A 56,854-nucleotide genomic window follows, 5' to 3' on the forward strand; every position below is an offset into this window, starting at 1 on the left:
AATGGGCGCCGGCCGCGGCAACCGCCACTTCTTCTGCGGTGTGAGCGAGAATACGACCTATCAGTGGCTCTCCGACCCCTGGCACCAGCGTTATCGGAGCACCCTCGTAGAAGTCAGGCTGGCTATGGCCAGGGGCGGGGGAGAATGTAACGATGCTCCCTACCGCAAGAGGCTCGGGAATGTCGGAAACCATGGGTGCTGTTCCTTCAGGTGCCGCGAAAGTCTTCAAGCGATACCGCTGCGGGTAGTATGGTTCCTGCTGCATTGCACTCAGGCCGAGTCCTCAAACTCGGGCCGCGTCATCAACGCGTCGAAGTGTTCGACGTCGAAGACCTGAGGTGTCTTGCCGGGATCCCGAACAGCCGAAAAGTCCGTGAACTGGTCCGGGTGGGCCCTGGCCTGCCGATACCGCATCACGGCTTCCTTCAAGCTGATGTCATGGCCTTCGAAACTGACGATTTCTTCAGGATCGTAATCAAACATCGAGGTCATCGTGCTGCCCTCCCGAGCAATCGAACCCGCGAACGGCACGAAAGATCCAGTCGCGACATTCATCTGCAGCCATGCCACGCGAAACTTTCAGCGTCGCCGCTGGTTCCAGGAAACGACGCGATCGGGAATGCTCCATGTCAAAGGCCGATTGCCCGCCGCCGCGGGCGACCTATCGTTTGCAACTGAACGCCCGCTTCAATTTTGCTGCGGTCGAAGCCATAGCCGCCTATCTCGCCCAATTGGGCGTGAGCCACGTCTATGCCTCCCCGTTCCTGAAAGCGAGGCCGGGGAGCAGCCATGGCTACGATATCGTCGATCACTCGGCCCTCAATCCTGACCTCGGGACGAAGGAAGATTTCGATCTGATGACCAGGGCCCTACGTGCCAACGGCCTGGGCCTGATCCTCGATTTCGTTCCCAACCATATGGGCGTGAACGGTGCCGACAATCCCTATTGGCTCGACGTGCTCGAATGGGGCCAGGAGTCGGCCTATGCCGGCTGGTTCGACATCGACTGGCAGCCCGAACCTTCGCATCTCAGGGGCAAGGTCCTGGTCCCCGTTCTCGGCGACCAGTACGGCGCAGTGCTTGCCGGCGGCGGTCTCGAGCTATGCTTCGATGCCGTGGCCGGGGAGATCGCCATCTGGGCTCACGGCGCCCACAAGCTTCCCATCCATCCCGGACATTATGGCCGCGTCCTTGGTAGCGACCACGCCGATCTCGAAAAACTGAGCGATGCCTTCTCCCATCTCGAAGGGTTCCACCCGCATGAACAGCGCAGGGCCGGACAACTCAAGGCCGATCTTGCCGCTTTGGTCGCAGCAGAGCCGAAGGTGGCAGAGGCCGTCGCGGAGCGTCTGGGGCATTTCGCCGGCATGGCCGGAGAGCTGGAAAGCTGGAAACGGCTCGACCGGCTGATCGCCGACCAACATTGGCGCGTAGCCCATTTCCGTGTGGCCGCCGACGATATCAACTACCGCCGCTTCTTCAATATCAGCGATCTTGCCGGCTTGCGCATCGAACATGAGGAGTTGTTCGACCACGCCCATCGCCTTGTCTTCGAGTTGATCGCCGAGGGCGTGCTGGACGGATTGCGCATCGACCATATCGATGGCCTGCTGGATCCCAAGACATATTGTCGGCGCTTGCGCGAAAAAGCGCCGCGGCCGATCTACCTGGTCGTCGAGAAGATCCTCGCAGAAGGCGAGGAACTACGCGAGGATTGGCACGCCGACGGTACGACCGGCTACGAATTCGCCAACCTCCTCACCAATCTGCTGGTCGACCCGAACGGCCAGGCACAGCTCGATGAACTCTATCGCCGCTTTTCCGGTGAGCGGCGCAGCTTCAAGGCCATCAGCCGCGAGTGCAAGCTGGCCATCATGGAAGACGAAATGGCCGGCGAGCTCGGCGGGCTGGCTCGCGAGGCAGCCCGCATAGCGCGCTCCAATGCGCGCACCGCCGATTTTACCCGCAATGTCCTGCAGCGTGCACTCCGGGAAATCGTCGCCGGGTTTCGGGTCTATCGGACCTATGTCGATACGGAGGGTGCCAGCCCTGCCGACATCCAGGAGCTCGAAACGGCCTTCAGCCAGGCACGGCGCTCAGGGCGTGGGATAGACCATTCGGTGTTCGACTTCCTGTTCTCGCTGCTCAGCGGCAAAGCCGTCGCACGGCCCGGCAGCGGCTTCAGCCGGCAGGACGTCCTGCGTTTTGCCATGCGGTTCCAGCAATATACCGGGCCGATCATGGCCAAGGGGGTCGAGGACACCGCCTTCTATCGCTACAACCGCTTCATTGCCGCCAACGAGGTCGGCGGCCATCCAGGCCATCTCGGCGCCGGCGTCGAGGCTTTCCATGCCGCCAATCTCGCCCGCCATGCGGGCGCCCTGCTCGCAACGTCGACGCATGACACCAAACGCGGCGAAGATTGCCGCGCGCGCCTTGCCGTTCTCAGCGAGATCCCCACGGACTTCGCCGAGGCCACCGCCCGCTGGCGTGCCATGCTGGGGGGAAGTGAGGCCGCGCCTGATGGCAACGACCTCTTCCTGTTCTTCCAGTTGCTCGTCGGCGCCTGGCCCACGGACCTCGTACCTGCCGACCTCGAGCCGTTGGAGCGGTTCCGGGAACGCATCCAGCTGGCCATGCTCAAATCGGCACGCGAGGCCAAGGTTCACACCAATTGGGCCGCCCCCGACGAGAGCTATGAAAAATCCCTGCACGACTCGATTGCGGCCGCTTTCGCAAATCGGGAATTCCTTGCCGATTTCATCGGTTTCGAAAAGCGTATCGTCGAACTCGGTGCGGCCAACAGCCTTACGCAAACCGTGCTGAAATTCACCGTTCCCGGCGTGCCCGATATCTACCAGGGCGCCGAGGCCTACGATTTCAGCCTGGTCGATCCGGACAACCGCCGCCCGGTCGACTGGGCCTGGCGCAAAGAGAGCCTGGACAAGTCTCGACCAATCGCGCGAGACACCCTTCTCGACGGGAGCGCCAAATTGGCCGCCATCGCCAAGCTGCTCGAGTTGCGCCGCCGGCACGAAGCCTTGTTTGCCGCAGGAGACTATCGGCCGATCGAGATGGCAAGCGATCGCTTCATCGCCTTCGCGCGGCAGCATGGCGACTGCACCCTGGTCGTCGTGGCCGCCCGGTTTCCCGGCCGCGGTCCCATCGATGGCTTTCTACCCCTCGCCCATCATTGCCCCGTCTATGCCGATATCCTGTCCGGACGCCAGATCACCCCCGGCAAGGAAGGCATCGATCTTGCGATATTGCTGGCAGAGCTGCCCGCCGCCGTCCTGGTGCCGCAGACACCGCCCGCAATCCGGCACTCGCAGCCATGATCATGCCGCCAGCCCGCTACGAACCACGCTTCGGCCCCGTCCTGCGCGACGGCAAGGTGTTGTTTCGCCTTTGGGCGCCCAGGCAGCGCCGGGTCGGCCTGCAGTTGGGACAGAAAACCTATTCGATGCAGGGCCACGGCGGCTGGCATTGCCTGGCCGTGCCCGCCGACTTTGGAGCCCGATATCGCTTCGTGTTGGAAGACGGCATGACGGTGCCGGATCCGGCCAGCCGCTTCCAGCCCGAGGACGTCCATGGTCCGAGTGAGCTGGTCGACCCGACCGCCTATCGCTGGCGCAACACGGACTGGCAGGGACGCGCCTGGCACGAAACGGTGCTTTACGAGCTTCATATCGGGACCTTCACGCCGGAAGGAACCTTCGCCGGCGCGGCACGGCGGCTCGGCTATCTCAAGGAGCTGGGAGTGACCGCCATCCAGCTCATGCCGGTGGCCGATTTTCCAGGCAAACGCAACTGGGGCTATGACGGCGTCCTTCCCTTCGCGCCGGACGCAGCCTATGGCCGGCCGGAGCAACTGAAGGCCTTCATCGACGAAGCGCATGGCCTCGGCCTCTCGGTGCTGCTCGATGTCGTCTATAATCACTATGGCGCCGAGGGTAACTATCTGCCGCTCTATGCTCCCGTCTTTACCGAACGCCACCGGACGCCGTGGGGTCCCGCCGTCAACTATGATGACGAGGGATCGGCGGAAATCCGGGCCTTCACCACCGAAAACGTGCTCTATTGGCTGAAGGAGTTCCGCCTTGACGGGTTGCGTTTCGATGCCGTGCACGAGATACGCGACGCTGGGGAACGCCATCTCCTTGCCGAGATCCGCGCCGCGGTCGGCGCCGTTATCGACGATCGTCCTGTCCATCTGGTGCTGGAGAACGAGGAAAACAGCGCCGAATGGCTCGCCCGGCAAGCGGATGGAACACCGGCTTTCACCGCGCAATGGAATGACGATGTCCATCACGCCCTGCATGTGGCCGTAACCGGCGAGGATGCCGGCTATTATGGGGATTATGCCCACCGGCCTGAATTGCTCGGCCGCGCCTTGGCTCAGGGCTTTGCCTTCCAGGGCGAGACGATGGCCTATCGCGGCAGTAGCCGCGGGCAACCCTCGGCTCATTTGCCGCCGGATGCCTTCGTCGCCTTCCTGCAGAACCATGACCAGATCGGCAATCGCGCTTTGGGAGACCGTATCCATCACCATCATCCGCTCCAGGCCGTCCGGGCCGCTGCGGCGGCCTATCTCCTGGCCCCGCAAATTCCCATGCTGTTCCAGGGCGAGGAGTGGGCCGCCTCTACGCCTTTCACGTTCTTCTGCGACGTGGAGGGCGAGCTGGCCGATGCCGTGCGCAAGGGACGGCGCGAGGAATTTTCGCGCTTTCCCGACTATGCCGATCCGCAGGCGCGCGAAGCCATCCCCGATCCCGTCAGTGAACAGACCTTCCGCTCGGCCAAATTGCTGTGGCTGGAGCGGGAGAGGTCTCTGCATGCAGAAATGCTGGACTGGTACCGGCGGATCCTATCGGTTCGAGCCATGAAGATCGTGCCGCTCATGCCGACCTTCCTGCAGGCCGGTCGATACAAGGTCGGCGAGAATGGGATCGTCTGCGTCGATTGGCGCAGCACGAGCAAAGCGGTACTCCGCCTCGCTCTCAACCTCAGCGACACGCCAAAACCGGTGGAGACCGCCATAGAGGGCCAGCCGGTCTGGACGGAAGGTCAATGGGAGGGCACAACGCTCGGCGCCTGGACTACGATTTGGACGCTTGAAACGCCGAAGGGGCCGTCGGCGTAGTGTATCTCGACGGAGCCAGCAGCCCCCCAACGCAGCCGGGAGGCAATTCCTCCCACATCGCCCCGATCTCATGTAGGATGAGCGTCTCAGGCCTATCGAGGCTGCATCCCGAGGGCTTGGATCGGCGCTCATGTGCCAGCACGGCGATGCTCAGATGGCGAAGCTATCCCCTGCCCAGATCCGTGCACTGGCCGCGCTCGAGGCGGGTGTCGAAGTCAGGATGACGCCTGGGGGCGTGCCGATCGGACAAATGCCCGAAGGCGTTCGGTCGCAGCGGACCCTTTGGCGCCTTCGCATCCTGGGCTTCGTAGCCATCAAACCCCGGCCATCGGCCAATTACTGGGAGATCACCGAGGCCGGCAGAACGGCGCTGCAGGCGGAGAGGTAGCACAACGGGCAGGCCCTATCGACCCCAGATCACTTCGACCGTCGCCGCCTGCCATTTTCGGGCATGACCAAACAGGCCCAGAAATCTGCTCCAGACGGTGGCGGGGCTTTTGGGGATGAAGAAGGCATCTCCGAGCAAGGGTTACAATGAGTGAGACGAACGTCAGGAACTATCCCTGCGCTCATCGGTTGACTCATTGTCGACTTTAGACAGCCCAACTCGCCCGCTGCCTGATAGGCAAGCGGGCTATTCTTTTCCAAGAGGAGAAGGCGTAGAGGGCGCTCGCGAACGCGAGAAGCGACATGCAGTGGGCATCGGGCCCACGGTCCTAGTACAGGGCCTGCTAACCCAAAAGGAGCAGGACCGGTGAAACCGATTTTCTGCATTTTCGAACGCAGCTTCGATCGCCACCAGATTGAGGTGAACGTGAATCTCATCCTGTATCTGGAAGGCAATGACGACGGCACGACCACCATGTATTTCAGGAGAGACGAATTCGTGGTCGTCAGGGGTACCCTCACGGAGACCCGCAGGCACATCGAAACATGCGCGTCGAGAACTCCGCCCGCGGATGTCGCGGCCTGAAAACAAGGAACGATACCGCCGGCAAGAAGTCCGCATGAGTCCCCCGCTCCCATTTGCCCGCTCGCTGCCCTGTGCACAGCGGGCAATTTTTTAACCATGGAGTTTCAGGCGATCTTGATCCCGAAAACACCATTGCTAAATTTCCGCACTGGAAGAGCCATCGTTGCGCTCGCTTTTGTGTGGGATGGTAGGAATGGACGCAGTGCAGGAGACGACTGGCCCTGAAGGGGCGGAGGCCTCAATCCCGATATTCTGCACATTCGAACGAAGTTTCGATCGACACCCGATCGAAGTGAATGTGACCCGCATCTGCTATATCGAAGGCAATGAGTGCGACATTTCGACTCTGTACTTCGACAGGGAGCACTTCGTGGTCGTGCACGGTAAAGCCGAGCAAATCCGGGCTCGGATCGAAACCCAGGTCTCGCAGTCTCAGATCCAGCTCCGATAGGTGGAAGCGACCACCCTGTTCCTACCGGAAACCGGCGCTGGGATATTGGAGCCGTCATCAGCATCGAGGGCGATGCTCAACTCAGCAGGGAGGCCCCGGCCTGATGCCGGCGCCAATGATGCTGCATCGTGCAAGCGCAACCGGTTTGCCGATCAGGCGGCCTTCTTGTTGACGCTTGCCAGCGAGAGCTTGGTGAGAAGCTGATCGGTCCTGATCTCTTCCTGGAGCGTCTGATCGAGGAGTTTTGCAATATCCTGCATGCCCAACTGCTGGGCCCAGGTCTTCAACGTGCCATAGCGCGAGATCTCATAATGTTCGACCGCTTGCGCGGCTGCGGTGAGACCGGCGTCCAGCGCCGGAGCGCCTTTGAACTCCTCCATAACCTCCTTGCCTTCGTCGATAATGCCGAGGATCGCATCACAGGTTTTTCCCCGTGCAGGCTTTCCGAGTTGCTCGAAAATATCCTGCAGACGATCGACATGTCCCTCGGTTTCCTCCCGATGGGTCTCGAAGGCCTTCTTCAGCTCCGGCGTCTGGGCCTCCCGCGCCATCTTGGGCAAAGCGCGCAAGATCTGCTTTTCAGCATAATAGATGTCCTTCAGCGTCTCGACGAACAGGTCCTGCAATTCCTTTGCCATTGGTTCCTCCTGAGGCAATCCGAGCCGACCGCGCGGCACCGACCAGAACTGCGATGCCTGCAATGCGTTCCACGCAAAAATACGGCCGCTAGCCTCCCCATCGGCGGGCCATTGCAGGAACGGACGGGGCCGCTGGCGGAACCGAAGGCCTCGGAGCGAGTTCATAGGCTGGCATAGCGATGGGATCGCGCCATATCGATCCGGCGCCGGGTTGACGTGCAGCCTTCCATATCGGCGCCCGACACTGCCAGAGCAACAACAAGAACATCCTGCAGCAAGGCGGAACAATGAGCGGGACAGAGGGGGACCTCGATCCAAGAGCTGAACGCAGCCCGGCTGTCGAGCCAAGCAAGCCTCGCATACTCAAAGTTCTCGGCCCGGGTCTAATCACCGGCGCGTCCGACGACGATCCCAGTGGAATTGCGACTTATTCGCAGGTGGGTGCGCAATTCGCGTATGGCGTGAGCTGGACCTTGCTGTTTTCCTATCCCCTCATGAGTGCCATCCAGATGATCAGCGCCCGTCTCGGCAGGACCACGGGACGAGGCATAGCCGGTAATCTGCGCAAATATTATCCCAATTGGCTGGTCTATACGGGCGTTTGCCTGCTGGTGACCGCCAACGTCATCAATATCGGGGCCGATATCGGCGCGATGGGTGACGCCGTCAAACTGATCATCGGGGGCCCGGCCCTCATCTATGTCGTGCTCTTCGGAGCCGGATGCGCAATCGCGCAAGTGTTCCTGCAATACAAGAAATATGTCCGTATTCTCAAATGGCTCAGCCTGGCCCTGCTAAGCTATGTCGCCACACTTTTCATCGTCAAGGTCGACTGGACGGCTCTGGCCAAGGGGTTTTTTATACCGCATATCGAGTTTTCCTCCGACTATCTCATGGCGATTGTCGCGATCTTCGGCACCACCATCAGCCCGTATCTCTTCTTCTGGCAGGCCTCGCAGGAAGTGGAAGACCTGAAGGAAAAGCCCAAGCGCGAGCCTTTGAAGGATAATCCGGAACAAGCCAAGGACGCCGATGAACGGATTGAATGGGATACGCTGGTGGGCATGGGCGTTTCCAACGTCATCGCGCTGTCGATCATGGTGACGGCAGCCGCCACGCTCAATGTGCATCACGTCACCGACATTGGAAGTTCAGCACAGGCGGCCGAGGCACTGGAGCCCGTGGCAGGCAAATTTGCGGAACTCTTGTTCGTGATCGGCATCGTGGGGACGGGGCTGCTGGCCGTCCCGGTACTCGCCGGGTCGGCCGCCTACGGGCTCGGCGAAGCGCTACGCTGGCCCACCGGCCTGGCCCGCAAGCCCAAGGACGCCAAGGCCTTCTATGCCACGATAGCGATCGCGACCATGCTTGGCGTGGCCTTGAATTTCGCCCCGATCAACCCGATCCAAGCCCTTTTTTGGAGCGCGGTGGTGAACGGCGTCGTCGCTGTTCCGATCATGGCCGTCATGATGCTGATGTCGACGGACGAGAAAATCATGGGCAGCCAGGTGATTGGCGGCTGGCTACGGAGCCTCGGCTGGCTCTCCACGGGTGTCATGGCGCTATGCGCCGCGGGAATGGGCGCGTCCGCCTTCTTGAACTAGCCGTATCGTCGAAAAGCCGTTGCCTCAGCCAGGGGCCCGCAGCTGCGATATCGGCCGGGCGCTTGGGCAGGAGGGGGATACGCGGGCGCCAAGCCCTATCCTACTTCGCCTCGATCGCCGAGTTGACGAAACAACATTTAACAAGATCAAGCTTCATTCCGCGACCCGGCCGGCCTACCGTCTTCCTTGTTTCCGTCGCGCCCGGCGGAAGCAATCGCCAGCGGTATTCACAGTCTGCTGGCGAAGCCCGGCCGCCTCTCCATTCGATCGAGCGGCCGGGCTCCTTCAGGCCGTTTGGTTGCCGTGGAATGTCGAGATGATCTGCGGCAGATGGTCGGCAAGGAACTGGCTCGCCTGGGCCGGATCAACACCGAACTTCTCCGCCAACGACGCGACCATGGGCGAACCCAGGGCCTGGGAAATCTGGTCGGCCGTGACCGCCTGATTTTCTCCGTTGCCGATCCACGACGAAACTGCTTCGCCCAGCCCGCCTTGCGACAACTGAGTAGTCAGTCCCTGCAGGCCATCAATACCGTGTTGCCCGAGGAGATCGGGCAAGTGCTGTGACACCAAATCGGAAATCGAACTTCCAGCCTGCCCTTGCAATGCACCAAGAATGTTGTCGAGCAATCCCATGACATCCTCCAGAAATGATAGCCAGTCTGCCTGCAAAGGGCAGCACAGCTCGTAAACAGCCCCCGCGTTACAGGGTAACGCTAGGTAACATTATGATGCAAGCCTCACCGCATGCCGCCAACTGATCGTCGCGGCTGGGCCGCTCCAAACCGGACAGAGGCCCTTCGCATGCCGCAATTCTCCGCCCCAGCACGCCTCCCGGAGCGTTGATTTCTTCGGTGACCAGGAGCGTCACATTTGCTTCGGCTATTTCCGCGGCAGCTGTTACGCCGCTCTTGGATAATAGAACGCCGATTTTCCAATCGTCATTGGTCACAACCATCGCCGGAGAACGGAGCACGCACGGGAATACGCCTGTCGGGCCGGTCGACAAAGGCGAGAGCAGGAAACGCCACGGTTTCTCCGGCTACTAGGAGGAGCATGTTCATGTTTTCAGGCAACGCCTTTGTGAGCGTCGGCGATCTTTTCCGCCATCATGATCGTCGGGAGGTTCGTGTTCGCACAGGGAATCGTGGGCATCAGCGACGCATCGCAGACGAACAGTCCTTCCAACCCATGAACCTGTCCCATGGCATCCGTCACCGCCATCCTGTCCCCATCGGGACCCATGCGGCAGGTGCCGGACGGATGCCAGACGCCGCCGACGGTTTCGGCGATATAGGCCTCGAGCTCGCCGCGGTTACCGACCAGCCTGAGGGGATCGTCGAAGTTCGAGAGCATGTGGGGAAACACCTTGTCTCGCAGCCGGCCGATCAGATCGAGGCCCACCGCTCCGATCCCGGTGATGACGGCACCGGGCGAGCTCGGCTTGGAAAAACGCTTGCCGATCTCCGACATGCCGCCGGCATAAACGCCGGAAACCACCGAATCTACCGTTGGGTCGAGCGCCAGGCTCACGGCACGCTCGAAGGCATCGGCCAGACGCACGAGGTCGCGCCTGTCGGAGAGCATGCGGAAATCGATGCGCGGCGGGCCGTCCGGGGATGCGGGATCGAGCAGGAGCTGGCCACGCGAATAGGACTTGTTCACCCAAAAGAAGACCGAGCCGAGTTGGCGGCCTACGGCATGCCAGGCTGCGCGGGTGACGAAGTTCATATGCATGTCCCCCGGCGGACATCCTTCCAGGCCGGAGGAGAAGCGATAGCCGATGGGAATGTGGTAGTCGGGCACGCCGCGCTGGCGAGCGGCCGGCCTCAGGAAGGGCACGATGCCGGCCGAGGGATGCTCCATCAGGTTCTGCCCGACGCCGGGCAGGTGATGCAGGGCCTCGATGCCGCAATCGCCCAGATGAGGGGCCGGGCCGATGCCCGAGCGCATGAGGATGGCAGGCGAGGACAGGGCGCCGGCGCACAGCACAATCCGGTTCGCACGCAGGATCTGGCTGGCGTCTCCTCGCATGGCGATCACACCATCGGCCTTGCCATGGGCCAGGACGATGCGAGAGACGGTGGTGTGAGTACGAATTTCCAGGTTGGGCCGCGCCCTGACCTGCGGCGTCAGATAGGCCCAGGCCGTGCTGACGCGGCGGCGCCGTTCGTCCATGTTGACGGCCATTTCGAAGGTGCCCTCTTCCCACACGCCGTTCTGGTCCGGCAGGAAGGCAATGCCGCGCGCCTTGCAGACCGCCAGCATGGCACGGGTGAAGGGAGTCCAGATCTCCTCGCCGCGCCGGCGGATCGGAAACGGGCCGCTCCTGCCATGGAAATGATTGTCAAAATCGAGGTCGCGCTCGAGCTTCTTGAAATAGGGAAAGCAGGCCTCCCACGACCAGCCTTCCAGGCCCATGTCGCGCCATTCGTCATAATCGAACGGGGCACCGCGATTGGCACCGATTCCGTTGATGGCGGACCCGCCCCCCAGGACCCGGGCCTGTTCATAGCGGGTGCTCTTGCTTTCCGGCCGGTTGGAACCGCCATAGGGCAAGGAGGCCTTGAGGCCGTCCCAGGTGTAGCGCGGGTTGGAGTATGCAATGCCGGGATAGGGCGAGGCGAGATCGGGAAAATCCTCCGGGCGCGCCGCATCCATGCCCGCCTCCAGAAGGATCACGCGAACGGCCGGGTCCTCGGTCAGCCTGGCGGCGAGCACGCAGCCCGCCGACCCGCCGCCGACAATGACATAGTCCACCCTGTCCGGCTCGGCGGTGGTCATGGCACGATGCTCCTGTTGCAATCCTGGCTGGCGGCCTATCGGGCGAGGTCGATCGTCATCGTCTTGAGGTCGCACATCTCCATGAGCGTGTGCCGCCCGCCGGTCCGGCCCAGGCCGCTTTGCGTGCCCGCCGCCCCGCCCGCCGGGATGTGGGGTTCCCAGTAGCAGCTCTTCTCGTTGACGTTGACGATGCCGACCCTGAGGCCCTCGGTATAGAAGAAGGCCTTGGCGATGGTGCTGGTGAAGACGGCAGCCGAGAGCCCGAACGGACTGGAGGCGGCAAGCTCCAACGCCTCCTCGTCGGTCTCGAAGCTCAGCACCGGCGCCACGGGACCGAAGGATTCCTCGACATTAAGCAGGCTTTCGCGGCCCAGCCCGGTCACCACCGTGGGTTCGAAATAGAGATTTGTCGGCATGCCGGCGGCGATCCTGCCGCCGGTCACCACCTGGGCCTTGCGCGCCAGGGCGTCGTCCATGTGGCTCAGCATCTTGTCGAGGCCCGCGGCATTGTTCAGCGGACCCATGGTGGTCGCCGGATCGAAGGGATCGCCCATGCGTACGGCACCGGCCGCCTTGACGAGGCCGTCGATGAAGCGGTCATGCACGGATTTGTGCACGAGAATCCGTTCGGTCGCGGTGCAGATCTGGCCGGCATTGGCAAAACAGCCGGCGCCGACCTTGGCTGCGGCCCTGTCGATATCGGCATCGGGCAGGACGATGGTGGGGCCGTTGCCGCCCATTTCCAGCAGCAGCGGCTTGCCCGCCCCGCGGCTGGCGATCCGCGCTCCCGTGGCCGAACTGCCGGTAAAGCCGACGGCATGGGTGCCGGGATGGATCACGGCCTCGTCGCCGACTTCGGCGCCGTCACCCAGCACCAGATTGACCACGCCATCCGGCAGGCCGGCCTCGATCAGGCATTCCATCAAGGCCACCGCGATCAACGAGGTGGTAGGAGCAGGCACCCAGACCACCGTGTTGCCGGTGGCTATGGCGGGGCCGAGATAGTAGAGGCAGGGCAGCGCGAGCGGGAAGTTCCAGGGCGTTATGATGGCGAAGACGCCCTTGGGCTGCAGGAAGCTGAAGGCACGCTTGTTGGGATCGGCGACGGCAAAGGCCGAGGTCTCCAGCCATTTCATCTGCTCGGCGGCGTTGCGAAAACCGAGCGCCGCGCCCGCAACCTCGGCCTTGGCCTCGGCGTGGAACGGCTTGCCCTGCTCGAGACAGAGCAGGCGCGCCAGCTCATCGCCCCGCCGCTCGATTTCCTCGGCAATCTTCAGGCAAAGAGCCGCCCGGGCGAAGACGCCCATCCGGCGCAGGGTTTCGCGCGCGCCCTCCGCCGCCTGCACGGCCCGGGAGACATCCCCGCGCGTGGAGAGCGCCAGATAGCCCAGCGCTTCACCGGTTGCCGGGCTGTCGACCTTCAGGAACCGGCCCGAACTGCCGGCTGCCCAGGTCGAACCGATACGGTTTGTACCCAGCCGCAGACTTGTGTCGGGCTCGTTCACGATGGCCATGCCGCGCAGATGAGGCCCTTCGAGGGAAGATCTGAACTGAACGGTCATCGTGAACTCCTTTGACCATAATTGGATTGGATGGCGAGGACGGCCTCGCGGCTGCGGCTGACGGCTGCCTCGAACAGAAGCGCACCGGCAGCAGGCGAAGCCTGTGACGGGGTGCCGATGACGCCATTGTCCCGTATCGCCTCGAAGGGCCGCCACACGGTGACAGCAGATCCCGCAAACAGATGGGGGTCGGGCCAGCTCGGCGGTGTCGTCCCGGCGGGGATACGGTCCTCGTGCACGGTTTGGGGCAGCACGTGCATCATCAGCGAGGTTTCAAGCGCACAGGCATGGCCGGTTCCGCCGGCGGCATCCGGCAATGTTTCGGCGGCGATGTCGGCGATCAGATCGAAATAGGAAAAGCCAGCGGCGACCACGCCGCGCTGGCCCAGCGTGGTCACTGCGACCTGGATGGCGGCCCGGTTCCCGCCATGCCCGTTGAGGATGACGGGCAGGAAACCGTCGCTCCACAGGCATTCGCCGAGATCGGCCAGGACCGCGATGAAGGTCTGCGGGCTGAGGCTCATCGTGCCGGCAAAGGCGCGGTGGTGCTGGGACGACCCGTAGGCGAAGGGCTCGCAAACCCGCATGCCCGCTTGCCCTTCGGCGACAGCCCGCGCCACCGCGCTCGCCAGCCAGATGTCGACGCCGAGCGGCAGATGCGGGCCATGCTGCTCGACGGCGCCCGTCGGCAGCAGCGCGACGGGGCGCAGGGGCTGCGAGGCTACCAGCGCCCGCGCATCGGGGCTGGTCATGGCGGCAAACGCGGTTGCTCCCGGATCGTCCCGACCGGGAAGAGGCGTCGTCATCGGGCAATCTCCATGAGGCGGGTTTTGGCATGGGTCATGGCGGCGTCGGCCAGCAGGGCCAGCATGATGATCGCGCCCTTGTAGAGCTCCAGGCTGGACGGGTCGGTCCCGAAAATGCGCAAGGCGGTGGTGAGAAGACTGACGATCAGCGCCCCGACGACTGCGCCCCAGACCGTGCCGCGGCCGCCGAATATGCTCGTCCCGCCAAGGACGGCAGCGGCGATGGCATCCAGCAGCAGCGAGGTGCCGCCGATATTGGGCGTGACCACCGGCACGCGGCTGATCATGATGACTGCCGTGAGGAACGCGAACAGGCCGGAGGCGGCATAGACCAGGACAGTGTGCCTGACGACCGGGATGCCGGCGAGTTCCGCCGCGGCCGGATCGGAGCCGAGCGCATAAGTGCGCAGGCCGAAGCGGCTGCGGCGCATCAGCACCATGGCCAGAAGCACGATGATCACCGTGGCGAAGATGACGTGGGGCAGGCCGAAGGAACGTTCGACGCCGACGAATTTGAGCACGGGCTCGCGAACCACCAGCACGCCCTTGGAGGCGACGGCCAGCGTGGCGCCCTGCAGGGCCACCATGGAGGCCAGCGTCGTCACGAAGGGCGGTATGCGCAGGAGCGCGACCACCAGGCCGTTCGCCAGACCGACGAGGAGCATGGCGCACAGCCCGATCGCCAGCGCACCGGCAAGCCCCGTGCCCGCATCGATCAGGCTCGCGACCAGCACAGCGCAAAAGGCGACGCCGATGCCGGCCGACAGATCGATGCCGCCCGTCAGCAGCACGATCATCGCGCCGAGTGCCAGCACGGCCACGGGTGTGGCTTGCGATACGATGTTGATCAGGCTCTGGCCGGACACCACCCTGGGATCCAGCAAGCCGAAGACGATGGCCAATCCCGCCAGCAGGATCAGCGGGGAGAGATCGAGAATGCGCGGCAGCACGCCTTTCCTCATCGCGATCGTCATGTGCCGCTCCTATCGCTGTTGGGCGCTTGCAAGGAGATCGGCCGGCTTGGCCGTCGCCCGATCGCCGAATGCCAGTGCCATGACCTGCTCTTCCGTCGCCCCGCGTGCGAGCTCCCCGACCGAATGGCCTTGGCGCATGACCACGATGCGATCGGCGACGCCGAGCACCTCCGGCAGTTCGCTCGACACCATCAAGATGGCGGCGCCCTCCTGCTTGAGCCCGGCGATGAGGCGGTGCAGCTCGGATTTTGCGCCGACGTCGACGCCGCGCGTCGGCTCGTCGAGCAGGATGATCCTGGGTTTGGTCGCCAGCCATTTGCCGATCACGACTTTCTGCTGGTTGCCGCCGGAAAGCTCGATCGTCGCCTTCCCGGGCTGTGCCGGGCGTACGCCGAGCGAGCCGATCAGCTCGCGCGCCAGCGCGGCGATCCGGGCCGGGGAAAGAATGCCGAGGCGGCTATGGCCCCGGATCCATGCCAGCGAAAGGTTGTCGCTGACCGACATGGTGCCGACGAACCCTTCCAGATGGCGGTCCTCGGGAATATAGACGATGCCCGCGCGATTGGCGGCCTTCAGGTCCGCTCCCCGCTGGGGCCTGCCGAAGATGGTGATCGCCCCGCTCTGCGGCGCAGCCATGCCGGCGATGAGGCGCAGCACTTCCGAACGTCCGCTGCCCATCAGGCCGGCCAGTGCGACGATCTCGCCGCGATGCACGTTGAGCGAAGCGGATTTGAGCAGCTTGCCGTCGGACAGCGCCTCGACCTCGATGGCCCTTTCGCCGATATCGGCCTGGTGGTGGGGGAAGACATCACCGACATCGCGCCCCACCATCATCGAGACGATCTCGGCCTCGTTCGTCTCGGCCGTGCGGCGCTCGCCGATGAATTTGCCGTCGCGCAGGACGACGACGCGGCCACACAGATTGAAGATCTCCTCCATCTTGTGGGAGATGTAGAGGATGCCGGCTCCGCGGGCCTTGAGCCTGTCGATCAGCCCATAGAGCTGGTCGCGCTCGCGGTTGGAGAGCGCGCTGGTCGGCTCGTCCATCACCATGAACCAGGCATCGGACAGAACCGCGCGCGCGATCTCCACCATTTGCTGCCGGCCCACGGATAGCGAGCGCAGTTCGGCGTCGACCGGAATGTCGAGCGAAAACTCGTCCATGACGGCCTGGGCTTCGCGGCGCATCCGGGCCCGGTCGAGCAGGCCCAGGCGCGTGCGCGGCTCGCGGCCGACGAACAGGTTCTCCTCAACCGTCAGGTCGGGCGACAGGCTGAAATGCTGATGGATGACACTGATGTCGCGCGCCTCGTTGGAGGAATGAAAGTCGACGGTCTTGCCATCGATGACGATCTCGCCCTCGTCGGGGCGATAGATTCCGGAGATGCATCTCACCAGGGTCGACTTGCCGGCCCCGTTCTCGCCGGCGAGCGCGACCACCTCGCCGGACGAGACAGTAAAAGACACGCCGTCGAGCGCCTTGACGCCCGGAAACACCTTGCCGATTCCGCGCAGGGCAATGCTGTGGGCACCGCCCGCGCCGGTGGGCGACACAGCAAGTGCTCCATCGGTTCTTTTCGGTGTCGTGCGCCGCAAGCTGGAAAACAGCGAGGTCACGCTCTCGGGCTGGCTGGCCAGCACGGCCGCCAGGATCAGCGCCGCGGTGATGTAGTAGATGACGATCTGCGGCACCTGCAGGAAGGACAGGCCGGTATTGATCACCCCGAGCAGCATGGCGCCGAGCGCCGTTCCCCAGATCGAGCCCCGGCCGCCCGACAGTTTCGTGCCGCCGACGATGGCAGCGGTGATCGCGGTGAATTCAAGGCCGGTGCCCGCTAAAGGCTGGGCGGAACCGAGGCGGCCAATGGTCAGGATGGCGCCGAGTCCCGCCGTGGCGCCGGCGATGAGATAGACGGAGATGCGGACCGGGCCGACCGGCACCATCGAGGCGCGGGCGGCCTCGGCATTGCCGCCGACCGCATAGATCCAGCGCCCATAGACGGTGCGCTTGAGCACGAACCACCAGGCCAGCAGAACGGCCAGGGCAATGACGACGGACACCGGCAACAACCCGAACGTCTCCCGTCCGGCATAGAGCACGACCGGATCGGCGATGGTGATGCTCGACGCCCTGGACAGGCTGAGCGAAAGGCCGCGGGCGAAAGCCATGGTGGCGAGCGTGGCCATGAACGGCGAAATGCCGGCAGACCCGATCAGGATGCCGTTGAGGAGCCCGACAAGTGCACCGCTTCCGATCGCCGCCGCCAGCGTGAGCACGGCCGATCCCGACGCGGCATGGACGAGGCCGGCGGCCACGCCGGCAAAAGCCAGCGTGCTGCCCACCGAAATATCGATGCCCCGTGCGATGATGACGGCGGTCATCGCGAAGGCGATCAGGGCGATCACCGAACTCTGCTGGGCGATGCTGACGAAATTGCCGGCCGTCAGGAAGCGCGGATCGATCCAGCCGAACACCACGACCGCCAGCACGAAGACGAGGATCAATACCGGCTCGTTCCGCCTGAAAAGGCTCGATAATCTCAGCTGGGACATGATTTCCCCCAAATAGCGATCGGGCCGGTCATCACTTGCGGCGCGGCGAGGCGCGCTGCGGCATACAGGCAAGCGACTGCCGGCACGGATCGGCCGCGCCGGCAGAAGACGTCCGGTTTATTTTCCGACCGTCATGGCCGAGGCCGGCACCTTGGGGCCGAGCTGCTCGGTGTAGTTCTTGGCCTCGATGGCCTGCTTGTCGGTGTTGATATGCTCGAAGTTCAGCCCGGCCGCCTTCAGCTTCTTCGCCGTTTCGTCGGAGGTGACGAAATAGGTCGGCATGTAGAGATCCTTCGGCAGCTTCTCGCCATTGGCCAGACGGGTCGCGACCGCGATGTTCCAATAGCCGACGCGATTGGCGCCGGTGAGGACATCGAGCACCATCTTGCCGCTGTCGATCAGTTCCTTCATCTCGGCATCGCCGTCATAGCCGCCATAGATCAGGTTCGAACCCATGGAACTGGCGACCGAATCCGCCGCCAGGCACAGGCTGTCGGAGATGCAGGCGATCGCCTTGAGGTCGGGATAGGTCGTCAGCCAGGTCTGTGCGGCATTCGTCGCCTTGGCGGCATCCCAATTGGTCGGCTCCACACCGACGATCTTGATCTTGGGATATTCCTTGGCCAGGGTCTCGACGAAGCCCTTTTCGCGGGTGTCGGACACGAAATTGCCGCGAGAGCCGACGAGCAGGGCGATCTCACCCTCCCCGCCGAGCGAGGCACCGATGGCACGGGCCACCATCGCCATGTTGTCATAGTCGGGATAGAGGGTGGAATAATTGCCGTCCGCCTCCACCTTGTTGCCCATGGTGACAACGGGAATGCCGGCCGCGAGCGCCTTCTTGATCACCGGCACCAGGGCATTCTTGTCGAGCGGATCGACCAGAATGGCGCTGACGCCCTGGTTGATGAAGTTCTCGATGATGGCCACTTCCTTCTCGAGACTTCCCTCCGCGCTCTGCCAGGTGGAGCGCACGCCATAATCCCTGGCAGCGACGTCACCCGCTTCCTTCATGCGCACATAGAAGGAGTTTTGCAGGTCGATGGCGGCGACGCCGAGGACCTTGTCCTTGGCCTGCGCCAAAGACGGCATGGCAAGCGCCAACGCGAACAACGCCACCGATGTCTTGAAGATGCTACGCATATGAACTCCTCCTTTGCCTGGATGGCTTTTGGTTTGGACGTTTACGTGCTTCTTGTTTGTACGTACTTCTTGCTTTTCTTGGCCGTGCGCCGCCTTCTTGCGAGGCGCTCCTGACGGCTGAGATGCGGCGCACCGCTGCGCCGGCAAAAATCCTCCTCAGGCGGAAAGCCCATCCACCCCGGCACCGCAGACCAATCCGGCAACGCGCTCACCGGGCTTTGGCCTGACCGCACCCGCCATCAGCGCCGCCAGCGAGGCCGCGCCGCTCAGATCCGCGGCAATGCCGAACTCGAACCAGAGAAGCTCGGCGGCGCACTGCATCGCTTCGTCGCTGACCAGCACGATGTCATCGACATGGCGCCGCGCGATCTCGTAGATGCTCTCGTCCGTGCGGCCGCAGGCCATGGTGGCGACCCGCGTGGTCACCTGCGGCAGACGCACGACCCGGCCCGCTGCGAAACAGGCATGGAGGGTCGGCGAACCCACCGGTTCCACGCCGATGATGCGGGCCTTCGGCTTCATCGCCTTGACGACCTGCGACACTCCGGCGATGAGGCCGCCGCCGCCGATGGCGATGATGTAGAGATCGGCATCCGGAATCTGCTCCAGCATTTCAACGCCGATGGTGCCCTGCCCCGCAACGATGGCCTCATCGGCGAAGGGGTGCATGTAAAAGGCACCACTCTCCCGGGCATGGGCCGCCGCGGCCTGGTGGGCCTCGTCCCATACGGCGCCGGCGTAGCGCACCTCGGCACCCAGCTTGAGAAGCTTCTGTTCCTTGAGCGGGCTGGCATTGGTCGGCAGGAAGATGGTGGCCGGCACGCCGCTCTGACGGGCCATATAGGCGGTGGCCAGGCCGTGATTGCCGCCGGAGGCCGCGACAAGACCCTTGGCGATCGCCTCGGCGGACAGCGACTTGACCCGATTGACGGCGCCGCGGATCTTGAACGAACCGCTGACTTGCAGGCATTCGAGCTTGAGATGAGTGTCACTCGGAATGGTGGCGTCGGAGCAATGCTCGAGCCTGAGAACGGGCGTCCTGCGGATATGGGGCCTGACGCGCTCGACGGCGGCCTTGATCGCCTCAACGCTCATCGGCCCGCCCCAGCATTGCCAGCGCCTCTGGATATTCGTCGGCGATGACGAAGCAGCAATTGCCCGGCCTGACCCGCCCCGGCTGGCGCTTGGCGAAGACGACGCCGTCAATGGCGTAGCGAAGCTCGACAGGCTCGCGGGCCGGCGATCGCGGGAAATGGATCCGGCCGGCAAGTTCGCCCTTCCTGGCAATGGCACCCAATTGGCCGATCGGCTCGAACACACCGTCATCATCGGCCAGGATGTAGCCCCGGCTGTCCGGCACTTTGAGCACCCGCTTGTTGGCCTCCTGCGGCAATTCGGGTTGCCCCTTCAGGACACCGGCATGTTTGAGGACGTTTCGAATGCCGCGCCGGCAGATGGCGAGAGCGTCCTGGCTGACCAGGCCTCCGCCAGCCATTTCAGTGCCGATGACGACGAGGCCCTGCAGATTGGCGGCTGCGGTCGCCGTGCGCGTCTCACCCAGATTGTCGACCATGACGACGGTCGGAGCGCCGAAGGCGAGCGTTGCCTCGATGTTGAGCCGATGTCCCTCGGGCGTCGGCGACGGCTCGATGATGGCGCTGGGCAGGATCATCAGCGAGGACCCGCCCGAATGCAGGTCGAGGAAATAATCGGCGAGCGGCATCAGGCAATCATGGACATAGGCCGCGATCTGCCTGGTGAGCGTGCCGTCGAAATCACCTGGAAAGCAGCGGTTGAAGTTCAGCCCGTCGATCGGCGAAGTGCGCGTTCCCGCTTCGACGGCCCGGATGTTGATGGCGGGTATGGCGATGATGCGGCCCGAAACCTCCGTGGGGTCGATGTCGCGCAGCAATTCGCCGAGCGCCAGGGGGCCTTCATATTCGTCGCCGTGATTGCCCGCCTCGACGAGCACTGTCGGCCCATTGCCATTCTTGACGACGGCCAGCGGCACCTGGACCGCGCCCCAGGCATCGTCGTGGGGAGATTGGGGCACACAGAAATAGCCGATCTGCTTGCCGGGCCGCTCCAGGTCGACGGTCGTAAACACACTATTTCTGCGTGGGCTCACCGGCTTTCGGCGGGTCGGCTCCGATGTCGCAGCCATCAAATCCGTCATGGGTTTCTCCCCTTTCGGTCAGATGATGATAGTTTTATATATGATGTCAAGTTTGAATATAAAACCGTAGGCACAAGCCGAGAGAATTCTCTATGGTCTGCGCCCATTGAGGGAATCGCGCATGAGCAGCATCGAAGATCGGGAAAAGCCCGCCTATTCCGCGCCGGCCCTGACCAAGGGGTTGGAGGTCCTGGAACTGCTGGCAGAGGCCGGAGCGCCCTTGACGATGAAGGAGATCGCGGATGGGCTGGGTCGGTCGAAAAACGAGATCTTTCGCATGCTCGTGGCCCTCCAGGAGCGCGGCTATATCGAGCGCGATCCGGAAACGGATGCCTTCTACCTGACCGATCGTCTGTTCAAGCTAGGGCTGCATACGCCGCGCCAGCAAGACCTCTTGACGGCGGTCATGCCGGAACTGACCGCCATCGCGCTGGAATGCCAGCAATCACCTCATCTGGTCGTCGTCAATCACGGCCTGACGGTGGTCGTCGCTGCGGTGCCCGGCGGCGAGGACATGTCCTTCACACTGCGCCTTGGTTATGGACGCCTTGCGACGGATTCGACCTCCGGCCAGGTCGTGCTCGCCTTTCAGCCGCCTGCCGTCGCCAAGAAGATCATCGAGGAAAGCCAGGGGCGCAGTGCCGTCCCGGTCGATCGCGCCGCGCTGGAAGCCAGTCTTGCCGCCATTCGTGCCCGGGGGCACGAACTGCGCTCGAGCCGGGATTTCGTCGGTATCACGGATATATGCTGCCCGATTTTCGGCGCGGACGGCTTCGCTGCCGCGTCCATCATCATCGCCTATGTCAACCGGCATGCCCACGACAACCAGGCCCGGCACGAAACCACGCTTGGGGTGTTGCAGGCCTCCTGCCATCGCATCTCGGCAAAACTCTCACCCCGGCTAAGTGTTCAGCATCCGATCTGAGGCGGCTCCATTCGCGCGTCGGCCTTCGCGATCGGTTGCTTGCAGAAGCACTTCTCGCTGGCTCGGCCCGTGGGTGAGCCTATGGAACAAACGAAAGGGCGTATTCCGCCCTCCGGGTCAACGAGAAGCCGCGCCATGATGGGATCTTCCAATCCAACTGGTTGCGGAAGCCCCCCCTTTTCCCTTGCATCGCGATCCGGACCGTACGCGGCCAAGCCGGTCGCATCGGGTCAACCCGCCGGGAGCGACCAATCGCGCCCTCCCGGCGAGCCAGGTGGTTCACTTGGTCGCCGCGCTGATCCAGCGGTCGAACTCGCCCTGATTGGCGGCAATCCATTCGCCGGCGATCTTCTTCATGTCCGCATTGGTCTTGGCACCCTTGCCCAGCGCCCCCTCCCACTCGCTCCATGTATTCAGCGGCCACTTTGCCTGCGCAACGAATTTTCCGACGGCCGGATTGGCGGCCAGGAATTCCTTGTTGGCAAGGGTGCGCCAGTTCCAGGGGCCTACAGCCATCCGGCACGGGTTCTGACCACCGGCGCAGCCCGCCACATCCGGCACCTCATGCGTCTTCGGCTTGTTCACGCCCGGCGGCAGGGCGTCGTAGGGTATCGGCAGCCAGACCACGTCCTTGGCCGGCTTCAGGCGGTAGACGATCCAGGACGGGCTCCAGGTGTAGAGCAGGATCGGTTCGCCCCGGTCGGCCCTGGCGAACGCCTCGGCAATCAGCGGTTCATACTTTGCACGGATCGGGCGCACGGTGTCGCTCAGGCCGAATTCCTTCACCTGGAAATCGACGACGTCACCACATTTCCAGGCCGGGTCGCAATTGATCAGATTGGCCTTGCCATCGCCGTCGCTGTCGAACAGCGCCGCGATCTTGGGATCCTTCAGTTGAGAGAAATTGGTGATGTTGTTGGCTTCGGCGGTCTTCTTGTCGATGATGTAGCCATTGATACCGCCCCCGATGATCGAGCCGTCACTGATCAGTTCGGTGGCGCCCGCAACCTTCTCGATGGCCGGCTGGGCCTGCGGCCAGTTGATATCGCCGGTCATGTCGAGGTCGCCCTGCGAAATGGCCTGCAGGATCGCCGACATGTTCATCGTCGACAGTTTGACCTCATAGCCGAGCTTCTCGAGACCGGCGATCAGGATCTGATCCTGGATATAGTTCGCGCCGAGGCTGTCGGAGGACACAAAGCGAATGGTCTTGCCTTCGCCGGGGCTGCCCTGAGCCAGCGCGGGTCCGGCAATCAGGGCCGAGAACAATGCCGCAGCGCAGGCAACGCCTTTCCATGTGGTGCGCAAGACGATCATACGGTTTCCTCTTCTGGAGATGCTGCCGGCCTTTTTGGAGACAGAACCGGATTGTCGGGTCGGTGAGCTGGATTCGGGAGGGTCCGGGACGGTGCGATGGGACGCAACAGCCGCGACAACGTCGCCCGCAGGCTTCCCCCCACGGCCGCCTTGTCCTGACGGGCGAGGCCCTGTGTCATGCGGTCGAGCACCATGGCGAGCAGCACGATGGCGATGCCGCCGACGGCCGCCATGCCGACATCGAGGCGGCCAAGCCCCTGCAGCACGACCAGCCCCAGCCCTTCGGCACCGATCATGGCGACGATCACCGACATCACCATTGCCGTCAGCACCGTCTGGTTCAGGCCCCCGAGGATCGTCGGCATTGCCAGGGGCAGCTGGACCTCCCACAGAAGCTGGCGATCGGTGGCGCCGAACGCCCGGCCGGCCTCGACCATCTCGGCATCGACCATGCGGATCCCCAGATTGGTGAAGCGGATCAATGGCGGCACCGCTGCCACGATCACGGCGACGCCGCCTGCAATCGTGCCGACACCGAACAGCATGACAACAGGCACGAGATAAACGAAGCTCGGGGTCGTCTGCATCACATCGAGAATGGGACGAACCACCGCCCAGGTGCGATCGCTGCGCGCGCACAGGACCCCGAATGGAATGCCGATGATCACGCAGATCACGATCGCGGTGGCGATCAGGGACAGGGTCGTCATGGCATCGGACCACAATCCGATGAAGGCGATGAACACGAACGAAAGGAGCGTGAAGATACCGACGCCACGCGAGGCGACGCGCCATGCAACCAGCGCAAACAGCACGGACAGGATCGGAAAGGGGATCAGATGCAGCAGCCCATTGATCGCGTTGAGCAGCGTTTCCACCGGCCATTTGATCGTCTGGAACAAGGGACGGAAGTGCAGTGCCAGCCAGCGGACGCCATCCTGGATCCATTGATCGAGCGGAATGACGTAGAGATTTTGGACATCGAACATGAGGTCAGGCTCCCGTCATCCGGGACTGCGCGGGTGCAGCGGCAGGCGTTGCGATGCGAGCGAGAATCCGCACGGGATCGACCCGGCCCAGGAACTGGCCATCGTCATCCACGACAGCAATGGGCCGATCGGGCCGGTAGATGCCGGCAATGTCGGCCAGGCGGGCGGTATTGCGAACCGCCTCATAATCCTGCGTCAGGAGCTGCCTCACATCCATGCCACGACGCAAATCGCCGATGCGGCTGCTGTCGATCACGCCGGCGATGCGATGACGCTCGTCGACGACGAATGTGCTGCCGCTGCGCCCAGCCATGTCCGCCGCTTCATGACCTGCGGCCAGGGTCAGGGGCTGGCAAGGCTCCATGACGGAGGCGGCGTCGAATAGCCGGGCGCGATCGATGTCGCGGGTGAACGCCGCAACATAGGGATGTCTTGGATCGAGTACGATGTCCTGCGGCGTTCCTTCGCGCATCACCATGCCATCGGCCATGATGGCAACGCGGCTGCCGAGTTTGAGGGCTTCCTGGAAGTCATGGGTGATGAAGAGGATCGTTTTTCTGAGCGTGCGCTGCAACCGCAGCAATTCGTCCTGCATCTCGCTGCGGATGAGGGGATCGAGGGCGCTGAAGGCCTCGTCCATGATCAGCACGTCGGCCTCCGTGGCCAGCGCTCGCGCCAGGCCGACGCGCTGGCGCATGCCGCCGCTGAGCGCTTTGGGCAGGTGATTGGCCCAGGCCGAGAGCCCGACGACATCCAGGACCTCGAGCGCCTTCTTGCGGCGCTCGCCTGCACCGACGCCACGCAATTTGAGGCCGAACTCGGCATTCTCGATGACGGTACGGTTGGGCAGGAGCGCAAAGTGCTGGAACACCATCGAAACCCGGGTTCTGCGGATTTCGCGCAGACGAGCCTGGCTCGTCCCTGTTACCGGCTCGCCATCGATCGTGATCGTGCCCGCATCCGGCTCGATCAGTCGGTTGATGCATCGCGCGAGCGTCGACTTGCCCGAACCGGACAAGCCCATGATCATGTAGATCGACCCGACAGGCACCGAGATCGACACATCACACAGTCCCACGACCTGCCCGGTTCTGGCCAGCACCGTTTCCTTGGTCTCACCCGACTTCAATAGGTCCAGGGCACGATCCGGCGCGTTGCCGAAAATCTTGTACAGATTTCTGATCGCTATGCGGTCCGTCACGTCTTTCTCCGTTCCCCTGCAGGCCTTGCGCAAAGTTTTGGCCAATGCTGCACTGCCATTCCAGCCAGTAAAGGGCCCGCACCGGCGACCGTCTTCCATCGCGTCGGAGGAGCAGGTTGCCTGTGTATCCTAGGAAAGGCAGCATGCGCGGTTGCGCGGTACCATCGTAACTAGTTTGGGACACCATCGGGAGGAATTGCGTGCTCACGGCGCTGACCAATCCGGCCCTCGTGGTCGTGGATATGCAAAACGACTTCGTTCGCGTGGGAGCTCCCATGGAAGTGCCCGCTGCCCGCGACACGATCGCGTCGATCCGGGCCTTGCTGGCCGGCTTCCGCAATCGCGGCAGGCCGGTGATCTTCACCCGCTACGTCGCCGACATGCGTTACAGGCCGCTCGCAGCCAAGCTCGATTGGCTTGGCCTGCTCGATGCGCCAACCAGGGCCTGTGTGCCCGGCTTCCAGCGCGGCTATGGCGATGTGGAAGGCACGCGCGATGCCGCAGCCGTCATCGACGAACTGCCGCCTCGGGCCGGCGAGCCGGTTATCGACAAGGTCTATTTCAGCGCCTTCCACGAAACCGATCTGGACGCCCGGCTGCGTGAACGCGGCGTCGACGGCCTCGTCTTTGCGGGAACCGTGACCGAGATGTGCGTCGAGGACAGTGCCCGCCACGCCGTGCACCACGGATACCCCACCATCCTGGTCAGCGATGCGGTATCGTCAAATCATCCGCCGAGCCAGCAAGCGACGCTCGATGCTTTTGCCCGCAACTATGGCTGGGTCATGAACACCGCTGAGGTCCTGGAGACGTTTGCAATGCCCACAACGGCGTAACCTCTCGAATATTCAGGTCAGCGCAGCGGCGAGAAATCGGTCGGTACCAGAATACGGTTGTCCAACGTATCGATCGTCTCGGTCAACTTCGCCGTGAAAGCCTGCCAGGCGGGATCGGCGGCCAGCCGGCGACGCCGTTCGGCCCGGTCGTTCAGGTCCTGATAGCCCCACAGGTGCACGACGTGATTCAGCGGCCCGATCTCGGTCTGGAAGTAGCCGATGAGATTGCCGAGGATCGGCTGCTGGATGGCGAGACCTTCCTCCCGCACCAGCTGGAGATAGCGCGAGAGCTTGCCCGCCTTGATCTTGTAGATGCGTTCCTCGACGATCATGATCCCTCCGGTGCCTTCCCGGCCTCCGCTTCCATCTCCTGGCGCACGGCGCGGGCAACACGGAAGGCTTCCACGCCTGCCGGCACACCGCAATAAACCGCAATCTGGATCAACGCGGCCCGTAATTCCTTGTCCGTCAAACCGTTGCGGATCGCGCCACGGAAATGCACCTTGAATTCGTGCATCCTGCCCAACGCCGCCAGCATGCCCAGGTTCAGCAAGCTGCGCTGGGCCAATGACAAACTCTCGTCTGTCCAGCACTGGCCCCAGCAATATTCGTTGAGGACATCCTGGAACGGCGCTGAAAATTCGTCGGCATTCGCGCGTGCCGCATCCACATAGCTGTCGCCAAGAACGGTCCGGCGCACCTTTTCGCCCTGCGCCCGCAGATCCTTGTCCATGTCCAACTCCCGACCCATCAAGAAAGGAAACTCCGCATCAGCCGAGCGACCTCGGCCGGTGCCTCGATCAGGATCGAATGACGCTTGCCGGGCAGGATGTCCAGCCGCGAGTTGGCAATGCGCTCATGCATCAGCCTGGCCATGCGCGGGTTGGAGCCCTGGTCCTCCTCCCCCGTTGCGATCAGCGTCGGGCAGGCGATTGCGCCGATCTCATCGCCGAAATCGCTTTCGGCAAGCACTCGATAGGCCGCCGCATAGCAATCGGGATCATTGGCCGCATTGCGCTGGCGCAGCCTCGCCATCAAGTCGGGATTGGCGTGCTGGAATGCGTCACTGAACCAGCGGCCGACGGAATTGTCATAGTGCGAGCCCGGCTCCTTGGTCTGGAGCAGGCGCAGGCGGTTGAGCACGCGCTCCTTCTCATCCTCGTTGCGACCGGCAACGGTGGCAAGCAGCATGATGCTCTCGATACGGCCGGGATGATCCAGCGCGGCGCGCTGGGCGATCAGGCCGCCCAGCGAAAAGCCGGCAAGCACAAATCTGCCGAAGCCGGCATTGTCGGCCAGGGCGAACAGTTCCCGCACGAAATCATCGATCTCGTAGCGTCCTTTTACCCGCGCCGAGCCGCCATGGCCGCGCAGGTCGAAGCGCAGGATGCGAAAATGCGGCGCAAGGCGCTCCACGACTCCGTCCCAGGCCTCCAGATAGGAACCAACCCCGTGCACGAGGACGAGGGGGCGTGTTCCCTCTCCCTCGAGCCGGTAGCGAATGGCGACGCCATCGATGTCGAGCGTGGCGTCGATCGTCGGGGATGCCGGCTTCGTCATCATGCGATTGCCCGTGCCTTTTGCTTCGCAGCATCGCGTTCGCGCGCTGCGAAAACCGGCATGACCTCCCGGATGAACAGGTCGAGCGACTTCTTCTGCACCTCGATCGGCAGATTGAACGCAAGGCCGAGGCAGAACTGGTCGACGCCGGCAGCCTCATAGACCATCAGCTTCTCGATCACCTCGTCGGGCGTGCCGAACAGGAGGTTGTCGCGGATCGACCGCGGGTCATATTCGCTGCGATTGGCAACCGTCTCATAGGGCACGGCCTTGGGGAAGCCGTTGGTCACCGTGCCGATGTTCTGGAACAGGTTCTCGAAAGCGCGGCCATAGTCGATGCTGGCGCGCACCGGCACTTCCCAGTCTTCCGGACGGGCGTAGACACAGCTGCGGCGCAGCATCATGAAACGCGGACGCGCCACATTCGGATGGTCGGAGACCGCCTTGCCAAACTTGTCCGCCAGGATGCCGACCTCGGCCATGGGCCGCGACAGCGGCGTCGACAGGATGTTGTAGCCGTTGCGCACCGCCCAGTCGAAGGTACCGGGGTCGCGCGCAGCCACCCAGATCGGGGGAGACGGCTGTTGCAAAGGCTTGGGCACGGAGGTCGCAAGCGGGAACTTGTAATACTTGCCCTCATGGGCATAGTCGCCCGCCCATAGCTTTTGCACCGCCGGCAGGAGCTCCTGCATGTAGGCGACCCCTTCTTGCTGGGGTATGCCGCCGGCCATGCGGTCGAACTCGTATTGATAGGCGCCGCGGGCAATGCCGAACTCCAGCCTGCCGCCCGTCAGATGGTCGCAAAGCGCCGCCTCGCCGGCAAGGCGCAGAGGGTTCCAGTATGGCGCCACCACGGTGGCAGTCCCCAAGCGGATCCGCTCGGTATGGGCGCCCCACCAGGTCAGGATCTGGAATGGATTGGGAGCAATCGTGAACTCGATCGTGTGATGCTCGGCGGACCAGATCGTCTCGAAGCCCCCGGCATCGGCCATGCGCACGAGTTCGAGGGTCTCGTTGACCACCTGCTGCATCGGCTTGTCGGGACTGAACCGCTCCATGGCCAGGGCGACGGAAAACTTCATGGCGAATACCTCTTCAGATAATGCGGCCGCGGCGATGCGCGAATGCCGTCAGCGCAGGCGAATGACAAACGGGTCCTGGGTGGCGCCGGAATAGTCGAGGACGACGTTCTTCAGACGGGAGAACTCGCGCATGACCTCGAAGCCGCCGCGCTTGCCGTAGCCGCTTTCCTTGAAGCCGCCGGAAGGCGACATGTAAGCAGCGGAGCGATAGGTATTGATCCACACCGTGCCGGCATCGACATTGCGGGCAAAGCGCATGGCCCGGTCGATATCGCGGGTCCAGATGCCGGCCGCGAGGCCGTAGTTGGTGTCGTTGGCGAGCGCGATCAGTTCGGCCTCGTCGCGGAACGGCACGACGCCGACGACCGGGCCGAAGATCTCGTCGCGCATGAAGCGCATGTCGTTGCGGGCCTCGGCCAGCACCGTGGGCTCGTAGTACCAGCCCTTGGCAAGCGCTTCGTCCTGGGGACGACGACCGCCGATCGCCAGGCGGGCCCCATCCGCGACGCCATAGCCGACATATTGCTCGACCTTGGCAAGCTGGGCCTCCAGGGCCAGGGGCCCGAGTTCGGTGTCATCCGCGGCCGGGTTGCCGATGCGGATGCGCGACGTCCGCTCGACGAGCCGCTCGAGGAACTCGTCATAGATGCCTGCCTCGACGAAGCAGCGCGATCCGGCGATGCAGGTCTGGCCCGCCGCGGCAAAGACGCCGGCGACCACCCCGTTGACGGTGCGGTCGAGATCGACATCGCCGAACACCACATGGGGTGATTTGCCGCCGAGTTCCATCTGGGTTGAAACAAGCCGGCCTGCGGCATTGGCGGCAATGCGCCGTCCCGTGGCGGTGCTGCCGGTGAAGGTGATCTTGGCGACGTCGGGATGGAGGGTCAGGGCCTCGCCTGCGGTGGCTCCGCCGCCGGTCACCACGTTGAAGACACCGGGGGGAAAGCCGGCGCGATCGATCAGTTCGGCCAGCGCCAGTGTGGAAGCCGACGTGTGTTCGGACGGCTTGGCGACGATGGTGTTGCCGATCGCCAGGCATGGCGCCAAAGTGCCGCTCAGCAGCATGAGCGGGGAGTTCCAGGGCGAGATCATGCCGATCACGCCGATCGGCTCGCGCAGCGTGAAATTCAGCATGTCGAGCTTGTTGACCGGGATGGTCTCGCCATGCAGCTTGTCGGCCATGCCGGCAAAATAGAGATAGGTATCCGGCGCGGCCCGCATTTGGGCGCGCATTTCCTTGAGCAGCTTGCCATTGTCGCGCATCTCGATCGCCGCCAGTTCGTCGGCGTTCTCGGCGATGAGGTCGGCGAGCCTGCGCAGCATCTTGCCGCGCTCGGTTTGGGTGATGCGGCGCCAGGCCGGATCCCTGAAGGCCTTCTTCGCCGCCTGAACCGCGGCGTCGACATCCTCGGCGTTGCCGTCGGCGGCCATGTACCAGGGCTCGGCCGTGGTCGGATCATGGCTTGGTAGATAGCGGCCCGAGTTCGGCGCCACGCGCTCGCCTGCGATATACAGGTCCTGGCGCGACCCTTCGATCGCCTTCAGCGTCAGTTCCATCGTATCAGCCTTTCGTGATCACGGTATCGGCGGTCACGCCGTTCGGCGCACGCCAGGGGCGCGGCGCGCCATCGATCATCGCCACACGGCCCCCGGCGCTGGAATCGACATAGATGCCGAAACGGGCCTCGCTGCGCTCCTGCAGATAGCGGCGCAGCATGGCCCTGATCTGCCGCACCGGAATGCGATCCCAGGGGAGGTCTTCCGCAGCAAAGAACGCCAGCGACTGGGGCATTTCGGGCAGCGCCCGCAGTGTGGCAGCCAATTCACCCCGGTAGACGATGTATCCCGGCTCGCGGTCGGCAACGTCGAACACCGAATAGAGAAACGCCTCCTCGGTCAGCAGGGCGACGGCGCCCTTGTCGTCGAGGGCGACTTCGTTGCCGGGCTTGCGGTAGCGGGCCGTCGGGAGTTCCCAGCCACCCCTGCCGTCATCGCGCAGCAGGATGCGCCCCTCATGCTCGACGAGATAGCCGATCATCATGCGATGCGAGGGTGTCCAGCCCTGGGGCATCGGGTGCTCGACCGTGACATAGCTGCCCCGGCAAAAGCCAAGCGGCGCGACCGGGCTGGTGCCGAAAGCGCGCACATGCCCGATCAGGATGATGTGGTCGCCCGCATCGACACGGTTGTGAACGGTGCAATCGAACCAGGTGAGGCTATCGGTGAGAACCGGCGTGCCGGTGTGGACGGTGTCGTGGTTGATCGCATCGAATTTGGTCGTCGACTTCGATGCGAAGACGCCCGCGACATCCTTCTGGTGCTCATGCAGCACGTTGACGGCGAAGTGCTCGGCGGCGCTGAAGACGGGAAAGCTGCTCGCCTTCTTTCCTATGCATACGAGCAAGAGCGGCGGATCGAGCGACACCGAGGTGAAGGAGTTGGCGGTCATGCCGCGCGGCGTTCCGTCCGCCTCGCGCGTCGTCACGACCGTTACCCCGGTCACGAAAGTGCCGAATGCCCTGCGCAATTCGACGGGATCGATCGGGCTTTGCTCTTGTTCAGTCGCGGTCACCATGCGCCCTGCCTTTCCAGCTTCCGGAAAGGATAGGGACGGCAGGCGGGGGCTTCTTCCTGCGTTCCGCAGGAGAGAGTTCCCTCATCCTCCTAGGTGAAGAAGCAGCGGGTCACACGAGCGCATCCTGCGACAGGGTTTCGTTCAGCCGCAGGGCCAGTTCCAGCGCGAACCGCCGTTCCGGCGTGTCGATCTCGATCCCGAAAAGTTCCTGGATGCGGCCGAGGCGATAGCGCAGCGTGGTCACGTGAAGGCCCATCGCATCCGCGCACGCCTGGCTGCGGCAGCCGCTCTCCAGATAGGCAGCCAGGGTCGGGATGTATCCGGTGCCATGCTCGGCATCATGGCGGGATACGGCACCGATGGTGACATTGAGAAATGCGCGGACCTCGTCTGTGTCGGCGGCCGAAAGCAGCAGCGGGAAGGGACCAAAATCCTGGGAGGCCAGCAGACCGGTGCGGTTGAACCGTATCCCCAGCCGGATCATGCGGGCGCATTCCTGCCAGATCTGCCGATGTTCCTGCAGGCCGCTGCAGGTCCTGCCGATCACCACGATCGGCTTGCAGCCCAGCAGCCACTGGGTTTCATCGATGACCTTGCGCACCAGCAGCTTGGCCGTGTTCTCACTGTCGCGTGCTCCGCCCGGCACGCGGCACAGGATGATGCCGTCGAGATTGGCGGCCGTGGCGGTTTGGCCCTGTTGCGCTGCCAGCCTGGCGATGGAGCGATGCAATTCCTCCAACGCGCTGTCGTCCATGCCGGCCTGGCGGGGCAGACCGATGGCAATGAGCCTGGCCGGCGCTGCCATGTCGATATCGAGGCGGCGGGCACGAGCAACCAGATCATCCGGATTGCGCCAGTCGCCGGAGACGATCTCGGCGAACAGTTCGCTGGCCGTCTTCGACTCCGTCTGGAAGCGTAGATGGCTGCGCATCATCTGCACGCTCAAGGCCGATTTGGCACTCTCGAGCAGCAGATGATCGAGATCGCCGAAATCGGCACCGCGAGAAAAGACGACCAGCGCTCCGACCATTCTTTCATCGACCCTGAGCGGCTCGACCATGGCCGGCAGGTTGAGATGCTGTCCGCAGACGCTGAGATAAAGCTTGGCATGTTCGGAGCGCGTGTTGCCGGCCACTTCGCGTGCGATGCGCAGGAACTGGCGATTGACCCCGGCATTCACCTCCTCACGCCACCGTTCGTCGTCGAATGTCTCGGGCTTGGGCGAACGCCCCGTGACGACGAGATTTGCCGTCAGGTCGACCACGACCGTGGGATGATGCATGAAGGTCTCGACCAGGGCAGCGGCCGAAGCAACCGAACCGTCCGACAGGACCTTCTGCATCAGGGCAGAATGGGCGGCGAGCACATTCTGCAGACGTTCAGCGGCGAGGCGCTCGGCCTGCAGCCGGTTTGATCGATCGACGGCGATGGCACCGAGATGGGCAATCGTCTCCAGAAAGGCGAGGTCCGCATCCGACGGCTCGACGATGCTGCGCGACTTGACCGACAGGACCATGGCCCGTCCTTCCATGTCGCGGCAGCCGAGCGGCAGCACCACGACGGTATGGTAGCCACGCTCGATGGCCTCCTCCTGATATCCTGGAAACTCCGATGCCACCTGCGCATCACGGATGATCACGGGCTCGTTGGTGGTCAGTGCGATGAGGGAGGGGCTGGTGGCGAGCGTCCAGCGGTCGCGATAGAGAGTGCCGAGCCGATTGGGATCATGCCGGGCCAGGACAACGGCATCGCCACTGCCTTCGTCGATACTCATGACGCCGCCCATGGACCAGACGGTATTGTAGCAGCCTGCCTTGACGAGATGCAGCAGCGTGGTGCCGAGATCGCCGCCGGAATTGATCAGGCTGGCGATATCCCTGAGCGTGCGCGACAGCGGCCGATCGATGACGTTCATCAGACCCTCCCGAGTTCCGTTGAGGCTCAACTAGCGGACCCCATCATCACTGTCGAAGGATTTCAATGCGGCATCCTCCTACGCTTCATAGGAGGAGAGCGCTTGAGCAGGCCCCTAGTGTCCGATGCGATGCCGGAAGCAGGCCGCTTCGGTGTGAAGCCCTCTGGCCGGATCTGAATGACGAAGGAATATCATGAGTCTGGAAATCCGAAAGATCGTTCGCCACGCCGAAGAGGTGTTCATCGAAGGTGGCAAGGCCGGCCCCAGGCCGATATTGGCGAGCGCGGTGGCAGCCATCATCAAGAATCCCTGGGAAGGGCTTGGATTCGTGGAGGATCTGCGCCCGGTGGTCCTCGACGTGGCACCGAAGCTGGCGGGCGTGCTGGTCCCTCGCCTGCTCGAATTGTGCCCCAAAAACCGGATCGAGGCCTATGGCAAGTCGGCCATCGTCGGCCTCGCCGGTGAGATCGAGCATGGCTCGGCCCTGATCCATACGCTGCGCTTCGGCAACGTGTTCCGTGAAGCGGCCGGAGGGACCAGCTATCTGAGCTTCACCAACACGCGCGGGCCGGCCGGCGCCCAAGTGTCCCTGCCCATGACGCACAAGACAATTGTGGGCCAGCGCTCGCACTTCATCACCCTGAATTTCTCGGTCAGCGACGCGCCGGACCGCGGCGAGATCCTGATTGCGATCGGCGCTGCCGACAGCGGCCGCATGCACCCGCGGATCGGAGACCGCTTCAAGGACATGGAGGAGATGGGGATCACGCCACCGAAGTCGTAGAGGTGCGATGTCGCGGAGTTCGGGCCCACGGCTCGATCCGGCAACAAGTCACCGGTCGAGCTCACAGATCCATCGAAGCAATCGGTTGCTCGTCGGTTTGAGAGATCTGCCCGGGGCCGTGCCGGCACGGCCCACCGAAAGGGCTCTGCCGCAAATCTAGCCTTGGATACCTAGAGCAAAGCGCGTTTAGCCGGAAACGCTATTTTGCTCTAGCTCTTTGGTTCGACGCGTCTTTGCAATTCTTGGCGATTTCGCCAAATCGCAAAACGCTCTAGGCATCAACGTTTGTCGGCAACACTATCATGTCATGAATTGTGACGTTGCGGGGGCGGCTGAGTATATAGACGACCGCCTCTGCCACTTCGGAAGGCTCGATCAACGCACCGGCGTCTTTTGCGGCCTGCAACCGATCCGGTTCCCAATCCGACAGCAATGCCGAGATCACCGGCCCTGGCGAAACCTGCGATACCCGAATGCCGTGCTTGTTGACCTGTCGGCGCACGGTCTGGGTAAAGCATGTGACTGCCCATTTGGAGGCCGAATAGACCGGCTCATGCTTGATCGCGGAGTGCCCCGCCAGGGACGATGTCACGATGATATCGCCACCGCCCTGCTCGATCATATGCGGCAAGACAGCGTGAACGTTCTTCATCACTGCATTCACGTTCAGATTGAGCATTCTGTCGATGGTCAATGCATCAGTGTCCACCAGATCGCCACCGATATAGGTACCTGCATTGCAATAGAGGATGTCGATCCTGCCAACTTTGGCAATGACTTCCGGAATCATCGCAGCACAGCTGGTGGCATCCAGAAGATCGGTTACCTGAGCAACGGCCTTTCCCTTCGAACTTGCCACCAACTCATCCAGCGCTGCGGCGTTGCGATCGACCATGACCACTGTGACGCCCGCCTTCATCAGAGCTTCGCATGTTGCCAGTCCAATGCCCGAAGCAGCACCAGTGACGACAGCCGTTTTTCCTTGCAGTTCAATAGACAATGTTACCTCCTGGAGAGCAGATAGTTTATTTTTAAAAAGCGTTGGACATTTACCCGATGCAATTCATCACTTCATGAAGATCAGATCGAAGGGAAACATTCGACACTCAGTCGAATAGTACAGCGATTTTATTCACTCTATATTGTACTCCCTTGCGATTATTCCGGTGCCGGCAAAGAAAACGTGCTCTTTATCCAAACCCTTCATAATTGAAGCTCCTAGCTACATGACGGATCAATTCGATCCTGCAATCTGCATCGGGACGGGTCTTGGACGACGATCAAAAGGCCTTCCAAAGTCCAAATAGTCCATGAAATTTGTTTCAGCAACACATTACGAAACTCACCTGCATCGGGGAAGCGCGGGTTTGCCTAGAGCGTTGATTTAGAGCGGTTGCCGCCCCGACCGCTCGCTGGGCAAGCGCCAACAGGCAGCATCGGCTCGCTCGGCTGGCTTTTCCGAGAGCGCGGGTGGCGGGTCAGAGCCAGGTTGTCACGCCGACGCCATCGAAGGCGATCTTATGAATCTTGTTCGTTGCAATTTATTTCGGAAATATGTTACACACCTTGCGTTCACGGCAACCGCTCAGCCGCGAACGCAGTGCAAGCCGTGATGTCCCAAAACGGGGGGCCATCACGCTCGGACGTGATCGTAGTGGCGCGACCGACGCCGACCGAGAGGCCCGACGCGCGCCACACGACAACAACAATCAAACAGATTGTCGCCAATGGAGGAACCCATGAGATTCTTGGCCAAGGTCGGCCTGTCGCTAACAGCGCTCTTGCTGGCGGGTGTTGCCGCGCGGGCTGAAACCATCACTGTTGCAACCGTCAACAATGACGACATGATCATCATGCAAAAGCTGTCGTCTGAATGGGAGAAAGCGACAGGCAACAAGGTCAACTGGGTTGTGCTGGAAGAAAACGTGCTGCGCCAGCGCGTGACCACGGACATCGCCACCAAGGCGGGCCAATTCGATATCGTTACCATCGGTGCCTATGAGACGCCGATCTGGGGCAAGGCCGGCTGGCTCGCATCGCTGAACGATCTTGGCGACGACTACGATTACAAGGATGTCTTCGAGCCGTTGCGCAATGGCTTGTCGGTCGACGGCAAGCTTTACGCCCTGCCCTTCTATGCGGAGAGTTCTTTCACCCTCTACCGCAAGGACCTGTTCGAAAAGGCCGGGCTGACGATGCCCGAGCAGCCGACCTGGGACCAGATCGCGCAGTTCGCCGACAAGCTCACCGACAAGTCGAAGGAGCAGTACGGCATTTGCCTTCGCGGCAAACCCGGCTGGGGCGAAAACATGGGCCTGATCACGACGATCGTGAACACCTTTGGCGGCCGCTGGTTCGACATGGAGTGGAAGCCGCAGCTGACATCCGATCCGTGGAAGAAGGCGATCAGCTTCTATGTCGATCTCCTCAAGCGTGACGGCCCGCCCGGTGCGACATCCAATGGCTTCAACGAGAACCAGGCCCTGTTCGCAAGCGGAAAATGCGCGATCTGGGTCGATGCGACGTCGGCAGCCGGACGGCTCTACAACAAGGCGACATCCAAGGTCGGAGATGTCCTGGCCTTCGCTCAACCTCCCGTCAACGTATCGCCAAAAGGCAATGGCTGGTTCTGGGCCTGGTCGTTGGCCGTTCCTTCTTCCACCAAGAACCTCGACACGGCCAAATCCTTCGTGAAGTGGGCCACGTCCAAGGAGTATGTGAAGCGGGTCGGCGAGACCGCCGGCTGGGTTGCCGCACCGCCCGGCACCCGCCAGTCGACCTACGACAATCCGGAGTACAAGAAGGCTGCGCCCTTCGCTGGCATGGTCCTCAAGGCGATCCTGACCGCCGATCCCACGAATGCCACCAAGGATCCGGTTCCGTACAAGGGAATCCAGTTCGTTGCGATCCCCGAGTTCCAGGCCATCGGCACCTCGGTCGGCCAGGCCATCGCGTCCATCCTCGCCGGACAGCAGACGGAAGATGCTGCCCTGGGTGCAGCACAGGACGAGGTCACTCAAACCATGCAGCAGGCCGGCTACATCCAATAGCCGCCTGTCCTGCCAGGGCTCCGGGCGCTCTCCCCGCCCGGAGCTCTTCTATAGGCATGCCTTCAACCAAAACCACGAGGGCCCATGTTCCAGACATCCACAAGCCGGCGGGCTGTGCGCACCGGCCCTCTCCTGGCTCCGGCAGTCAGTGTCCTGCTGCTCTGGATGATCGTCCCGCTGGTGATGACGCTGTGGTTTTCCTTCCAGCGCTACAACCTGCAAAATCCACTGATCACAGGCTTTGCCGGTATCAACAACTACAAGTTCCTGTTGCTGAACAAGACGCTTTGGATCTCGATCATCAACACGATCATCCTGGTCGGCTCGGTGCTGGCGTTGACCGTGATCTTCGGCGTGCTTTTCGCCGTCGTCTATGACGTCGAGTTCCCGGGGCGCAATATCGCCCGCCTCCTGGTTATCGCCCCCTTCTTCATCATGCCAACCGTGGCGGCACTGATCTGGAAAAACCTGCTGATGCATCCCGTCAACGGGTTGTTCGCCTGGATCACGCGATCACTCGGGCTCGGCGTGGTGGACTGGTTCAGCCAGGTCCCGATGCTGTCCGTCATCATGATCGTGGCCTGGCAGTGGATCCCCTTTGCCACCCTCATCCTCATCACAGCCATGCAGTCGCTCGATCGCGAACAGATGGAAGCAGCGCGGATGGACGGGGCCAAGGGCCCCACGATGTTCTGGTTCATCGTCCTGCCGCATCTTTTGAGGCCGATCTCGGTGGTGGTGATGATCGAGACGATCTTCCTGCTGTCCGTCTTCGCCGAAATCCTGGTCACCACCTCGGGCGGGCCGGGCAATGCGACCACCAATCTGACCTACTTCATCTATCTCAAGGCCTTGCTGCAATGGGATGTGGGTGGCGCCTCCGCCGGTGGCGTCATCGCCATCATACTGGCCAACATCGTCGCCGCCTTCCTGGTGCGCACCGTCGCCCGCAACCTGGAGACCTGAGCATGGCAATGCATGGATCAAGAAGGCGGGTGGTGCTGGCCGGCATCGTCGGCTGGCTCGGGGCGCTCGTGATGTTCTTCCCGATCTTCTGGATGCTGCTGGCGGCCTTCAAGACGGAGATCGACGCCGTCGGCCCACCCGAATTGTTCTTCCGTCCGACGCTCGAGAATTTCGCCGAGGTCAATGCACGCGCGAATTATTTCTCCTACGCGCTCAACAGCATCCTGGAATCGCTGGGGGCCACGGCAATTTCCCTCGCCCTCGCCGTACCGGCAGCCTATGCCGCCGCCTTCTTTCCAACCAGTCGGACCAAGGACCTCCTGCTCTGGATGCTGTCGACGAAAATGATGCCCGCGGTCGGCGTGCTGGTGCCGATGTACCTGCTCTTTCGCGACACCGGCCTGCTCGATACCCGCATAGGCCTCGTCATCCTCTTCACCCTGTCGAACCTGCCCATCGTGGTGTGGATGCTCTATTCCTTCTTCAAGGACGTGCCGCATGAGATCCTCGAGGCCGGTCGCATGGACGGCGCCCGCGTCGGCGCGCAAATCCGCCATCTCCTTCTACCGCTGACCTTGCCGGGCATTGCTTCAACCGCTCTTCTCTCGATTATCCTGTGCTGGAACGAGGCGTTCTGGAGCCTCAATCTTACCGCCTCGCAGGCGGGGCCGCTGACCGCCTTCATCGCCTCCTTCTCCAGCCCTGAAGGCCTGTTCTGGGCCAAGCTGTCGGCAGCCTCGACCTTGGCGGTGGCGCCAATTCTGATCTTCGGCTGGATGACGCAGCGCCAGCTTGTTCGCGGCCTCACCTTCGGCGCCGTGAAATGACCCCCTATTTCCCTTTGTGAGGACACGACATGGCAGAACTCAGCCTCAAGGGCATCCGAAAGTCCTTCGGCGCCGTCGACGTCATCAAGGGCGTCGACCTTCATATCGCCGACAAGGAATTCTGCGTCTTCGTCGGGCCGTCCGGGTGCGGCAAGTCAACCCTGCTCCGTCTGATTGCCGGGCTGGAGGAGATCTCCGCCGGCGACCTGTCCATCGACGGCGCGCGCGTCAACGACGTGCCGCCGGATGAGCGCGGCCTTGCCATGGTCTTCCAGACCTACGCCCTCTATCCCCACATGAATGTTCGCGAGAACATGGACTTTGCGCTACGCTTGGCCGGCGTCGCCAAGGCCGAGCGGGACGCCAAGGTCCTTGCCGTGGCCCGCCTCCTGCATCTCGACCATCTCCTCGACCGCAAGCCCCGCCAGCTCTCCGGCGGTCAGCGCCAACGTGTCGCCATCGGCCGCGCCATGGTGCGCCAGCCCAGGGTCTTCCTGTTCGACGAACCGCTCTCGAACCTCGATGCGGCTCTTCGCGTGCAGATGCGTATCGAACTGGCACGCCTGCACGAGGATCTCGGCGTCACCATGATCTATGTGACGCATGACCAGGTCGAGGCCATGACGCTGGCCGACAAGATCGTGGTGCTGCGCGATGGCGTCATCGAGCAGGTGGGTACCCCACTGGAACTCTACCACCATCCGCACAACCGCTTCGTGGCCGGTTTCATTGGCTCGCCCACCATGAACTTCATCGAGGCGACAGCCCGAGGCATCTCGGGAGACGGCGTCACCGTGGAACTGCCAGGCGGTGCGACCCTGACGGCGCCGGCCTCCGGCGGCGGGATTGCCGTTGGCGACAGGCTGACGCTCGGCGTCAGGCCCGAGCATCTGACGAGAGCATCGGACGGGCAGCTTTCCGGCGAAGTGATGGTTGTCGAGCGCCTCGGCGGCCAGACATTCCTGTATGTCCAAGTCACGCCGGACAGCCTCTTCATCGTTCAGGCCGAAGGCGCGGATAGCTCGAAGGTGCATGATCGCATCGCAGTCGCCTTCCCGCCCGCTGCCGCTCATCTCTTCCGGCAAGACGGAACCGCCCTGCCGGCAATGAAAAGAAATCCCCTCGCCGCATGAGGCGGGTCGTCGTCACGCCCCTGTTAGGAATGTACGGATGTATCTTGATAAATTCAGGCTCGAGGGCCGGACGGCTTTCATCACCGGCGGCGGCCGCGGCATTGGCCTGGCTTCGGCTGAAGCCTTGCTCGAAGCAGGCGCCAAGGTGGTGATCTCCGACCACAATGAGGAATTGCTCGCAAGCGCCCGGGACCATCTTGCGACAGCCGGTCACATGATCGACAGCGTGATCCTCGACGTGACCAAGCCGGACCAGGTCGCCCGTGCGGCCGCCGAGGCAAATGCCAAGCATGGCGCGGTCGACATCCTCATCGCGAATGCAGGGATTGCCTGGCCCGACACGCCCGGCGAAGCCATTCCGGACGAGATCTGGAACCGGATCATCGACGTCGATCTCAATGGCGTCTATTGGTCATGCCGGGAATTCGCCAAGCCGATGCTCGAGCGGGGCTTTGGCTCGATCGTCACGCTAGGCTCGATGTCGGGCCTGATTTCCAACAAGCCCCAGCGTCAAGCCCATTACAACGCAGCCAAAGCGGCCGTGCATCATCTATCCAAGTCCCTTGGTGGTGAATGGGCTGAGCGGGGCGTACGCGTGAATTCCGTTGCACCAACCTATGTCGACACGCCGATGTCGAATACCAGCTTCACCGACCCCGAGCGCTTTCCGACCTGGATGGAAATGACGCCGATGAAGCGCGTGGCAAGACCGGACGAAATCGCCTCGGCCATCCTGTTTCTTGCTTCGGAAGCCTCCAGTGCGATCACGGGAACGACGCTCGTGGTGGACTGCGGCTACACGATCTGGTGATGCTTCACCCGACTACTTCGTCAATCCAGCCAAGCAGCCGTTCGTGATCGAGCGGCTGCGTGGTATCGACATCGAAGATCGGGCCGCGCCGCAACGGCTCCGCCCGCCTGGCAAGCGCATCGAGCTCGGGCAGGAAGGCTTCGCCCGGATGCCCCGCATGGCGCATATTGAGCCGCTGGCGATAGCGTTCGACGAGGACTTCCGGCGGTGCATGGCACCATACTTCCGCCGTGCTGCCGACCCCTGCGCGAACAAGATGGACCTCCAGCACATCGCGTGGCTGAAAGCCGAACCAGGCATCGACGATGAAGATCATGCCATCGGGAGCGTCCCTCACGATCGACCATATCGCCTGGTAGCTCGCTCGTCCCAACTTGCGATTGAATTCGCGATTCCCAACGCCGAGATGGTCAAAAAAAGGCTCTTTGACACTATCTAGCGCAAGGATTGGCCATCTGCGTGCGTCGGCAAGAATGCGGGCGACGCTACTCTTGCCGGTAGCCGGCACGCCATTGACAAGGATAGCCTTCTTCATGGCGAAACCAGATCATCCTTCATTCCAGCCAACGCTGCACCAATGACACCGGCGTCATCGCCCAAAACGGCAGGCCTGACCGGGCATTGATACCATGGCGACAGGGCCGGGGCCCATTCCAATGCCGCGCAAGCCGTTGCGCCCAACCCGCCGCCGAGCAAGAAGAGTTCGGGATCCACGCTGGCGACAATGCTGTCGATCGCAGCCCTGAGCGGCACCGCCCAGGCCTTGACCACCCTTGTTGCCCTTGCGTCTCCGCTGCGTGCGAGAGCAAGAATCTCGTCCGCGCTCGTTCCAACCGCAAGTCCGGCGGCGGCGATATGGCGGCCGAGAGCCGTGCCGGAACTGGTGGTCTCGACGCAACCGATCCGGCCACAATTGCAGACGGCGCCGCCGAGATCGACCGTCACATGGCCAAGTTGGCCGGCGCTGCGCTGCCCCCGCATCACGGCCCCGTCCAGCACCACCGCACCGCCAATACCGGTGCCAATCGTCAGCATTGCCACGTGGCGACAGTCGCGGGCGGCGCCCGCCGCAATCTCGCCGACAAGCGCCATGTTGCAATCATTGTCGATGAAGACGCTTTTGCCGGTCTCGTGCCCGATCGCTTCGGCAAGTTGTATGGCAGACAGGTCGACATATCCGCCCGAGAGCACCTGATTGCGGCGAGCATCGACCCGCCCAGGGACGCCGATGCCAACCGCTGCAATGCCGGGCCTGTCGAGGGCCTTGATCAGGGCAATGAGGCGGGACGTCAGCGCCGCCGGATCTCGCAATGTCCTTTCAACGAGGCGCTCCAGGATCCGCCCGGATGCATCGATGCAAGCAGCCCGCACATTGGTCCCGCCAATATCGATGCCGATCGCCAAAGGGGGCTTATACATGACAAACTGGCTCGTCAGGCCGCTTGCGCGGCTTTGCCGGCGTGGCGAGCGACCACAGCCTGAATTTCGCGCAGGCGCGGGACCGCAATCGTCGAGAGGCGGTTGGCCGTTTCGTTGCGATCGAGCGAGATGCAGTCCTTCCACAGGGCACGACCGGCAATGACCCCCGAAGCTCCGTTTCTCATGGCCGTCTCGACTTGACCAAGGAAGGTCGAATGATCGACACCCGCCGACAAGACTGCCCACGGTACCGCCCCGGCGAGACGAGTAACGCCAGCACAAGCTTCCGCCGTGCCCGGATAGGGCAGCTTCAAGACCTTCGAGCCGCAGTCCAGACAGATCCTGGTTCCCTCCAGAACCAGTTCCGGCACTTTGGCGACATAGTCCTCGCGACTTTCACCCGGCAGTTCATAGGTCAGGAATTCAACCACCAACAGGAGATCTTCACGGGCGAAGTCCTCGATGCAACGGCGCAGAATGTCGATGTTATGGATATTGGCCTCGGGCCGATCCGCACGAAGATACACCATGATCTTGCCGCCCGTGCCCCCCATCGCGCGCACATGGCGGGCATCGATCCCCGGAACCAGGCGCGACAAGCGATAGCCTTCCGGCGTCTTGTCGAACCCGGACGCATCGAGGCCGATCAGAAGGGCCACATCGCGGGCAAGTACGCCGTCATCCACCACCTTGGGCACGGCACAGATCGGATCGAGCAGCACGCAGGAGGCCGCACTCGCCAGATACTGGACGATGTCGGACTTGGTTTCGCCAAGCGTCGCGTCACTGATCTTGGCCTGTTCGACCGGGTCGCTCGCCAGCAAAGAGCGCATACCGCCACGCTGGTCGCATGCAATAACCATCATCATCCCATTGGGGGCGCAGATCTGCTGATAACCGCGAAGCTCCGACGTCGTCATCCTGGTCATGAGACCCTCTCCTAATATCTATGCCCACGGCCGAGCGCCGGACATGTTTGACCATGCCCTTACGCTTGCAACGACGTAGAGGCCTGCGGCTCTGATCGATTTGCGTTGAACAAGACGCAAATATGCTGCACGGCTCGTGTCCTGTCTGAAAGAACGCGATGCCTCTTGTTTCACAAAGCAACATGTAACATATTTCTGAAAGGAATTGCAACCTGTCTGAGAATGCTTCCATGGATGGGTCGGCCACGCGTAAGACACTGCATCTGGTGGCGCGCCTGCACTATGAATCGGATCTCTCTCAAGTCGAGATCGCACGGCGCCTGCAACTCTCGACCGCCACCATCTCCCGCTTGCTTCGGAGAGCGCGGGAGGAAGGGATCGTGCGCATCGAGATTCGCGACTTTGTTGCGCCAGATGAGATCAGGCGCGACTTGATAAACGCTCTCGGCCTAAAGCAGGCCGCCGTGGTGGATACCGTTGAAATTGGCTTGCTGGATTCACTTGCCCAGCCGGTCGGTACACTTCTCAAGGAAGCGGGGCTGAAGGATGGCTCCGTTCTCGCCATCGGCTGGGGCCGAGCCGTGCGCGGCGTGATCCGCGCCGGCCTGCCGCGTATTCCCGGTGTGATCACGGTGCCCGCAACGGGCGGCATCCAGCAAGCGGCACCACATTTCCAGATCAACGAGTTCGTGCGCCAGGCGGCCGAACAGCTGGGTGGCGAACCAAAATTCATCTTTGCGCCCTATTTGCCGGCCCCTCAGTATCGCGATGCCTTTGTAAGCGATCCTGCCGTCCACGAACTCATTTCCCTTTGGGACCATATCGACGTTGCGCTGGTGGGGGTTGGACTGCCGCATACCGTCGACCCCATCCATGCCGGCACCGTTACGTCTAGCGAACGGGCCCTCACCCATGTCGCGGGGGATGTCATCCGGCATTATTTCGACGAAGACGGCACCATATTGCCATGGGATGGCAACAACAGCCTGATCGCCGTTTCGCCGGCTCAAATGCGGGCTGTGCCACTCGTCATCGGCGTGGCCGTATCACCGGCGAAGGCGAAGGCAATCATCGGCGCGGTCAGAGCAAAACTGATCAATGCAGTCGTAACAGATGTGGCCACCGCCGAAGCCATCCTTGGCGAACTGCAAGCCTGAAGGCGACGAAACCCTTCGAACCGTGAAGGATGCCATTGCAGCGGAAGATCGGATTCTTTTTTCTTGACGATGGGTCAGAGCCATCGGCTCCGCTTCTCCCACCGCCAGGTCCAGGGAACGCGGGGGTCGATTTCCGGTCCTATTCCTATATGGAGACGGAAATCGGTTGCGGGGGCCCCACAGCCATGGCTTACGCCACAGCGTCCGGAACCGCGATCATCCTAGCCGCGATTGCTTCCGAAACTGACGCGGCGTAATGCCAGCCATCCGTCGGAAGGCCCGGCTGAAGTGCGCTGGATCCGTATAGCCGGAAGAAAACGAAACATCGATGATCTTGGCTTCAGTATCGCGCAAAAGTTTACTGGCGTTCTCATATCTGACGGTGTCGAGTATATCCGAATAGGCAAGGCCCAGATGCGAGAGCTTACGTTGAAAGGTCCGCGCGCTGACGCCGGCCATCTCCGCAACGGCAGCGAGGCCCGGAATTTCCTCGTCGAGATAGGCCGGCAACATCAATTTGAGGAGCTCGACGATATCATAGGCAGAAGGACCGTCCTCATGATCGTCCGGCGGAAGACCCAATTCGCCCGGACGACCGGGAAGACTGAGATAGGAGATCGGCACGCTGACCCAGGCGGCATACTGGCCTGACAGGAAGCGCACGTTTGGCCAGAATGCACGTGTCGCCGGCCGCGGCGTGTAGCACGCTTCAAAGGCGATGGTTGCCGGCATCCAGTCAGGCCCGGCGAATTGCCGGACGATATGTATGGCGAAGATATTCTGGATCCACTGCGCGTGCTCCAGATGCAGGAATCCATTCGTCCTGGCGAGCCTGCTGCAAATCCGCACGTGATCGTCATCGTACTCGATCCACATGCTCAGAACCGTATCCTCTCGCGGCGCCCATCTGCAGGCGTGCCGCAGCGCCATGAGCAGCGTGGGGGATTGAGCGATCAGGGTCCGGGTTTTTCCCCTCATGTGGGAGTAACTGATCCGTTGCGCGGCCAGAAAGCCGAGATCTTCGATACCTTGGCTTCTTTGGGCGGTGTCCGCGAAACGGAGTGTCGGGAGCAATGGAATATAGAGATCGCTCTTGTCTTCCAGAGACGACGGCAGCCGGAATTTTTCCAGAAGCGAACTGGTCGGTGCACCAATATCGTCAAGAATTCCGATGAAGGGCAGAAGAAACTGGCAGCGCGTCAAAGGTATGTTCGCCATCGGATCTCGCCAAAATGGTAGATTGATACTTCTTACTAGACAGAATTTCGCGAGATTCGTCATCGGCTCGAATGAAGAATATCCCCCAAGAAGCCAAGCGCGTTTCGACGCGTCTTTGCAATTCCTGGCGCGTGCGCCCGATCGCAAGAGGCTTTGGCGATTGGCGTGAAATGGCAAGACCGGCGATCGGCCGATGTCCGAAATAGCCTGAACAAGGTCCATCTGTCGGTCCGAAACGATCGGCCGGACGCTGGTGTCGGCTTGCGCGGGCAATCCGCCTCTCGGAACGTCGGCCATGCTGTCCTTCGTGCGGCGGTCCCTGCTCGCGGGAGCGTGCCGGCGACGGTGAAATGCCAAGGGAAAACAGTGCGCAGTCTCGCCATCGGGTTGATTTCGGCATCATTGCTAACGCCGGCTTGGGCTTCCGATTTCTCCCAGCCTCCCCCGCCGCACCAGCCCCTCGTCGCGTCGGGCCCAAGCTTCTTCATCACGAGCTATATCTGGGCGACCGCAATCAACGGAAAGAGCGCGACCTTCCCGCCGCTTCCCGCCGCTGCCATCAACTTGAGCGTCCGCGACGTGCTCAAAGAACTCAACGGCGCGATGATGGCCTCCCTGGAGATGCGTGTCGGCCGCTGGAGCTTCCTGGTCGACGGGCAATTTTCCCAGGTCAGCTCCGCGAGCACACTGCCAGGCCCCTTCTTTTCCTCGGTGAAGCTGCGCTCCCAGAGTTTGACGGTTCAGGGCTCCATCCTTCATCGTGTCTATGAGGGCCCCACCTTTTCGCTGGATGTGGGCGGCGGCGTGCGGTTCTGGAACCTGAACAACAGACTGGAGGTCCTGCCGGGCCTGGCCAATCTTCGCATCGATCATCGCGATTCCAAGATGTGGGCGGATCCCATCGCCGGCGCACGGCTCGGGATCAAGCTCGGCGGCCCATGGAGCCTGACGGTGGCCGGTGATATCGGCGGCTTCGATATCGGCTCAAAGTTCACCTGGCAGGCCTTGGGCAGCGTCAACTACGCCTGGAGCGAAAGCTTGACGTTGAGAGCGGGCTACCGCGCGCTCCATGTCGACTATCGCAGGGGCGACTTTTCGTACGACGTGACGCAGCATGGTCCGGTCATGGCAGCAACATATCGATTTTGACTATTCAGTCTATTATTCCAGCGATGTTGAAGGGAATGGGAATGTCCATGATGGAGACTGCGGTTCGGGCCGCAAATGTTTCCGCGCTTGCGCTGCTTGCACTCAGCGGGCAGGCACTCGCGCAACCGAGCGAGGGCCTGCCCGACGTCACCGATCCACATTTCAAGATCGCACCGGGCTATCTGGAGAAATCCGACCTGCCGGACAGCCTGGTCCTTCTGGGGCCGCCACCCGAGAAGGATTCGGCGGCGCTGGCCAGGGACGAAGAGGCGCGCAAAGCGACGGTCCGGCTGCGTGGCACCGCCCGCTGGGAGCTCGCCTATACCGACGCCGATCTCACCTTCCCGCAGGCCGCCGACAATTTTTCCTGCGCAATGGGTATCAAGATCGATGAAAAGCAAACCCCGCGGCTCTATGCGATGATGCGCAAGGTGCTGTCCGATCTCGGACTGTCCACCTATGGCATGAAGAACAAGTACAATCGGGTTCGCCCCTTCGTCGTCCACGACGAGGCGACATGCAGGGCGGATCAGGAAGCCATTCTACGGACGGACGGTTCCTATCCGTCAGGCCATACCGCGGCCGGCTGGGGCTGGGCCCTTATCTTCGCCCAGATCAATCCCGACCGTTCCAACGAGTTGTTCAAGCGCGGCATCGCCTTCGGGCAGAGCCGCGTGATCTGCAACGCGCATTGGCAGAGCGATGTCGATGCCGGACGCATCATGGGCGCGGCCACCGTTGCACGCCTGCAGACCAATCCAGCCTTCCTTGCCGACCTCGAGGCGGCCAAAGCGGAAGTGGAGGCGGCGAAGGCCAGGCACGCCGCTCCTACAACCGACTGTGCAGCCGAGGCTACCGCCTTGTCCGAACAATAGGGCAGTTCCGGCCGGGTGAGCCCCTTCTGCGCGCCCGTCCGACGCAGAGAGAACATGGGCACGCAAGAATAGCGTGCTCAAGCAAGCGGAAGACCAATCGTATAATGGCCTCGGCGAGGCAGGCCGATGATCCGATACTGTCATTGCGGGACAATTCGAGAGCTTGGCGGCTTGCCCCCAGCTAGCCTGGTCGTGACTTCATGTCGCCGCTGCAACAAAATCAGCCTGCGTCTCCCTTGAGGCTCAGTTCAAGGGATTTGCTTCCGGAACCTTCCACGTCCCGCTGACAATGGATTGCTCCGGACGATAGAGCCGTGTGGTGTAGTTCCAACCCTCGACGATCGGCAGGCAGTTGGGGATCTTGCCGTCACAGCCGCCGAACTGGATCGTCACCGAGCCATCCGCATTCTTCTTGGCGGTGATGCTGTTGATCGAATAGGCGTTGTAGGCGTTTTTCTCGAAGAAGCCCTTTGGGTTGTAAACGCTGACAGACCAGAAATCCTTTACCGGCACATGCGCCGGCACGTTGAGGGTGTGCACTGTCTGGCCATCGTTTTTCGCGGGCGTGAAGCTCACATAGATGGCGTCCCTGTCCGGAATACCGCCCCATCCGGCGGCTGTGCCGATCAAGTGCTGGATCGGATCGACCTGGCCACGGGCTCCAAAGGCGCCCCGGAAAGACGTCTGATGTTTCGCCAAGGCGAGCAGCGCATTACGGATATCCGTGAGACTGGCTTCGTCCCAGTTTGGAAGGTCGAGCCTGCCTGTCTCCTTCTGGCTGACCTTGATCGCATCCTGGAGCCTGTGGACCTCGTCGAGATCCTTCGGGTCGTTGGGATCGACCAATGTCCGGACGGCTACGAAGGCATATCGGGTACCAACCGACTTCTGCGTCAGTGTCACCGGCTTCGTGCCGTAGGCAACGATCGGCAGGTAGTGATCCTGGTCAACGACCATCATCGACATATAGCGCTTGCCAGCGTCGGGCTGCGAGAGCGTTACCGGGCCGCCGGCGAGATCAAATACCGCAAACGAATAGAGCGTATCCCGGTTCATGCGAATGACGGTTTGATTGTCGATCGACGCGGGCTCTCGGGAGTGTTGAAACTTGCCCAGTCTGCCTATGACCTTTGCATTCATCGCGAGGTAGTGGTCGGTTTCAGCACGCAGGAAATTGTCGACGGTGACCGGCATTGCGCTGCCTGGCACCTGGGCGAATGCTCCACCGGTCAGTGCGATTGAAGCAAATGCGAGACCGATCCCAACCAAGCGGAACATAGGCATACCTCTCCATTCAAGGCCGCGCGGAGTAGCGACGTGGGGCGATTCCACAATGTGCGGCACGGGACAACTCAAGCACTGTCCAACCCATCGCGATCTGATCGGCAGACGAACTTGTTCGGACCTTTTCGAGCAAAGGCAGACCCTCAGTCTTGCCATTTCGCGCCAACTGCCCATCCGGCGACCAGTCCCGGGCCGTGCTATCTCGATTCGACGGGAGAAATATTGCAGCGATATTTCAGCCGCTCGGCGGCTCGCAACTCTATCCGAATCGAGGCATCCCCGCTGCAACTAGGAAAGTATCCAGAATGCAAAAACCGCCCAGGTGATCAGACCTGGACGGTAAGTGACTTACGATCAAACTGGTTGCGTATGCCCATATGACCGAGAGAGACATACGGGGCCATCTCGACCCGCCAGCTGCGCTGGCCAGCCAATGCCGGCTCGCACCAAATCCATCAATGCCTCATTCGCAAATCGAGAAAGCCGCCGCATGAGACGGGCCGCTCCTGGCGACGGTCGGACACCTCCCTTCCCGTTTCACGGCGAATTCAACATAGTGTGGCAATAACTTAGTGGACACAGGCGGCAATGCTATTCGAACGAAACAAACCCTTACACAATACTCGTTATCTGGAACATGTATTGATTTGTAGAAACTTGAGAGGGGCTTTGACGGTTTTGGCAAGGCCATGCCAAATTTCAGCATCGAAGAACAGACTATCTCCTGATTTCAATCTATGATTATCCGAGCCGTGGCGATATATCATTTCACCCTCCAGCATGAAGATTAAAACATAACCCTTCCCTTGAGATGACGGACTGGAATAGTCCTCATCGTAAATCACCATCAAAGAAGGTGTGGCTTGAAGAAAATCTTTATAAGAATCAACGGAACCTAGATCTAAGTTGTAGACGCCCTTCTGTACAGGGAACACACCTGATCCTATCACGTCGGCATGCCTGACAAAGATGATCTTACGACGCCTCTCCGTCCTTTTTATCAACGTAGACAATGAAACGCCAAGAATTCTTGCCAAGGACTGTATGATCGTCAGGGATGCGGTGATGGTGCCTCGTTCAATCTTCGACAGGGTGCCGCCGGAAATTTGAGCCGCACGTGCAAGATCGACAGCGGAGATTCCTTCGCGTTCCCGGCAGACCCGTAACTCTCGACCGATCGCGACCGGAAGGCGTTCCTTCTTTATCCTTACCGACAACCTAGCTCTCCCACAGGCCAAATTGTTCAATGACGTTGTTTTGGCTTGAGCCGTGCATGCGCTCCAACGGGAAGGAGGCGCCGGCTCGAACGCGGACGTAGCCACGCCGGCCGGCTCCCCATCGATGACGCCCGCTTATGTCCTTGCGCAATAATCGACACGAGCGCACGACGTTTGCACTGCCGCTGGAGCAGGATGCCTGCGCGGCCCTTTCAGGCAAGCCCACCGAGGAAAGCCGCACCGGTGATCGCAATAAGGGCTCCGGCCGAACGGACGAAGAGTTCTCCGCGGCCGTTTTGCGATCTGCCGACGGCAAGGCCGGCTCCCACGCCAATGGCATGCAGCATGGCGGTTCCGAGCATGAAGCCCACGCCATAGGTGAAGCCGCCGATATTCTCAGGCATCTCGGCGCCATGCGCATAGCCATGGAAGACCGCAAAAAAGCCGACGAGTCCCATGGCGACAGGCACTGCCGCACGCAGCCGAAAGGCAACGGCAGCACCCAGCACGAGGACGGAAAGGCCGATGCCCAGTTCGACAAACGGCAACGTTATGCCGGCCAGTCCCAATACTCCGCCGAATGCCATGACGGCCACAAAGCTCAAGGGAACGAGCCAGATCGCCCGCCCGCCCAGTTGAGCGGCAAACAATCCGACGGCGACCATGGCGAGGATATGGTCCGGTCCACTGACAGGGTGCAGGAAACCATGCGCGAGGCCGCTGGTATCGCCGATGCCCGTATGGGCGTTGGCAGCGGCTGTCATGGCGCCGACAAGGATCGCAGCAAGCAATGGAACGATGCAGCGGGATTTCATGGGCTATCTCCTTTCGAAATCAGTCAGCGGCCCCTGAGGCTTCATTTTCTCCGGGGCATGGGGGAATGGCCGAACGCAGCCTGGCAACACAGTGAGAACAGCCGGTCGGAGGTTTTCCGAGCTGCGATCGCATCTGCGGCAAGACAGCGGATGCCCCAACCGGCCGCGTTGGGGAGGGCGCTCACACCAAGAATCGAACGGCCCTCGACATGCGAACGCTGAAGCTCGGCTAGGGATGGAAGACGGGAAGGAGGACCGAGGACGAGGTAGCTCGCCATGACCTGCCAGCGTCCCATCGGCGAAGTCCGTTCGCACAGTGCCTCGCCGGTGAGCTGGAAACAGTCACGGACGACCAGCCTTCCGCTCGAATTGCGGATCACCACATCCGAACTGAGCCGGTCGAAGCGACGCCCTTCCGCCCGAGGATCATGCGTGGTGAATGCATCGCAAAGGAACACGACCGCGTCATCCGCCAGCTTCGCCTCAAGGCTGGCTGCAAAAGACGCACCTGGAAAGAGCACCAGCGGATCGGGCGCATAGGCCAGAAAAGCGCCGGCCTCGACCTGGATGACAGCCCCCTGATGAGCGGGCCTGCCCTGGCAGTCATGAACGATCGTGGCGGCTTGGGTGGTTATGTGAGCGGCAGCACCCGCCCCGACTTGAAATCGGCATGAGAGCCGTTCCCCCCGATAGAGACCTCCGGACGACGATTGCTGATAGAGCGTGAGCAGGGAGGGAATGGCGGGATCCAGCCGGAAGGGCCGCGTCAAATGAAACGGGTAGGAGACGAACTGGCGTGCGAGCGTCGTTCTCGCGCCGTGCCGGATGAAGTCCAATTCGAAACGGCCCCGATGCTCGGCCAGGAGGTGCACGGCCGGATCGCCATGCAGCGATGGTGGCTGCCAATGCTGCGTCATCGGAACAACACATCGGCCAGGATGCGGTCCACGATTGCGCCGATGCCCTCGGCCTTGCGGCAATTGGTCAGCACCAGCGGACGCCCCCGGCGGGCAGCGCCGGCCTCGCCCGTCATGCGATCGAGATCGACGCCGACATAGGGCGCCAGATCGGCCTTGTTGATCACCAGCAGATCGCATTTGAGCACGCCGGGGCCGTTCTTGCGGGGAATGTCGTCCCCTCCGGCGACATCGATGACGAACATCCACCAATCGACGAGATCCAGCGAGAAGGTGGAGGCGAGATTGTCGCCGCCGCTCTCGATCAGGATCAGTTCGGCATCGGGAAAGCGCAGCTCCAACTCGTCGGCAGCGGCGATGTTGAGGGTAGGATCCTCTCGAATGACCGTGTGGGGACAGGCGCCAGCCTCGACTGCCGCAATCCTCGCCGGATCGATCAGGCCGGAACGCCGCAGCCGCTCGGCGTCCTCCGCCGTCACCAGATCGTTGGTGACGACCGCCAGCGAGACGCCCCGTGCCGCGAAAGCCGGGATCAATTGCTCGATCAGCGCCGTCTTGCCCGACCCCACTGGTCCACCGATGCCGACACGGGCCGCGCCCACGCGGGATGGTGCCCGCTCGGTCAATTCACGCATTGTGTCCACGACATCACCTCAACATGTAGCGCTGCGCCAACGGCAGCTCGTGGGCTGGCTCACATGTGGCAAGCTCACCATCGACGAAGACATCGAAGGTCTGGGGATCGACGCGGATGTGGGGACAGGCGTCGTTGTGCAGCATGTCCTTCTTGGACAAGGTCCGCGATCCGCGGGAGGGCAATAACGGCTTCTTCAGGTCGAGCGTGTCGGCCAATCCGCGATCGATGGCGGCCGGATTGACGAAACAAGCAGAGAGCGCCTGCCTGGCCCGCCCGAACGCTCCCCATTGCGGGCGCAACAGGAGGGGTTCGCAAGTCATCAGCGAGGCCGCGCTGTCCCCCATCGCACCCCAGGCGATGAAGCCGCCCTTGATGACCAGCTCCGGCTTGATGCCGAAGAAGGCCGGCCGCCAGACCACGATGTCGGCGATCTTGCCGTCCTCGAGCGAACCGACATGATCGGCGATCCCGAAAGTGCGGGCGGCGTTGATGGTGTATTTCGCGACATAGCGCTTGATCCGCTCATTGTCGCCGAGACGTGTCTTCTCCTCCGGCAGGCGCCCCCGCTGCTTCTTCATCTTGTCGGCGAGTTGCCAGGTCCGGCAGATGACTTCGTTGATGCGGCCCATGCCCTGGCTGTCCGACCCCAGCATCGAGATCGCGCCGATATCGTGCAGGACATCTTCGGCGGCGATGGTCTGCGCCCGGATGCGGCTTTCGGCGAAAGCCACGTCCTCGGGTATGGAGGGGTTGAGGTGATGGCACACCATCGTCATGTCGAGATGTTCGTCGAAGGTGTTCACCGTATAGGGATTGGTAGGATTGGTGGAAGACGGCAGGCACCACGGCACGCCGGCAACGCGGATGACGTCGGGCGCATGACCACCTCCCGCGCCCTCGGTGTGGTACATGTGGATGGTGCGTTCCTTGATGGCCGCCAGCGTATCTTCCAGGAAACCGGACTCGTTCAGCGTGTCGGTGTGAATCTGGACTGGAAAGTCCATATCGTCGGCAACCGACAGGCAGGTGTCGATGGAAGCGGGCATCGTGCCCCAGTCCTCGTGCAATTTGAGGCCGAGGCAGCCCGTTTCGATCTGTTCGACCAGCGAGGCTGGCTTGTGCGAGTTGCCTCGCCCGAGAAAACCGAAATTGATCGGCCATTGTTCGGCCGCCTGCAGCATCTTGCCGACATTGAAGGCGCCGCCGCAATCGATGCCGACGGTGATGGGTCCGAGCGAACCGCCCAGCATGGTGGTGATGCCGGAGGCGATCGCGTGCTCGCAAAGCTGGGCGCTGTCGAAATGGACGTGGACGTCCAGGGCTCCGGCGGTGGCGATGAGCCCCTCGCAATCCCGCACGGTCGTCGCCGCCGAGACGATCAGGCGAGGATCGACATTGTCCATGACTGCCGGATTGCCGGCCTTGCCGATGCCGACGATACGCCCTTCCTTGATGCCGAGATCGCCCTTGACGATCCCAAGCACGGCATCGATCACGGTGACGTTGCACAAGAGAAAGTCCAGCGCCCCCTCGGCGCTGGTCACACCGGCGGCCAGGCCTGCGCCATCGCGCAGTGTCTTTCCACCGCCATGAAGACACTCGTCGCCATAGGTGGCGTAGTCCTTCTCGACCACCGCGATGAGCGAGGTGTCGCCGAGCCGGAAGCCGTCACCCGTGGTTGGTCCATACATCGCGGCATAGTCGCGGCGGGAGAGGAAGGCCATCTGTCGTCTCCTTCTCAAGCGCCGCGAAAGCCAGCGGCGCGAGCACGCTCGAGTGCCGCTGCCTTGGCGTTGGGATCCCGGGCCAAGCCGTCCGACAACGCGTTCAGCCCCGAAAGCATCTGCTGTCCCCCGAAAGTGGTGAGCTCCACTTCCCTTTCCTGTCCGGGCTCAAAGCGCACCGCCGTGCCGGCCGCGATGTCGAGGCGCATGCCAAAGGCGGCGGCGCGATCGAACTCCAGAGCCCGGTTGACCTCGAAGAAATGGTAGTGGGAGCCGATCTGTACGGGACGGTCGCCGGTATTGATCACCCGGAGCGCCCGCTTCTCCCTGCCGGCATTGAGCTCGATCTCGCCTTCCTCGCTGACGATTTCTCCCGGCTCGAAACCGTCGAGAGGGCCGTCGGGTGCGGGACGCAGGGGGTCGTGAACCGTGACCAGCTTGGTGCCGTCCTTGAATGTTGCCTCCACCTGCAACATGGGAAGCATGGCGGCGACACCGGGCATGACGTCGTCCTGCGTAAGAATTTGCGATCCCAGCGCCATCATTTCCGCCACCGAGCGCCCCTCGCGCGCGCCTTCGAGGATCTCGTCGGAAATCAAGGCCACGGCTTCGGGATAATTGAGCCTCAGGCCCTTCGCGCGTCTTTTGCGGGCCAGCTCGGCTGCGGTGAAGATGGTAAGGCGTTCCAATTCAGTGGGCGTCAGCAGCATGAATGTGCTTCCCTCTTTGATCGGGCTAGTTGGAAAACAACCGCTGGCCGCCGCCGCGATGAAAAGAGACGGCGATTTCAGTCAACGGATTGAACGAGCGGATCGGTTCGTCGTCTGCTATCGGCTCCCGACAAATTCCGGCGATGACCGGCAGGGCCGTGGTGAGGATGGCCTGCGCTTCGATGGCGCCGATCAGGCCCAGCCTGATCGCTGCGGTGGCGAGCGATGCGGCGGCCTGGTAGCCGCTGATCGAGGCGGCCGCGGTTTCGTCGAGCCCGACCGCCCGCCAGAGCAGGCCTTGCATGACGGCCAGATGCCCGCAGGCGGAGCCCTCACGCACCAATGCCCGGTACTGCGACGCTTGCGGCGTACCGATGCGGGCATGGGTCGTCAGCAGTGCCATGCCGTTCCGGCGCGAACCGGCCCTGAGCCCGTCCACGAAGGTCGACGCTTCGACCTCAAGGTCCAGTTCCGCCACTCCTGCCAGTTCGCTTCCACAGCGGTGGGCCCTGATCAGGGCAACGCGATCGGCCTCGGCCCAGCGCTGGCCGAGCTGCGTGAGAATGAAATCGGCCAGGTCCCAGCCACCCAGCGTGTCCTTCAGGAGCGCGGACGCTTCCAGCCCCTGGGAGAACGCGAAGCCTCCGGATGGAAACTGGCTGTCGGCATGCTGCAGGGCCACGAGCAGAGGGCTCGGATCGAGCGTGCTCATTGGTGCTCTTCGGCCGCGAGAACGGCTCCACTCCTGACCAGCGGGTCTATGCGCGCGATATAGTCGGCGACCGGGCCATCCAGCGACACCAGCAGGTCCCTGCCCTCGAAACGCACGCGCCAATGCAGATTGCCGGCATGGTAGCCCAGCTCCAGCGCTTCTTCGGTCCCGCGCGGCGAAAGCCGGAGCCAGCGCTGCTCCCCGGCTTTGACGACGATGGCTCGCCTGGCTTCCATGAGCAGCACCGCCCCGTCGAACAGCTTCTGGTCGCGCGGAAGTGTGATGGCGAGTTCCTCGCCACGTTCGGTCCGGGCGAGCAAGCGGCGACGATCAAGGTCCCCGACGGCGATCTTGACCACTTCCAGATCACCGTGATGTTCGAGATGATGAAGATGCTCGTGCAGTCCGGGATCCGTGCTGGCGCCGACAAGGCTTTCGATGCGAAGCATGCTGGGTTCCTCCCATTGTTCGGTTGCGGCGTCCGCCGTTGCGACGCGCTACAGGCTCATGTGCCGATGGACGAGTTCGTGAGTGAGTTCGCTGCTTGGGCCGGCCGCCGCGACACGCCCTTTCTCAAGGATGGCGAAGCGATGTGCCGCCGTTCGAGCGAAGCGGATCTTCTGTTCGACCAGGATGATCGTGAGGCCGTGATCGCGGTTGAGCGCGATGATCGCCCTTTCGATGTCTTCCACGATGTTGGGCTGGATGCCCTCGGTGGGCTCATCCAGGATGAGGAGGCTTGGATCGGTGGCGAGAGCGCGGGCGATGGCCAATTGCTGCTGCTGGCCGCCCGAGAGGTTTGTTCCACGCCGCCCAAGATGGTCCTTCAGGAATGGAAAGAGGCTCCAGACAAGCGGTGGCACGTCGGTCTTGCGATCGGCGCGTGCATTGCAGCCAAGCAGGATGTTGTCGAGCACGCTCATGCCTGGAACGATTTCCCGCCCCTGGGGCACATAGCCGATGCCGCGCCGGGCGCGATCATGGGTCAGGGCCCTGCCGATCTCATGGCCCTGGAACTCGATGCTCCCCGTGGTGCGCACCCCAATGCCCAGAAGACTGCGCAGCAATGTGGTCTTGCCCACGCCATTGCGGCCGAGGACGCAGAATGTCTCGCCCTTGCGTATCTCCAGGTCGAGGTCGTGGATGATGTGGCTGGTGCCATAGAAGGCATTGACATGGCTGATCTTAAGCATGGCTGAGCGTCGCAGAACCGAGATAGGCTTCGATGACGGCGGGGTTCTTCTCGATGTCATCCGCCGTTCCCTCCGCCAGGACCGAACCTTGGTGGAGAACGGTTATGGTGCGGCAGA

Annotated in this window: 54 protein-coding genes (1 of these 54 cut by a window edge); 16 read left to right on the forward strand and 38 right to left on the reverse strand. The window is 62.4% G+C overall.

Going from position 1 to position 56,854, the window contains the following annotated elements; translation table 11 throughout:
* Positions 1 to 270 precede the first annotated feature (270 nt).
* Entirely contained in the window at positions 271 to 570 is a 300-nt protein-coding gene (locus tag BA190_RS17615; protein WP_068290198.1) for a hypothetical protein, read from the reverse strand.
* 56 nt (positions 571 to 626) lie between these two features.
* Here BA190_RS17615 and treY point away from each other — a divergent pair, with 56 nt between their 5' ends.
* The 4 genes from treY to BA190_RS17635 all read left to right on the forward strand — a co-directional run bounded on the left by treY (position 627) and on the right by BA190_RS17635 (position 6,116).
* The gene (gene treY / locus BA190_RS17620) at positions 627 to 3,338 is read left to right on the forward strand and encodes a malto-oligosyltrehalose synthase (protein WP_068290201.1); all 2,712 of its coding nucleotides are present in this window, start codon (positions 627 to 629) and stop codon (positions 3,336 to 3,338) included.
* Positions 3,335 to 5,143: a malto-oligosyltrehalose trehalohydrolase gene (gene treZ, locus BA190_RS17625; RefSeq protein WP_082979827.1), complete on the forward strand. Its 1,809-nt coding sequence runs from the start codon at positions 3,335 to 3,337 to the stop codon at positions 5,141 to 5,143. The genes treY and treZ overlap by 4 nt, the downstream gene beginning before the upstream one ends.
* A gap of 154 nt (positions 5,144 to 5,297) precedes the next feature.
* Complete coding sequence (locus tag BA190_RS17630) at positions 5,298 to 5,531, forward strand: hypothetical protein (protein ID WP_156771569.1); 234 nt, start codon at positions 5,298 to 5,300, stop codon at positions 5,529 to 5,531.
* A 366-nt stretch (positions 5,532 to 5,897) separates the two neighbouring features.
* Positions 5,898 to 6,116, forward strand: coding sequence for a hypothetical protein (locus BA190_RS17635; protein ID WP_068290204.1), 219 nt, complete (start codon positions 5,898 to 5,900; stop codon positions 6,114 to 6,116).
* Positions 6,117 to 6,719: 603 nt separating this feature from the next.
* On the opposite strand, the gene BA190_RS17645 is transcribed toward BA190_RS17635, so the two are convergent.
* A complete protein-coding gene (locus tag BA190_RS17645) occupies positions 6,720 to 7,205 on the reverse strand; it encodes a ferritin-like domain-containing protein (protein WP_068290208.1) in 486 nt (161 codons plus the stop codon).
* Between the two features lie 287 nt (positions 7,206 to 7,492).
* Here BA190_RS17645 and BA190_RS17650 point away from each other — a divergent pair, with 287 nt between their 5' ends.
* Positions 7,493 to 8,809 carry an Nramp family divalent metal transporter gene (locus BA190_RS17650; RefSeq protein ID WP_068290210.1) on the forward strand — a complete coding sequence of 439 codons (1,317 nt, stop codon included), beginning with the start codon at positions 7,493 to 7,495 and terminating at the stop codon, positions 8,807 to 8,809.
* 285 nt (positions 8,810 to 9,094) lie between these two features.
* Here BA190_RS17650 and BA190_RS17655 read toward each other — a convergent pair whose 3' ends face one another.
* The 10 genes from BA190_RS17655 to BA190_RS17695 form a co-directional block, all read right to left on the reverse strand.
* Positions 9,095 to 9,445, reverse strand: a complete 351-nt coding sequence (locus BA190_RS17655) for a YidB family protein (protein WP_068290212.1) — start codon at positions 9,443 to 9,445, stop codon at positions 9,095 to 9,097.
* A 67-nt stretch (positions 9,446 to 9,512) separates the two neighbouring features.
* Positions 9,513 to 9,767: a transporter substrate-binding protein gene (locus BA190_RS35980; protein ID WP_245314790.1), complete on the reverse strand. Its 255-nt coding sequence runs from the start codon at positions 9,765 to 9,767 to the stop codon at positions 9,513 to 9,515.
* A gap of 110 nt (positions 9,768 to 9,877) precedes the next feature.
* Positions 9,878 to 11,593 (reverse strand): GMC family oxidoreductase, encoded by a 1,716-nt coding sequence (locus tag BA190_RS17660; RefSeq protein ID WP_068290214.1) that lies wholly within the window; start codon positions 11,591 to 11,593, stop codon positions 9,878 to 9,880.
* Between the two features lie 35 nt (positions 11,594 to 11,628).
* Positions 11,629 to 13,155 (reverse strand): aldehyde dehydrogenase, encoded by a 1,527-nt coding sequence (locus BA190_RS17665; protein WP_082979828.1) that lies wholly within the window; start codon positions 13,153 to 13,155, stop codon positions 11,629 to 11,631.
* On the reverse strand, positions 13,152 to 13,961 hold the full coding sequence (locus BA190_RS17670; RefSeq protein WP_068290216.1) for a creatininase family protein: 810 nt from the start codon (positions 13,959 to 13,961) through the stop codon (positions 13,152 to 13,154). Before BA190_RS17670 ends, BA190_RS17665 begins: the two co-directional genes overlap by 4 nt.
* A complete protein-coding gene (locus tag BA190_RS17675; protein ID WP_202908483.1) occupies positions 13,958 to 14,935 on the reverse strand; it encodes an ABC transporter permease in 978 nt (325 codons plus the stop codon). The genes BA190_RS17670 and BA190_RS17675 overlap by 4 nt, the downstream gene beginning before the upstream one ends.
* 9 nt (positions 14,936 to 14,944) lie before the next feature.
* Positions 14,945 to 17,488 (reverse strand): ATP-binding cassette domain-containing protein, encoded by a 2,544-nt coding sequence (locus tag BA190_RS35360; protein WP_082979829.1) that lies wholly within the window; start codon positions 17,486 to 17,488, stop codon positions 14,945 to 14,947.
* Between the two features lie 117 nt (positions 17,489 to 17,605).
* Positions 17,606 to 18,631: a sugar ABC transporter substrate-binding protein gene (locus BA190_RS17685; protein ID WP_068290218.1), complete on the reverse strand. Its 1,026-nt coding sequence runs from the start codon at positions 18,629 to 18,631 to the stop codon at positions 17,606 to 17,608.
* A gap of 156 nt (positions 18,632 to 18,787) precedes the next feature.
* Positions 18,788 to 19,726, reverse strand: a complete 939-nt coding sequence (locus tag BA190_RS17690) for a threonine/serine dehydratase (protein ID WP_068290220.1) — start codon at positions 19,724 to 19,726, stop codon at positions 18,788 to 18,790.
* Positions 19,716 to 20,807, reverse strand: a complete 1,092-nt coding sequence (locus tag BA190_RS17695; RefSeq protein ID WP_245314792.1) for a succinylglutamate desuccinylase/aspartoacylase family protein — start codon at positions 20,805 to 20,807, stop codon at positions 19,716 to 19,718. The genes BA190_RS17690 and BA190_RS17695 overlap by 11 nt, the downstream gene beginning before the upstream one ends.
* A gap of 121 nt (positions 20,808 to 20,928) precedes the next feature.
* Here BA190_RS17695 and BA190_RS17700 point away from each other — a divergent pair, with 121 nt between their 5' ends.
* Entirely contained in the window at positions 20,929 to 21,732 is an 804-nt protein-coding gene (locus BA190_RS17700; RefSeq protein ID WP_068290221.1) for an IclR family transcriptional regulator, read from the forward strand.
* A 279-nt stretch (positions 21,733 to 22,011) separates the two neighbouring features.
* On the opposite strand, the gene proX is transcribed toward BA190_RS17700, so the two are convergent.
* Genes proX through BA190_RS17715 form a run of 3 tightly spaced genes read right to left on the reverse strand, consistent with a single transcriptional unit; the run spans position 22,012 to position 25,239 of the window.
* On the reverse strand, positions 22,012 to 23,049 hold the full coding sequence (proX, locus tag BA190_RS17705; protein ID WP_068290223.1) for a glycine betaine/L-proline ABC transporter substrate-binding protein ProX: 1,038 nt from the start codon (positions 23,047 to 23,049) through the stop codon (positions 22,012 to 22,014).
* Entirely contained in the window at positions 23,046 to 24,038 is a 993-nt protein-coding gene (locus BA190_RS17710; RefSeq protein ID WP_082979830.1) for a proline/glycine betaine ABC transporter permease, read from the reverse strand. Before BA190_RS17710 ends, proX begins: the two co-directional genes overlap by 4 nt.
* Before the next feature lie 4 nt (positions 24,039 to 24,042).
* Complete coding sequence (locus BA190_RS17715) at positions 24,043 to 25,239, reverse strand: glycine betaine/L-proline ABC transporter ATP-binding protein (protein ID WP_068290494.1); 1,197 nt, start codon at positions 25,237 to 25,239, stop codon at positions 24,043 to 24,045.
* A gap of 236 nt (positions 25,240 to 25,475) precedes the next feature.
* Between BA190_RS17715 and BA190_RS17720 the strand changes: the two genes are divergently transcribed.
* On the forward strand, positions 25,476 to 26,075 hold the full coding sequence (locus tag BA190_RS17720; RefSeq protein WP_256390535.1) for a cysteine hydrolase family protein: 600 nt from the start codon (positions 25,476 to 25,478) through the stop codon (positions 26,073 to 26,075).
* Between the two features lie 17 nt (positions 26,076 to 26,092).
* Here BA190_RS17720 and BA190_RS17725 read toward each other — a convergent pair whose 3' ends face one another.
* The 7 genes from BA190_RS17725 to BA190_RS17755 form a co-directional block, all read right to left on the reverse strand.
* Positions 26,093 to 26,407 carry an NIPSNAP family protein gene (locus BA190_RS17725; protein WP_068290227.1) on the reverse strand — a complete coding sequence of 105 codons (315 nt, stop codon included), beginning with the start codon at positions 26,405 to 26,407 and terminating at the stop codon, positions 26,093 to 26,095.
* Positions 26,404 to 26,808, reverse strand: coding sequence for a carboxymuconolactone decarboxylase family protein (locus BA190_RS17730; protein WP_068290229.1), 405 nt, complete (start codon positions 26,806 to 26,808; stop codon positions 26,404 to 26,406). The genes BA190_RS17725 and BA190_RS17730 overlap by 4 nt, the downstream gene beginning before the upstream one ends.
* A 17-nt stretch (positions 26,809 to 26,825) precedes the next feature.
* Entirely contained in the window at positions 26,826 to 27,638 is an 813-nt protein-coding gene (locus tag BA190_RS17735) for an alpha/beta fold hydrolase (protein WP_068290231.1), read from the reverse strand.
* Positions 27,635 to 28,717, reverse strand: coding sequence for an LLM class flavin-dependent oxidoreductase (locus BA190_RS17740; RefSeq protein ID WP_068290233.1), 1,083 nt, complete (start codon positions 28,715 to 28,717; stop codon positions 27,635 to 27,637). The genes BA190_RS17735 and BA190_RS17740 overlap by 4 nt, the downstream gene beginning before the upstream one ends.
* Positions 28,718 to 28,765: 48 nt before the next feature.
* Positions 28,766 to 30,277, reverse strand: a complete 1,512-nt coding sequence (locus tag BA190_RS17745; RefSeq protein ID WP_068290239.1) for an aldehyde dehydrogenase — start codon at positions 30,275 to 30,277, stop codon at positions 28,766 to 28,768.
* A 4-nt stretch (positions 30,278 to 30,281) separates the two neighbouring features.
* Positions 30,282 to 31,295 (reverse strand): flavin reductase, encoded by a 1,014-nt coding sequence (locus BA190_RS17750; RefSeq protein ID WP_068290241.1) that lies wholly within the window; start codon positions 31,293 to 31,295, stop codon positions 30,282 to 30,284.
* Positions 31,296 to 31,404: 109 nt separating this feature from the next.
* Positions 31,405 to 33,210, reverse strand: a complete 1,806-nt coding sequence (locus BA190_RS17755; protein WP_068290243.1) for a helix-turn-helix domain-containing protein — start codon at positions 33,208 to 33,210, stop codon at positions 31,405 to 31,407.
* 193 nt (positions 33,211 to 33,403) lie between these two features.
* On the opposite strand from BA190_RS17755, the gene BA190_RS17760 reads away from it, so the two are divergent.
* Entirely contained in the window at positions 33,404 to 33,994 is a 591-nt protein-coding gene (locus BA190_RS17760) for an amino acid synthesis family protein (RefSeq protein WP_068290245.1), read from the forward strand.
* Between the two features lie 271 nt (positions 33,995 to 34,265).
* Here the strand turns inward: BA190_RS17760 and BA190_RS17765 are convergent, their stop codons facing one another.
* A complete protein-coding gene (locus BA190_RS17765; protein WP_068290247.1) occupies positions 34,266 to 34,994 on the reverse strand; it encodes an SDR family oxidoreductase in 729 nt (242 codons plus the stop codon).
* A 739-nt stretch (positions 34,995 to 35,733) separates the two neighbouring features.
* Between BA190_RS17765 and BA190_RS17770 the strand changes: the two genes are divergently transcribed.
* The 5 genes from BA190_RS17770 (at position 35,734) to BA190_RS17790 (ending at position 40,781) form a co-directional block, all read left to right on the forward strand.
* Positions 35,734 to 37,044, forward strand: a complete 1,311-nt coding sequence (locus tag BA190_RS17770; RefSeq protein WP_068290249.1) for a sugar ABC transporter substrate-binding protein — start codon at positions 35,734 to 35,736, stop codon at positions 37,042 to 37,044.
* 84 nt (positions 37,045 to 37,128) lie between these two features.
* Positions 37,129 to 38,010, forward strand: a complete 882-nt coding sequence (locus BA190_RS17775; protein ID WP_068290251.1) for a carbohydrate ABC transporter permease — start codon at positions 37,129 to 37,131, stop codon at positions 38,008 to 38,010.
* 2 nt (positions 38,011 to 38,012) lie between these two features.
* Positions 38,013 to 38,837, forward strand: coding sequence for a carbohydrate ABC transporter permease (locus BA190_RS17780; RefSeq protein ID WP_156771571.1), 825 nt, complete (start codon positions 38,013 to 38,015; stop codon positions 38,835 to 38,837).
* 29 nt (positions 38,838 to 38,866) lie between these two features.
* Positions 38,867 to 39,970: an ABC transporter ATP-binding protein gene (locus BA190_RS17785; protein WP_068290252.1), complete on the forward strand. Its 1,104-nt coding sequence runs from the start codon at positions 38,867 to 38,869 to the stop codon at positions 39,968 to 39,970.
* Positions 39,971 to 40,007: 37 nt separating this feature from the next.
* Positions 40,008 to 40,781, forward strand: a complete 774-nt coding sequence (locus tag BA190_RS17790; protein ID WP_068290254.1) for an SDR family NAD(P)-dependent oxidoreductase — start codon at positions 40,008 to 40,010, stop codon at positions 40,779 to 40,781.
* A gap of 4 nt (positions 40,782 to 40,785) precedes the next feature.
* On the opposite strand, the gene BA190_RS37225 is transcribed toward BA190_RS17790, so the two are convergent.
* Genes BA190_RS37225 through BA190_RS17800 form a run of 3 tightly spaced genes read right to left on the reverse strand, consistent with a single transcriptional unit; the run spans position 40,786 to position 43,129 of the window.
* Positions 40,786 to 41,316, reverse strand: coding sequence for an AAA family ATPase (locus BA190_RS37225; RefSeq protein WP_371260337.1), 531 nt, complete (start codon positions 41,314 to 41,316; stop codon positions 40,786 to 40,788).
* Complete coding sequence (locus BA190_RS37230; protein WP_371260338.1) at positions 41,313 to 42,200, reverse strand: ROK family protein; 888 nt, start codon at positions 42,198 to 42,200, stop codon at positions 41,313 to 41,315. Before BA190_RS37230 ends, BA190_RS37225 begins: the two co-directional genes overlap by 4 nt.
* A gap of 14 nt (positions 42,201 to 42,214) precedes the next feature.
* Entirely contained in the window at positions 42,215 to 43,129 is a 915-nt protein-coding gene (locus BA190_RS17800) for a tagatose-bisphosphate aldolase (protein WP_068290256.1), read from the reverse strand.
* Between the two features lie 230 nt (positions 43,130 to 43,359).
* Here BA190_RS17800 and BA190_RS17805 point away from each other — a divergent pair, with 230 nt between their 5' ends.
* A complete protein-coding gene (locus BA190_RS17805; RefSeq protein ID WP_068290258.1) occupies positions 43,360 to 44,286 on the forward strand; it encodes a sugar-binding transcriptional regulator in 927 nt (308 codons plus the stop codon).
* Positions 44,287 to 44,502: 216 nt separating this feature from the next.
* Here BA190_RS17805 and BA190_RS17810 read toward each other — a convergent pair whose 3' ends face one another.
* Entirely contained in the window at positions 44,503 to 45,801 is a 1,299-nt protein-coding gene (locus tag BA190_RS17810) for an AraC family transcriptional regulator (protein ID WP_245314798.1), read from the reverse strand.
* Between the two features lie 69 nt (positions 45,802 to 45,870).
* Here BA190_RS17810 and BA190_RS17815 point away from each other — a divergent pair, with 69 nt between their 5' ends.
* Both BA190_RS17815 and BA190_RS17820 read left to right on the forward strand, forming a co-directional pair.
* Positions 45,871 to 46,653: a hypothetical protein gene (locus BA190_RS17815; protein WP_082979832.1), complete on the forward strand. Its 783-nt coding sequence runs from the start codon at positions 45,871 to 45,873 to the stop codon at positions 46,651 to 46,653.
* Between the two features lie 47 nt (positions 46,654 to 46,700).
* Positions 46,701 to 47,528, forward strand: a complete 828-nt coding sequence (locus tag BA190_RS17820) for a phosphatase PAP2 family protein (protein WP_156771572.1) — start codon at positions 46,701 to 46,703, stop codon at positions 47,526 to 47,528.
* A gap of 243 nt (positions 47,529 to 47,771) precedes the next feature.
* On the opposite strand, the gene BA190_RS17825 is transcribed toward BA190_RS17820, so the two are convergent.
* From BA190_RS17825 to urtD, 11 genes are all read right to left on the reverse strand, one after another.
* On the reverse strand, positions 47,772 to 48,806 hold the full coding sequence (locus BA190_RS17825) for a DUF1254 domain-containing protein (RefSeq protein ID WP_068290262.1): 1,035 nt from the start codon (positions 48,804 to 48,806) through the stop codon (positions 47,772 to 47,774).
* A gap of 632 nt (positions 48,807 to 49,438) precedes the next feature.
* Positions 49,439 to 50,029, reverse strand: coding sequence for a helix-turn-helix domain-containing protein (locus BA190_RS35365; protein ID WP_156771573.1), 591 nt, complete (start codon positions 50,027 to 50,029; stop codon positions 49,439 to 49,441).
* Positions 50,030 to 50,241: 212 nt separating this feature from the next.
* Positions 50,242 to 50,844 carry a HupE/UreJ family protein gene (locus BA190_RS17830; protein WP_068290263.1) on the reverse strand — a complete coding sequence of 201 codons (603 nt, stop codon included), beginning with the start codon at positions 50,842 to 50,844 and terminating at the stop codon, positions 50,242 to 50,244.
* A gap of 41 nt (positions 50,845 to 50,885) precedes the next feature.
* Positions 50,886 to 51,761 (reverse strand): urease accessory protein UreD, encoded by an 876-nt coding sequence (locus BA190_RS17835; RefSeq protein ID WP_068290265.1) that lies wholly within the window; start codon positions 51,759 to 51,761, stop codon positions 50,886 to 50,888.
* Positions 51,758 to 52,396 carry an urease accessory protein UreG gene (gene ureG / locus BA190_RS17840; RefSeq protein ID WP_068290267.1) on the reverse strand — a complete coding sequence of 213 codons (639 nt, stop codon included), beginning with the start codon at positions 52,394 to 52,396 and terminating at the stop codon, positions 51,758 to 51,760. The genes BA190_RS17835 and ureG overlap by 4 nt, the downstream gene beginning before the upstream one ends.
* Positions 52,397 to 52,409: 13 nt before the next feature.
* Positions 52,410 to 54,122, reverse strand: coding sequence for an urease subunit alpha (gene ureC / locus BA190_RS17845; RefSeq protein WP_068290269.1), 1,713 nt, complete (start codon positions 54,120 to 54,122; stop codon positions 52,410 to 52,412).
* A gap of 14 nt (positions 54,123 to 54,136) precedes the next feature.
* Complete coding sequence (locus tag BA190_RS17850; RefSeq protein WP_068290271.1) at positions 54,137 to 54,832, reverse strand: urease subunit gamma; 696 nt, start codon at positions 54,830 to 54,832, stop codon at positions 54,137 to 54,139.
* 25 nt (positions 54,833 to 54,857) lie between these two features.
* Entirely contained in the window at positions 54,858 to 55,544 is a 687-nt protein-coding gene (locus BA190_RS17855; protein WP_068290275.1) for an urease accessory protein UreF, read from the reverse strand.
* On the reverse strand, positions 55,541 to 55,993 hold the full coding sequence (gene ureE, locus BA190_RS17860) for an urease accessory protein UreE (RefSeq protein WP_068290277.1): 453 nt from the start codon (positions 55,991 to 55,993) through the stop codon (positions 55,541 to 55,543). Before ureE ends, BA190_RS17855 begins: the two co-directional genes overlap by 4 nt.
* Before the next feature lie 48 nt (positions 55,994 to 56,041).
* The gene (gene urtE, locus BA190_RS17865; RefSeq protein WP_068290279.1) at positions 56,042 to 56,737 is read right to left on the reverse strand and encodes an urea ABC transporter ATP-binding subunit UrtE; all 696 of its coding nucleotides are present in this window, start codon (positions 56,735 to 56,737) and stop codon (positions 56,042 to 56,044) included.
* On the reverse strand, positions 56,730 to 56,854 hold the end of the coding sequence (urtD, locus tag BA190_RS17870; protein ID WP_068290282.1) for an urea ABC transporter ATP-binding protein UrtD. It continues 673 nt past the right edge of the window; 125 of the gene's 798 nt are visible here — the last part of the coding sequence; its start codon lies off the right edge, out of view — the gene reads right to left on this strand; it ends in the stop codon at positions 56,730 to 56,732. The genes urtE and urtD overlap by 8 nt, the downstream gene beginning before the upstream one ends.

Origin of the sequence: Labrys sp. WJW, assembly GCF_001676615.1 — a bacterium.
In the GTDB taxonomy this organism is placed as follows: Bacteria; Pseudomonadota; Alphaproteobacteria; order Rhizobiales; family Labraceae; genus Labrys; species Labrys sedimenti.

Bases quoted from the DNA above. Each gene is read 5' to 3' on its own strand.
- treY (WP_068290201.1), top strand. From the start codon at position 627: ATGTCAAAGGCCGATTGCCCGCCGCCGCGGGCGACCTATCGTTTGCAA.
- treZ (WP_082979827.1), top strand. From the start codon at position 3,335: ATGATCATGCCGCCAGCCCGCTACGAACCACGCTTCGGCCCCGTCCTG.
- BA190_RS17630 (WP_156771569.1), top strand. From the start codon at position 5,298: ATGGCGAAGCTATCCCCTGCCCAGATCCGTGCACTGGCCGCGCTCGAG.
- BA190_RS17645 (WP_068290208.1), bottom strand. From the start codon at position 7,205: ATGGCAAAGGAATTGCAGGACCTGTTCGTCGAGACGCTGAAGGACATC.
- BA190_RS17650 (WP_068290210.1), top strand. From the start codon at position 7,493: ATGAGCGGGACAGAGGGGGACCTCGATCCAAGAGCTGAACGCAGCCCG.
- BA190_RS17655 (WP_068290212.1), bottom strand. From the start codon at position 9,445: ATGGGATTGCTCGACAACATTCTTGGTGCATTGCAAGGGCAGGCTGGA.
- BA190_RS35980 (WP_245314790.1), bottom strand. From the start codon at position 9,767: ATGGTTGTGACCAATGACGATTGGAAAATCGGCGTTCTATTATCCAAG.
- BA190_RS17660 (WP_068290214.1), bottom strand. From the start codon at position 11,593: ATGACCACCGCCGAGCCGGACAGGGTGGACTATGTCATTGTCGGCGGC.
- BA190_RS17665 (WP_082979828.1), bottom strand. From the start codon at position 13,155: ATGACCGTTCAGTTCAGATCTTCCCTCGAAGGGCCTCATCTGCGCGGC.
- BA190_RS17670 (WP_068290216.1), bottom strand. From the start codon at position 13,961: ATGACGACGCCTCTTCCCGGTCGGGACGATCCGGGAGCAACCGCGTTT.
- BA190_RS17675 (WP_202908483.1), bottom strand. From the start codon at position 14,935: ATGACGATCGCGATGAGGAAAGGCGTGCTGCCGCGCATTCTCGATCTC.
- BA190_RS35360 (WP_082979829.1), bottom strand. From the start codon at position 17,488: ATGTCCCAGCTGAGATTATCGAGCCTTTTCAGGCGGAACGAGCCGGTA.
- BA190_RS17685 (WP_068290218.1), bottom strand. From the start codon at position 18,631: ATGCGTAGCATCTTCAAGACATCGGTGGCGTTGTTCGCGTTGGCGCTT.
- BA190_RS17690 (WP_068290220.1), bottom strand. From the start codon at position 19,726: ATGAGCGTTGAGGCGATCAAGGCCGCCGTCGAGCGCGTCAGGCCCCAT.
- BA190_RS17695 (WP_245314792.1), bottom strand. From the start codon at position 20,807: ATGACGGATTTGATGGCTGCGACATCGGAGCCGACCCGCCGAAAGCCG.
- BA190_RS17700 (WP_068290221.1), top strand. From the start codon at position 20,929: ATGAGCAGCATCGAAGATCGGGAAAAGCCCGCCTATTCCGCGCCGGCC.
- proX (WP_068290223.1), bottom strand. From the start codon at position 23,049: ATGATCGTCTTGCGCACCACATGGAAAGGCGTTGCCTGCGCTGCGGCA.
- BA190_RS17710 (WP_082979830.1), bottom strand. From the start codon at position 24,038: ATGTTCGATGTCCAAAATCTCTACGTCATTCCGCTCGATCAATGGATC.
- BA190_RS17725 (WP_068290227.1), bottom strand. From the start codon at position 26,407: ATGATCGTCGAGGAACGCATCTACAAGATCAAGGCGGGCAAGCTCTCG.
- BA190_RS17730 (WP_068290229.1), bottom strand. From the start codon at position 26,808: ATGGACAAGGATCTGCGGGCGCAGGGCGAAAAGGTGCGCCGGACCGTT.
- BA190_RS17735 (WP_068290231.1), bottom strand. From the start codon at position 27,638: ATGATGACGAAGCCGGCATCCCCGACGATCGACGCCACGCTCGACATC.
- BA190_RS17740 (WP_068290233.1), bottom strand. From the start codon at position 28,717: ATGAAGTTTTCCGTCGCCCTGGCCATGGAGCGGTTCAGTCCCGACAAG.
- BA190_RS17745 (WP_068290239.1), bottom strand. From the start codon at position 30,277: ATGGAACTGACGCTGAAGGCGATCGAAGGGTCGCGCCAGGACCTGTAT.
- BA190_RS17750 (WP_068290241.1), bottom strand. From the start codon at position 31,295: ATGGTGACCGCGACTGAACAAGAGCAAAGCCCGATCGATCCCGTCGAA.
- BA190_RS17755 (WP_068290243.1), bottom strand. From the start codon at position 33,210: ATGAACGTCATCGATCGGCCGCTGTCGCGCACGCTCAGGGATATCGCC.
- BA190_RS17760 (WP_068290245.1), top strand. From the start codon at position 33,404: ATGAGTCTGGAAATCCGAAAGATCGTTCGCCACGCCGAAGAGGTGTTC.
- BA190_RS17770 (WP_068290249.1), top strand. From the start codon at position 35,734: ATGAGATTCTTGGCCAAGGTCGGCCTGTCGCTAACAGCGCTCTTGCTG.
- BA190_RS17775 (WP_068290251.1), top strand. From the start codon at position 37,129: ATGTTCCAGACATCCACAAGCCGGCGGGCTGTGCGCACCGGCCCTCTC.
- BA190_RS17780 (WP_156771571.1), top strand. From the start codon at position 38,013: ATGGCAATGCATGGATCAAGAAGGCGGGTGGTGCTGGCCGGCATCGTC.
- BA190_RS17785 (WP_068290252.1), top strand. From the start codon at position 38,867: ATGGCAGAACTCAGCCTCAAGGGCATCCGAAAGTCCTTCGGCGCCGTC.
- BA190_RS17790 (WP_068290254.1), top strand. From the start codon at position 40,008: ATGTATCTTGATAAATTCAGGCTCGAGGGCCGGACGGCTTTCATCACC.
- BA190_RS37225 (WP_371260337.1), bottom strand. From the start codon at position 41,316: ATGAAGAAGGCTATCCTTGTCAATGGCGTGCCGGCTACCGGCAAGAGT.
- BA190_RS37230 (WP_371260338.1), bottom strand. From the start codon at position 42,200: ATGTATAAGCCCCCTTTGGCGATCGGCATCGATATTGGCGGGACCAAT.
- BA190_RS17800 (WP_068290256.1), bottom strand. From the start codon at position 43,129: ATGACCAGGATGACGACGTCGGAGCTTCGCGGTTATCAGCAGATCTGC.
- BA190_RS17805 (WP_068290258.1), top strand. From the start codon at position 43,360: ATGGATGGGTCGGCCACGCGTAAGACACTGCATCTGGTGGCGCGCCTG.
- BA190_RS17810 (WP_245314798.1), bottom strand. From the start codon at position 45,801: ATGGCCGACGTTCCGAGAGGCGGATTGCCCGCGCAAGCCGACACCAGC.
- BA190_RS17820 (WP_156771572.1), top strand. From the start codon at position 46,701: ATGATGGAGACTGCGGTTCGGGCCGCAAATGTTTCCGCGCTTGCGCTG.
- BA190_RS17825 (WP_068290262.1), bottom strand. From the start codon at position 48,806: ATGTTCCGCTTGGTTGGGATCGGTCTCGCATTTGCTTCAATCGCACTG.
- BA190_RS17830 (WP_068290263.1), bottom strand. From the start codon at position 50,844: ATGAAATCCCGCTGCATCGTTCCATTGCTTGCTGCGATCCTTGTCGGC.
- BA190_RS17835 (WP_068290265.1), bottom strand. From the start codon at position 51,761: ATGACGCAGCATTGGCAGCCACCATCGCTGCATGGCGATCCGGCCGTG.
- ureG (WP_068290267.1), bottom strand. From the start codon at position 52,396: ATGCGTGAATTGACCGAGCGGGCACCATCCCGCGTGGGCGCGGCCCGT.
- ureC (WP_068290269.1), bottom strand. From the start codon at position 54,122: ATGGCCTTCCTCTCCCGCCGCGACTATGCCGCGATGTATGGACCAACC.
- BA190_RS17850 (WP_068290271.1), bottom strand. From the start codon at position 54,832: ATGCTGCTGACGCCCACTGAATTGGAACGCCTTACCATCTTCACCGCA.
- BA190_RS17855 (WP_068290275.1), bottom strand. From the start codon at position 55,544: ATGAGCACGCTCGATCCGAGCCCTCTGCTCGTGGCCCTGCAGCATGCC.
- ureE (WP_068290277.1), bottom strand. From the start codon at position 55,993: ATGCTTCGCATCGAAAGCCTTGTCGGCGCCAGCACGGATCCCGGACTG.
- urtE (WP_068290279.1), bottom strand. From the start codon at position 56,737: ATGCTTAAGATCAGCCATGTCAATGCCTTCTATGGCACCAGCCACATC.